The sequence below is a fragment of the Rhodopseudomonas sp. G2_2311 genome, from assembly GCF_047501505.1.
Lineage (GTDB): Bacteria > Pseudomonadota > Alphaproteobacteria > Rhizobiales > Xanthobacteraceae > Rhodopseudomonas > Rhodopseudomonas palustris_H.
The window spans coordinates 114,528-168,260 of sequence record NZ_JAZDRK010000001.1 but is presented as its reverse complement, the minus strand read 5'-3'; the positions used below and the strand labels follow the sequence as shown (position 1 = coordinate 168,260).

Annotated in this window: 61 protein-coding genes (2 of these 61 running past the window's edge); 20 read left to right on the top strand and 41 right to left on the bottom strand. The window is 64.6% G+C overall.

Annotated elements, in window-relative coordinates; all coding sequences use genetic code 11:
• Positions 1–470 carry the 5' portion of a serine hydroxymethyltransferase gene (glyA, locus tag VRZ08_RS00790; RefSeq protein ID WP_263988533.1) on the bottom strand. The gene continues 829 nt to the left of window position 1, outside the view, so the window shows 470 of its 1,299 coding nt (coding positions 1–470); it begins with the start codon at positions 468–470; the stop codon falls past the left edge of the window.
• 461 nt (positions 471–931) lie between these two features.
• Between glyA and VRZ08_RS00785 the strand changes: the two genes are divergently transcribed.
• Positions 932–1,495, top strand: coding sequence for a hypothetical protein (locus tag VRZ08_RS00785; RefSeq protein ID WP_414531257.1), 564 nt, complete (start codon positions 932–934; stop codon positions 1,493–1,495).
• Between the two features lie 154 nt (positions 1,496–1,649).
• Complete coding sequence (locus VRZ08_RS00780) at positions 1,650–2,015, top strand: cupin domain-containing protein (protein ID WP_414531256.1); 366 nt, start codon at positions 1,650–1,652, stop codon at positions 2,013–2,015.
• A 184-nt stretch (positions 2,016–2,199) separates the two neighbouring features.
• Here VRZ08_RS00780 and VRZ08_RS00775 read toward each other — a convergent pair whose 3' ends face one another.
• Complete coding sequence (locus VRZ08_RS00775; RefSeq protein WP_107346597.1) at positions 2,200–2,406, bottom strand: hypothetical protein; 207 nt, start codon at positions 2,404–2,406, stop codon at positions 2,200–2,202.
• 275 nt (positions 2,407–2,681) lie between these two features.
• Here VRZ08_RS00775 and yghU point away from each other — a divergent pair, with 275 nt between their 5' ends.
• Positions 2,682–3,554, top strand: a complete 873-nt coding sequence (yghU, locus tag VRZ08_RS00770) for a glutathione-dependent disulfide-bond oxidoreductase (RefSeq protein WP_346294658.1) — start codon at positions 2,682–2,684, stop codon at positions 3,552–3,554.
• 184 nt (positions 3,555–3,738) lie between these two features.
• Here the strand turns inward: yghU and VRZ08_RS00765 are convergent, their stop codons facing one another.
• The 7 genes from VRZ08_RS00765 to VRZ08_RS00735 form a co-directional block, all read right to left on the bottom strand.
• Complete coding sequence (locus VRZ08_RS00765; RefSeq protein ID WP_408018627.1) at positions 3,739–4,140, bottom strand: group III truncated hemoglobin; 402 nt, start codon at positions 4,138–4,140, stop codon at positions 3,739–3,741.
• A 58-nt stretch (positions 4,141–4,198) separates the two neighbouring features.
• Positions 4,199–4,759 (bottom strand): DUF4142 domain-containing protein, encoded by a 561-nt coding sequence (locus VRZ08_RS00760; protein WP_408018575.1) that lies wholly within the window; start codon positions 4,757–4,759, stop codon positions 4,199–4,201.
• A gap of 20 nt (positions 4,760–4,779) precedes the next feature.
• Positions 4,780–4,995 carry a hypothetical protein gene (locus VRZ08_RS00755; protein ID WP_107344645.1) on the bottom strand — a complete coding sequence of 72 codons (216 nt, stop codon included), beginning with the start codon at positions 4,993–4,995 and terminating at the stop codon, positions 4,780–4,782.
• A gap of 15 nt (positions 4,996–5,010) precedes the next feature.
• Entirely contained in the window at positions 5,011–5,238 is a 228-nt protein-coding gene (locus tag VRZ08_RS00750) for a hypothetical protein (RefSeq protein WP_408018574.1), read from the bottom strand.
• Positions 5,239–5,453: 215 nt separating this feature from the next.
• Positions 5,454–5,972 carry a transcriptional regulator LdtR gene (ldtR, locus tag VRZ08_RS00745; protein WP_013502490.1) on the bottom strand — a complete coding sequence of 173 codons (519 nt, stop codon included), beginning with the start codon at positions 5,970–5,972 and terminating at the stop codon, positions 5,454–5,456.
• 353 nt (positions 5,973–6,325) lie between these two features.
• Complete coding sequence (locus VRZ08_RS00740) at positions 6,326–7,891, bottom strand: AMP-binding protein (RefSeq protein WP_414531255.1); 1,566 nt, start codon at positions 7,889–7,891, stop codon at positions 6,326–6,328.
• A gap of 73 nt (positions 7,892–7,964) precedes the next feature.
• Positions 7,965–8,429 (bottom strand): DUF6163 family protein, encoded by a 465-nt coding sequence (locus VRZ08_RS00735; RefSeq protein WP_107344642.1) that lies wholly within the window; start codon positions 8,427–8,429, stop codon positions 7,965–7,967.
• A 193-nt stretch (positions 8,430–8,622) separates the two neighbouring features.
• Between VRZ08_RS00735 and hemB the strand changes: the two genes are divergently transcribed.
• From hemB to VRZ08_RS00720, 3 genes are all read left to right on the top strand, one after another.
• Positions 8,623–9,675, top strand: coding sequence for a porphobilinogen synthase (gene hemB, locus VRZ08_RS00730; RefSeq protein ID WP_346294655.1), 1,053 nt, complete (start codon positions 8,623–8,625; stop codon positions 9,673–9,675).
• A 160-nt stretch (positions 9,676–9,835) separates the two neighbouring features.
• Positions 9,836–10,363, top strand: a complete 528-nt coding sequence (locus tag VRZ08_RS00725) for an RDD family protein (protein ID WP_107344640.1) — start codon at positions 9,836–9,838, stop codon at positions 10,361–10,363.
• Positions 10,364–10,431: 68 nt separating this feature from the next.
• A complete protein-coding gene (locus VRZ08_RS00720) occupies positions 10,432–11,208 on the top strand; it encodes an arginyltransferase (RefSeq protein WP_107355818.1) in 777 nt (258 codons plus the stop codon).
• Positions 11,209–11,300: 92 nt separating this feature from the next.
• Here the strand turns inward: VRZ08_RS00720 and VRZ08_RS00715 are convergent, their stop codons facing one another.
• From VRZ08_RS00715 to VRZ08_RS00705, 3 genes are read right to left on the bottom strand one after another with little or no spacing between them, the layout of a single operon-like run.
• Positions 11,301–12,203: an efflux RND transporter periplasmic adaptor subunit gene (locus VRZ08_RS00715; protein WP_414531254.1), complete on the bottom strand. Its 903-nt coding sequence runs from the start codon at positions 12,201–12,203 to the stop codon at positions 11,301–11,303.
• Complete coding sequence (locus tag VRZ08_RS00710; RefSeq protein ID WP_414531253.1) at positions 12,200–12,415, bottom strand: DUF1656 domain-containing protein; 216 nt, start codon at positions 12,413–12,415, stop codon at positions 12,200–12,202. The genes VRZ08_RS00715 and VRZ08_RS00710 overlap by 4 nt, the downstream gene beginning before the upstream one ends.
• On the bottom strand, positions 12,405–14,501 hold the full coding sequence (locus VRZ08_RS00705) for an FUSC family protein (protein WP_414531252.1): 2,097 nt from the start codon (positions 14,499–14,501) through the stop codon (positions 12,405–12,407). The genes VRZ08_RS00710 and VRZ08_RS00705 overlap by 11 nt, the downstream gene beginning before the upstream one ends.
• Before the next feature lie 106 nt (positions 14,502–14,607).
• On the opposite strand from VRZ08_RS00705, the gene VRZ08_RS00700 reads away from it, so the two are divergent.
• The gene (locus tag VRZ08_RS00700; protein ID WP_414531251.1) at positions 14,608–15,429 is read left to right on the top strand and encodes an AraC family transcriptional regulator; all 822 of its coding nucleotides are present in this window, start codon (positions 14,608–14,610) and stop codon (positions 15,427–15,429) included.
• Between the two features lie 60 nt (positions 15,430–15,489).
• On the opposite strand, the gene VRZ08_RS00695 is transcribed toward VRZ08_RS00700, so the two are convergent.
• On the bottom strand, positions 15,490–16,863 hold the full coding sequence (locus VRZ08_RS00695; RefSeq protein WP_263988515.1) for an Nramp family divalent metal transporter: 1,374 nt from the start codon (positions 16,861–16,863) through the stop codon (positions 15,490–15,492).
• A gap of 277 nt (positions 16,864–17,140) precedes the next feature.
• Here VRZ08_RS00695 and VRZ08_RS00690 point away from each other — a divergent pair, with 277 nt between their 5' ends.
• Positions 17,141–17,314, top strand: coding sequence for a hypothetical protein (locus VRZ08_RS00690; RefSeq protein ID WP_414531250.1), 174 nt, complete (start codon positions 17,141–17,143; stop codon positions 17,312–17,314).
• Positions 17,315–17,327: 13 nt separating this feature from the next.
• Here VRZ08_RS00690 and VRZ08_RS00685 read toward each other — a convergent pair whose 3' ends face one another.
• From VRZ08_RS00685 to VRZ08_RS00675, 3 genes are all read right to left on the bottom strand, one after another.
• Positions 17,328–18,758 (bottom strand): sodium:proton antiporter, encoded by a 1,431-nt coding sequence (locus VRZ08_RS00685; protein ID WP_414531249.1) that lies wholly within the window; start codon positions 18,756–18,758, stop codon positions 17,328–17,330.
• Positions 18,759–18,843: 85 nt separating this feature from the next.
• A complete protein-coding gene (parC, locus tag VRZ08_RS00680) occupies positions 18,844–21,105 on the bottom strand; it encodes a DNA topoisomerase IV subunit A (RefSeq protein ID WP_264073489.1) in 2,262 nt (753 codons plus the stop codon).
• A 9-nt stretch (positions 21,106–21,114) separates the two neighbouring features.
• Complete coding sequence (locus VRZ08_RS00675) at positions 21,115–21,627, bottom strand: winged helix-turn-helix transcriptional regulator (RefSeq protein ID WP_414531248.1); 513 nt, start codon at positions 21,625–21,627, stop codon at positions 21,115–21,117.
• A gap of 80 nt (positions 21,628–21,707) precedes the next feature.
• Between VRZ08_RS00675 and VRZ08_RS00670 the strand changes: the two genes are divergently transcribed.
• Positions 21,708–22,577 carry an SDR family oxidoreductase gene (locus VRZ08_RS00670; RefSeq protein WP_414531247.1) on the top strand — a complete coding sequence of 290 codons (870 nt, stop codon included), beginning with the start codon at positions 21,708–21,710 and terminating at the stop codon, positions 22,575–22,577.
• 39 nt (positions 22,578–22,616) lie between these two features.
• Here the strand turns inward: VRZ08_RS00670 and recO are convergent, their stop codons facing one another.
• From recO to rpoZ, 9 genes are all read right to left on the bottom strand, one after another.
• Positions 22,617–23,369 (bottom strand): DNA repair protein RecO, encoded by a 753-nt coding sequence (gene recO, locus VRZ08_RS00665; RefSeq protein ID WP_264073486.1) that lies wholly within the window; start codon positions 23,367–23,369, stop codon positions 22,617–22,619.
• A gap of 42 nt (positions 23,370–23,411) precedes the next feature.
• Positions 23,412–23,813, bottom strand: a complete 402-nt coding sequence (locus VRZ08_RS00660) for a hypothetical protein (RefSeq protein WP_107344628.1) — start codon at positions 23,811–23,813, stop codon at positions 23,412–23,414.
• On the bottom strand, positions 23,810–24,733 hold the full coding sequence (gene era / locus VRZ08_RS00655) for a GTPase Era (protein ID WP_413776069.1): 924 nt from the start codon (positions 24,731–24,733) through the stop codon (positions 23,810–23,812). Before era ends, VRZ08_RS00660 begins: the two co-directional genes overlap by 4 nt.
• Complete coding sequence (gene rnc / locus VRZ08_RS00650; RefSeq protein WP_263988509.1) at positions 24,726–25,544, bottom strand: ribonuclease III; 819 nt, start codon at positions 25,542–25,544, stop codon at positions 24,726–24,728. The genes era and rnc overlap by 8 nt, the downstream gene beginning before the upstream one ends.
• The gene (lepB, locus tag VRZ08_RS00645) at positions 25,541–26,299 is read right to left on the bottom strand and encodes a signal peptidase I (protein WP_414531246.1); all 759 of its coding nucleotides are present in this window, start codon (positions 26,297–26,299) and stop codon (positions 25,541–25,543) included. Before lepB ends, rnc begins: the two co-directional genes overlap by 4 nt.
• A 241-nt stretch (positions 26,300–26,540) precedes the next feature.
• Complete coding sequence (acpS, locus tag VRZ08_RS00640; RefSeq protein ID WP_414531245.1) at positions 26,541–26,981, bottom strand: holo-ACP synthase; 441 nt, start codon at positions 26,979–26,981, stop codon at positions 26,541–26,543.
• The gene (locus VRZ08_RS00635; protein ID WP_164633685.1) at positions 26,978–27,742 is read right to left on the bottom strand and encodes a pyridoxine 5'-phosphate synthase; all 765 of its coding nucleotides are present in this window, start codon (positions 27,740–27,742) and stop codon (positions 26,978–26,980) included. Before VRZ08_RS00635 ends, acpS begins: the two co-directional genes overlap by 4 nt.
• A 149-nt stretch (positions 27,743–27,891) precedes the next feature.
• Complete coding sequence (locus VRZ08_RS00630; protein WP_414531244.1) at positions 27,892–30,174, bottom strand: RelA/SpoT family protein; 2,283 nt, start codon at positions 30,172–30,174, stop codon at positions 27,892–27,894.
• A gap of 265 nt (positions 30,175–30,439) precedes the next feature.
• Positions 30,440–30,832: a DNA-directed RNA polymerase subunit omega gene (gene rpoZ / locus VRZ08_RS00625; protein WP_011158242.1), complete on the bottom strand. Its 393-nt coding sequence runs from the start codon at positions 30,830–30,832 to the stop codon at positions 30,440–30,442.
• A 346-nt stretch (positions 30,833–31,178) separates the two neighbouring features.
• Here rpoZ and VRZ08_RS00620 point away from each other — a divergent pair, with 346 nt between their 5' ends.
• Positions 31,179–31,829 (top strand): NYN domain-containing protein, encoded by a 651-nt coding sequence (locus VRZ08_RS00620; protein WP_107355834.1) that lies wholly within the window; start codon positions 31,179–31,181, stop codon positions 31,827–31,829.
• Between the two features lie 5 nt (positions 31,830–31,834).
• Positions 31,835–32,509, top strand: coding sequence for a uracil-DNA glycosylase (locus VRZ08_RS00615; protein WP_414531243.1), 675 nt, complete (start codon positions 31,835–31,837; stop codon positions 32,507–32,509).
• Positions 32,510–32,635: 126 nt separating this feature from the next.
• Here the strand turns inward: VRZ08_RS00615 and VRZ08_RS00610 are convergent, their stop codons facing one another.
• The 6 genes from VRZ08_RS00610 to VRZ08_RS00585 all read right to left on the bottom strand — a co-directional run bounded on the left by VRZ08_RS00610 (position 32,636) and on the right by VRZ08_RS00585 (position 36,390).
• Complete coding sequence (locus tag VRZ08_RS00610; protein WP_414531242.1) at positions 32,636–33,214, bottom strand: peroxiredoxin; 579 nt, start codon at positions 33,212–33,214, stop codon at positions 32,636–32,638.
• Between the two features lie 22 nt (positions 33,215–33,236).
• Positions 33,237–33,710 carry an SsrA-binding protein SmpB gene (smpB, locus tag VRZ08_RS00605; RefSeq protein WP_107355732.1) on the bottom strand — a complete coding sequence of 158 codons (474 nt, stop codon included), beginning with the start codon at positions 33,708–33,710 and terminating at the stop codon, positions 33,237–33,239.
• A gap of 34 nt (positions 33,711–33,744) precedes the next feature.
• On the bottom strand, positions 33,745–34,224 hold the full coding sequence (gene mscL, locus VRZ08_RS00600; protein WP_263988505.1) for a large conductance mechanosensitive channel protein MscL: 480 nt from the start codon (positions 34,222–34,224) through the stop codon (positions 33,745–33,747).
• A gap of 10 nt (positions 34,225–34,234) precedes the next feature.
• Positions 34,235–35,125, bottom strand: coding sequence for a 4-hydroxy-tetrahydrodipicolinate synthase (gene dapA / locus VRZ08_RS00595; protein WP_107344617.1), 891 nt, complete (start codon positions 35,123–35,125; stop codon positions 34,235–34,237).
• Positions 35,126–35,256: 131 nt separating this feature from the next.
• The gene (locus VRZ08_RS00590; protein ID WP_414531241.1) at positions 35,257–35,664 is read right to left on the bottom strand and encodes a cupin domain-containing protein; all 408 of its coding nucleotides are present in this window, start codon (positions 35,662–35,664) and stop codon (positions 35,257–35,259) included.
• 12 nt (positions 35,665–35,676) lie between these two features.
• Positions 35,677–36,390: a ribonuclease activity regulator RraA gene (locus VRZ08_RS00585; RefSeq protein ID WP_107344616.1), complete on the bottom strand. Its 714-nt coding sequence runs from the start codon at positions 36,388–36,390 to the stop codon at positions 35,677–35,679.
• Positions 36,391–36,610: 220 nt separating this feature from the next.
• On the opposite strand from VRZ08_RS00585, the gene pxpB reads away from it, so the two are divergent.
• From pxpB to VRZ08_RS00570, 3 genes are read left to right on the top strand one after another with little or no spacing between them, the layout of a single operon-like run.
• A complete protein-coding gene (gene pxpB / locus VRZ08_RS00580; RefSeq protein ID WP_414531240.1) occupies positions 36,611–37,339 on the top strand; it encodes a 5-oxoprolinase subunit PxpB in 729 nt (242 codons plus the stop codon).
• Positions 37,336–38,346 (top strand): biotin-dependent carboxyltransferase family protein, encoded by a 1,011-nt coding sequence (locus VRZ08_RS00575; protein WP_414531239.1) that lies wholly within the window; start codon positions 37,336–37,338, stop codon positions 38,344–38,346. Before pxpB ends, VRZ08_RS00575 begins: the two co-directional genes overlap by 4 nt.
• A 27-nt stretch (positions 38,347–38,373) precedes the next feature.
• Positions 38,374–39,138 (top strand): LamB/YcsF family protein, encoded by a 765-nt coding sequence (locus VRZ08_RS00570; protein ID WP_107344613.1) that lies wholly within the window; start codon positions 38,374–38,376, stop codon positions 39,136–39,138.
• Positions 39,139–39,145: 7 nt separating this feature from the next.
• Here the strand turns inward: VRZ08_RS00570 and VRZ08_RS00565 are convergent, their stop codons facing one another.
• From VRZ08_RS00565 to VRZ08_RS00550, 4 genes are read right to left on the bottom strand one after another with little or no spacing between them, the layout of a single operon-like run.
• Positions 39,146–39,952, bottom strand: coding sequence for an alpha/beta hydrolase (locus tag VRZ08_RS00565; protein WP_414531238.1), 807 nt, complete (start codon positions 39,950–39,952; stop codon positions 39,146–39,148).
• Positions 39,953–39,998: 46 nt separating this feature from the next.
• Positions 39,999–40,817 (bottom strand): ABC transporter ATP-binding protein, encoded by an 819-nt coding sequence (locus tag VRZ08_RS00560; protein ID WP_107355726.1) that lies wholly within the window; start codon positions 40,815–40,817, stop codon positions 39,999–40,001.
• A complete protein-coding gene (locus tag VRZ08_RS00555) occupies positions 40,810–41,697 on the bottom strand; it encodes an ABC transporter permease (RefSeq protein WP_414531237.1) in 888 nt (295 codons plus the stop codon). The genes VRZ08_RS00560 and VRZ08_RS00555 overlap by 8 nt, the downstream gene beginning before the upstream one ends.
• 7 nt (positions 41,698–41,704) lie before the next feature.
• A complete protein-coding gene (locus VRZ08_RS00550; RefSeq protein WP_414531236.1) occupies positions 41,705–42,661 on the bottom strand; it encodes an ABC transporter substrate-binding protein in 957 nt (318 codons plus the stop codon).
• Positions 42,662–42,762: 101 nt separating this feature from the next.
• Between VRZ08_RS00550 and VRZ08_RS00545 the strand changes: the two genes are divergently transcribed.
• A complete protein-coding gene (locus VRZ08_RS00545) occupies positions 42,763–43,677 on the top strand; it encodes a LysR substrate-binding domain-containing protein (protein ID WP_164572470.1) in 915 nt (304 codons plus the stop codon).
• A 15-nt stretch (positions 43,678–43,692) separates the two neighbouring features.
• Here VRZ08_RS00545 and VRZ08_RS00540 read toward each other — a convergent pair whose 3' ends face one another.
• A complete protein-coding gene (locus VRZ08_RS00540; protein WP_159059355.1) occupies positions 43,693–43,845 on the bottom strand; it encodes a hypothetical protein in 153 nt (50 codons plus the stop codon).
• 229 nt (positions 43,846–44,074) lie between these two features.
• Here VRZ08_RS00540 and rimO point away from each other — a divergent pair, with 229 nt between their 5' ends.
• Positions 44,075–45,400: a 30S ribosomal protein S12 methylthiotransferase RimO gene (gene rimO / locus VRZ08_RS00535; RefSeq protein WP_414531235.1), complete on the top strand. Its 1,326-nt coding sequence runs from the start codon at positions 44,075–44,077 to the stop codon at positions 45,398–45,400.
• A gap of 175 nt (positions 45,401–45,575) precedes the next feature.
• Here the strand turns inward: rimO and VRZ08_RS00530 are convergent, their stop codons facing one another.
• The 3 genes from VRZ08_RS00530 to pcsA form a co-directional block, all read right to left on the bottom strand.
• Positions 45,576–46,550, bottom strand: a complete 975-nt coding sequence (locus tag VRZ08_RS00530) for a quinone oxidoreductase family protein (protein ID WP_107344606.1) — start codon at positions 46,548–46,550, stop codon at positions 45,576–45,578.
• Positions 46,551–46,636: 86 nt separating this feature from the next.
• Positions 46,637–47,359, bottom strand: coding sequence for a TerC family protein (locus VRZ08_RS00525; RefSeq protein WP_164572467.1), 723 nt, complete (start codon positions 47,357–47,359; stop codon positions 46,637–46,639).
• A complete protein-coding gene (pcsA, locus tag VRZ08_RS00520) occupies positions 47,356–48,090 on the bottom strand; it encodes a phosphatidylcholine synthase (RefSeq protein WP_414531234.1) in 735 nt (244 codons plus the stop codon). Before pcsA ends, VRZ08_RS00525 begins: the two co-directional genes overlap by 4 nt.
• 133 nt (positions 48,091–48,223) lie before the next feature.
• Here pcsA and VRZ08_RS00515 point away from each other — a divergent pair, with 133 nt between their 5' ends.
• Positions 48,224–49,420: a UbiH/UbiF family hydroxylase gene (locus VRZ08_RS00515; RefSeq protein ID WP_264052284.1), complete on the top strand. Its 1,197-nt coding sequence runs from the start codon at positions 48,224–48,226 to the stop codon at positions 49,418–49,420.
• 6 nt (positions 49,421–49,426) lie between these two features.
• On the opposite strand, the gene VRZ08_RS00510 is transcribed toward VRZ08_RS00515, so the two are convergent.
• Positions 49,427–50,383 carry an AEC family transporter gene (locus VRZ08_RS00510; protein WP_264073469.1) on the bottom strand — a complete coding sequence of 319 codons (957 nt, stop codon included), beginning with the start codon at positions 50,381–50,383 and terminating at the stop codon, positions 49,427–49,429.
• A gap of 122 nt (positions 50,384–50,505) precedes the next feature.
• On the opposite strand from VRZ08_RS00510, the gene hspQ reads away from it, so the two are divergent.
• Both hspQ and VRZ08_RS00500 read left to right on the top strand, forming a co-directional pair.
• On the top strand, positions 50,506–50,838 hold the full coding sequence (gene hspQ, locus VRZ08_RS00505) for a heat shock protein HspQ (protein ID WP_011158219.1): 333 nt from the start codon (positions 50,506–50,508) through the stop codon (positions 50,836–50,838).
• Positions 50,839–50,968: 130 nt separating this feature from the next.
• On the top strand, positions 50,969–51,538 hold the full coding sequence (locus VRZ08_RS00500) for a hypothetical protein (protein WP_414531233.1): 570 nt from the start codon (positions 50,969–50,971) through the stop codon (positions 51,536–51,538).
• An 82-nt stretch (positions 51,539–51,620) separates the two neighbouring features.
• On the opposite strand, the gene VRZ08_RS00495 is transcribed toward VRZ08_RS00500, so the two are convergent.
• Complete coding sequence (locus tag VRZ08_RS00495) at positions 51,621–52,373, bottom strand: invasion associated locus B family protein (RefSeq protein WP_414531232.1); 753 nt, start codon at positions 52,371–52,373, stop codon at positions 51,621–51,623.
• Between the two features lie 219 nt (positions 52,374–52,592).
• On the opposite strand from VRZ08_RS00495, the gene VRZ08_RS00490 reads away from it, so the two are divergent.
• Positions 52,593–53,733, top strand: partial view of an extracellular solute-binding protein gene (locus VRZ08_RS00490; RefSeq protein WP_414531231.1) — the 5' portion only. 740 nt of this gene lie beyond the right edge of the window; the window shows 1,141 of its 1,881 coding nt (coding positions 1–1,141); its start codon is at positions 52,593–52,595; the stop codon falls past the right edge of the window.

Sequence of the window (53,733 nt, the reverse complement as noted above, 5' to 3'; positions counted from 1 at the left end):
ACCGTGTAATGCACCGGCTTGAACCACTTGCCGCTCATGTTGACCGGGGCGCCGTGAGTGAGATGGCCGCCGGCGGCCAGATCGAGGCCCATGAAGGTATCGCCGGGCTGCAGCAGCGCCAGGAACACCGCCTGGTTCATCTGGCTGCCGGAGTTCGGCTGGACGTTGGCGAAGCCCGCGCCGAACAGCTTCTTGGCGCGATCGATGGCGAGGTTCTCGGCGACGTCGACGAATTCGCAGCCGCCGTAATAGCGGTTGCCCGGATAGCCTTCCGCGTATTTGTTGGTCATCACCGAGCCCTGCGCTTCCAGCACCGCGCGGCTGACGATGTTCTCGGAGGCGATCAGCTCGACCTCGTGGCGCTGGCGGCCGAGTTCGCCGCGGATCGCAGCGGCGATCTCGGGATCGGCCTGCTCCAGCGAGGCGGAGAAGAAGCTGTCGGGCGCGGACGCGGGATTGGCTGTGCTCATGGGAAAAGTCTCCACCGTCGCAGCCGGTTCATCGGGTGCGAGCGGTTACGGGATAGCGGTTCGGAAGCGGCGGCTGCCGCATAGCACATCCGGCCCCGCCGGCCAAGGATCTGAACCATGCATTGCGGCATCCGGCCTCAGCCCCGCCCAGATATGGTGGCTGCGACAGAGTTGCAGAAGGGGCTGCCAAACTGCTTCGAAATGCGTGGTTTTGCGCCCAGCGGCCTGTCGGGGAGTTCGCTCCCGCCTTGCGGGGACGGATCAGGGATGGGCGTCCACGAGTCGAAAGCCGGCCACTCCGGCAAAGCTGATCGCCGAACTTAGCGTTTGACGGGAGCTCGACAGGAGCGCAACCGGCTACGACCGGCTGCGATGCGTCCAGACCAGGACGCAACCGCCCGCCCCCCGCCGCTCCGATCGCAGTCGCCCATACTGGCCGCAAAAAGGCTTCAAGCCGTCCAATGACGTTGATCGACAAATACGTGCCAGCGTTCAGCTTCAACGAGCGCCATGCCATCCAGGTCGACGCGCCGGGCGACAAGGTGCTCGACGCAATTCTTAGCTTCCGGCCGGAAGATGATCCGTTCTTCCGCCTGATGATCACGTTGCGCGAACTACCGATGCGCACCGCGCGCCTGTTCGGCGGCGGCGGGCAGACCACACCAACAGTGTTCGGCATCGACGACTTTACGCTGCTCGAACACGACGACCAGGAGGTGGTGTTCGGACTGGTCGGCCAATTCTGGCGCCCCGATTTCGGTCTCGTCCGCATTGCGGATGGCGCGGCATTCGCTGCGTTTCAGCGCAGCGGCTTCGTCAAGCTCGGGCTCAACTTCGCGATTGCTCCGCAAAGCGCCGGCCGCATTCGCCTGACGACCGAGACCCGCGCGTTCTGCCCCGATCGCGGCGCCCGCCTGAAGCTGCTGCCGTATTGGTACGCCGTCCGCCCGTTCAGCGGCCTGATCCGCCGCCGCATCCTCGCCGGCCTGAAGCGCCGCAGTGAGGCGGCGTGCGCGAGCGCCTAGCGGCCCAGCATCGCAGCCTACATCCGCGAAGCGAAGCGGGCTTGATCGCTGGCTCCTCACGCTCTGTTATGCTGCAGCAAGCCGGCGCGCGCGGATCGCATCATGCGCGATACGGCTGCCCGCTATCAATGCCTCAACAACAAGGAGCCGCCAAATGATTCAGCAAGGCACGATCGCCGAGAAATTCTCGGCATTCACGGAGCATTGGCGCCCGAAGGTCATCGCCAACCTCAACGGCCAGGAGCTGAAAGTCGTCAAGGTCCAGGGGGTGTTTCCATGGCACCTGCACGAGGATTGCGAGGAGATGTTCCTGGTTTGGAAGGGCCGCTTCCGCGTCGAATTTCGCGACCATGTCGTCGAGATGGGCCCAGGCGACTACATCGTCGTCCCGCGCGGCATCGAGCACCGCACCGCCGCCGATGAAGAAGCCGAAGTGATGATCTTTGAGCCCGCCGAAGTTCGCAACACCGGCAACGTCCTCGACGACACCTTCACGGCGCCGCAGGGGGTGAGAGTTTGAGGGTGATAACCAGGTGTTGGTGACGGGAAGCGTTCTGACACATCAGCACGCTTGAATTGTCGAGACTCTGCACTCTTGCAAGTCGATCTAGACAAATGCACTGCGAGCCTTGCGAGTTCGTTAGCTCCGACGCCGATTGCCTCGGCGCATTTCGTAACCCTTGATCCGAGCTACCGAGCTGCGCTCACAGCGTCTCCTGCTTCGCCCCGCATTCCTTGCAGGTGTAGGCCACGCGGGTGACGCCCTTCGGGGCCTTCACCTTATTCGGGGCGCCGCATTTGCCGCAGGTGGCCATGATCACGGTGTCGCCCTGCTTCACCGTCACGTTGCGGTTCGCCATCGCCTCGCGCATCAGCCGTTCGGCCTCTTCGCGCATCGCCTTCTTGTCCATGTCGTCCATCGTTCGTTGTGTCGTCGCCCCGCGTTGTAGCGCAGCGCGATGACGGCGGCCGCATCAAATCCGCCGCTTCCGGCGAAAATCGGTTGACAGTGGAGCTCTGCAACCTCGCCTGCGGCCTCCCCGCTCGTCGGGCACTGCCTGCGGGCGTCGCAGCCGCTTGCCGGGCATGACCAAGCTGCCGCGATGCCCCTTGCAATGCGCGCGCGGCTCGCCAATCTCTGCTGTCCCGCTCAACCACAATCCGAACCTCAATCCGGAGCCCATTGATGACCGACGCCCCCTACACGCCGCCCAAAGTCTGGACCTGGGACAAGGAGAACGGCGGCAAATTCGCGTCGATCAACCGTCCGATCGCTGGCCCCACCCATGACAAGGAGCTGCCGGTCGGCAAACACCCGCTGCAGCTGTATTCGCTGGCGACGCCGAACGGCCAGAAGGTGACGATCCTGCTCGAGGAGCTGCTGGCGCGCGGCCATAGCGGCGCCGACTACGATGCCTGGCTGATCAAGATCGGCGATGGCGACCAGTTCTCGTCGGGCTTCGTCGCGGTCAATCCGAACTCGAAGATCCCGGCCCTGCTCGACCGCTCGGTGAACCCGCCGCAGCGCGTGTTCGAATCCGGCTCGATCCTGCTGTACCTCGCCGAGAAGTTCGGCGAGTTCATTCCGAAGGATCCGGCCGGCCGCACCGAATGCCTGAACTGGCTGTTCTGGCAGATGGGCTCGGCGCCGTATCTCGGCGGCGGCTTCGGCCATTTCTATGCCTATGCGCCGGAGAAGTGGGAGTACCCGATCAACCGCTTCGCCATGGAGGTGAAGCGGCAGATGGACGTGCTCGACCGCCGGCTTGCCGAGACCGAGTATCTGGCCGGTGCCGAATACTCGATCGCGGACATCGCGGTGTGGCCGTGGTACGGTGGCCTCGCCAACGGCGTGCTGTACGGCGACAGCGCCACCTTCCTGGATGTGGCGAGCTACAAGAACGTGCAGCGCTGGACCAAGGCGATCGGCGCCCGCCCCGCGGTGAAGCGCGGCCGCATGGTCAACCGCATCAGCGGCGACCTCTCCACCCAACTCCACGAACGCCACGACGCCAGCGACTTCGAGACCAAGACTCAGGATAAGCTTGAGGCTAAGTAATCGGGAGAACTCAGACGGGATCGCGTCAGCGCCCTCTCCTCCCCACGTCATTCCGGGGCGCGAACGCAGTTCGCGAACCCGGAATCTCGAAGTTGGCAGGCGAACCGGTGCTACAATCTCGGGATTCCGGGTTCGCTCACTGACGTGAGCGCCCCGGAATGACGGGCTGGATGGCCCCGCCGAACTACACGCTGTGCCTGGGTGTCGCGACTTTGCCTTTGGTCGTGGCGATGCCCATCTCGAAACTGTCGGCGATGCGGCGGGCGCGGATGATGAACTCGGCCGCCACCTCCGGGGTGAACAGCTCGGTTGCGGTCGCTTCGAACAGCTTCAGCCAGCGGTCGAAATGCTCCGGCGCGAGGTTGAGCATCAGATGTGGCCGCATCGGCCGGCCGCCATAACGCCCGGTCTTCAGCAGCATCGACGACCAGAAATCGGTGATCTGGGCGATGTGGTGATCCCAGTCGTGGACAGCGCGGTCGAAGATCGGCCCGATCACCTCGTCCTCCCGGGCGCGGCCATAGAAGGTCCGCACCAGCTGGGCGATCTGGTCGTCGGTCAGAATGTCCGAATGGGCGAGGTTCATGACGACGATGTAGGCCACCCGGCGGCGGTGCTCAAGCCGGCCAGCCTTCGAGAAACGATCAACTCGTCGCCTGGCCTTCCAGGATCGCAAGATCGCGTTCCAATAGCGGCAGCTGCTGGATTGCGAAGCGGCGGATCAGGTCGTTGTCTGGATGCAACAGAAACCGCCGCATCAGTGCGATCATGCGGCGGAATTCCTTGACCTGCTTGGCGTGAAAATCGGCCATGAATCGCTGGCCGACGGCGCCGCGCAGGCCCGCCAGTTCGTTGCTGAGGATCACGTTGGAATGGTCGGGAAAATCGATCGACAGCAGCGTGAAGGTGTTGAGCCGGAACACCTGCTGGTCCCGCTCGCGGGCCTGCCGGGCCTGATCGGCCGCGAACTGCCGCAGCGCGTCGTCGCCGCGCGAATCAGCCAGCCCCGCTGCCTGGGTTTGAAACATGTTGAACTGGTGCAAATAGCGCAACACGTCGGCGGCGTTCGGCGGCCAGCCGAACACCTGCTTGATTCCGAGCGCTTCAACCAGGGCATGTTGTCGGGGCGTTTCCGCGCTGGCAATGACGCCGACGAAAATGACGATGGCCGGCAGGATCGCAACCAGTCCCGCGATCAGCCGCATCATCATCCGTGCACCGCCTGCTACAACCCCGTGTAGCCAGCTTTCACCGGATCATTGCTGCCGTCAAGCTCGCGCAGATAGACCAAACCGCACACCGTCAGGCGGTTGTCGTCGGTCTCGCCCGCCTCGACCAGCGTGCGGATATAGCTTTCAACTTTGGCTTTGGCATTCTCGGCCGCTTCCTGGTTGGTCAGCAGCCCATAGGTCTGGATCACGCGGTCAATGGCGCGTTGCATATCGTCCCCTTGTTGTCAGGCCGCGATCTTCGCGGACTCGAAGTTGGAGATCGCCTTGTTGGCGAGACGGATCGGATGGGTCTCGCCGCGCTGGAACATCTGCACGATCAATTCGAGCAGGCGGTCGTGGGTCGCCGTGGTGTCGGGGATCGCGCCGGTGCGGCGCAGATAGTTCGCCGCGATATCGTAGGCCTTTCCGATCGTGTCGACGTTCATCACCCGAAGCCCTCGCTCGATCAGCATCATCCTCTCCAACGGCTGGCGCAGGGATAAGCATCGAGGCAGACTAAGGTTCCAGAAGGTTCCTGCGAAAGTTCGGCAGCGCAAAACAAATCGGCCTCCCTTGTGGGGAGGCCGAGGACGACAGGTCTGGAGACTGACAGCGCGCGGGCCTGCTTCTTGTGAGCAGCGGCTCGGCGGTTGGCCGGCCGACGTTGGCGCGTATCTCTTAGGCGGCCTTACAGCCGATACAGGATCTGGTCGGTCCAGAACCGCTCGAGGCGGTGCAGCGACTTGTTCAGCGTGGCGAACTCCTCGCTAGAGATGCCGCCGACCTGCTCCACCGTCTTGACGTGCTTCTGATACAGCGCTTCGACGATGTGGCGGACTTCCTGGCCCTGCGGGGTCAGACGGATCCGCACCGAGCGGCGATCGACGCGCGACCGCTGATGATCGAGGAAGCCGAGTTCGACCAGCTTCTTCAGATTGTAGGAGACGTTGGAGCCGAGGTAGTAACCGCGGGTGCGCAGTTCGCCGGCGGTCAGCTCCTTGTCGCCGATGTTGTAGAGCAGCAGCGCCTGCACCGAGTTGATATCAGCGCGACCGCGACGATCGAACTCGTCCTTGATGACGTCGAGCAACCGGCGGTGCAGTCGCTCCACCAAGGTGAGCGCCTCGAGATAGAGCGGCTGGACCGGCGTGTTGGCTGCTACTGCGGGTGCGGAGGTTTCCGCCGCCGTGGCGACTGCTTTGATCATGACACTTCCCCTGTCGTCTTTTTTGATCGACTTATTCGACGAAACTTCTGTCTCGTCTGATAGGTCCACCTTAAGGGGCCGCTTTGAACATCAGCTTAAATAAGACGATAAAGAGATCATGAATTTAAGACAGTGAACCGTGCATTAAGCCTGCAAATCAAGGGCTTTTTGCAACGATTGATTCACGGATCGACGGCGATTCAAGGGTTTTCCGGATGCCCGTGTCGCATTTGAAGACAGCTTCGTTCGAATTTGAAAGATCTGCGTAACGGATCCGGCGCCGCGTCCGCGATCCGGTTAAGGTCTTCACAACCCTATCCGGACCGCGTTTCGATAAAATGCCGCGAGCTTGTTTACGCGACGCCGCGGTTGCGGCCTTCCCAATATGGGGCACGCAGCACCTTGCGATCGATTTTGCCGAGACCGGTCACCGGAATCGCTTCGACAAAGTCGATCGACTTCGGCGACCACGGCGCGCCGCGCTTCTCTTTGACGTGCGCCTGCAGCTCGGCGGCGTCGTTGTTGGCGCCTGGCTTCAGCACCACGAACGCTTTGACGGCCTCGCCCCATTTGTCGTCGGGCACGCCGATCACCGCAGCGGACGCCACCGCATGGTGCGCCATCAACGCATCCTCGACTTCGCGCGGATAGATGTTGAAGCCGCCGGAGATGATCATGTCCTTGGTGCGGTCGACAATATAGAGATAGCCGTCCGTGTCTTTCACAGCGACGTCGCCGGTGTGCAGCCAGCCGCCGCGGAACGCTTCCGCCGTCGCTTCAGGCCGCTTCCAATAGCCGTCCATCACCAGCGTGCCGCGCACGCAGATCTCGCCGGGCTCGCCGGTGCCGACTTCGCGCATCTCGGAATCGAACAGCTTGACGTCGAGCAACGGGCTCGGCCGCCCGCATGAGCCGAGGCGTCCGGGCTTGGAGTCGTCGTGGTCGACCTTGCGCATCGTGGTGATGCATTGCGGCGCTTCGGTCTGGCCGTAGAGCTGCACGAACACGTTGCCGAAGATCTTGATGCCCTCGCGCAAGCGATCCGGCGACATCGGTGCGGCGCCATACACGATCATGTCGAGCGACGAGAGGTCGTGACGCGCCCTCACCTGCGGCGCATCGATCAGCGCGTAGATCAACGTCGGCACCAGGAACACCGCGGTGATCTTGTCCTCGGCGATGACGCGGCAATACGACTCGACCTCGAAGCCCTGCACAAGCCGCGTGAAGCCGCCGCGCATCATCACCGGATACACCGTGACGCCGGCGGCGTGGCTGATCGGCGTGGCGGCGAGATAGCGGATGTCGGCGGGCCAGTCCCAATCCGAATACAGGATCACCGCCATCGTGGTCAGCGCGCGATGCGGGATCATCACGCCCTTGGAGCGGCCCGTGGTGCCGCCGGTGTAGGCCAGCCACGCGATGTCGGAGGTCACGCTGTCGTCGACCAGCGGCGCCGGCTGAACCGCTGCGAAGCCGTCCAGCAGATCGCGCGCGCCATGCACCGGTCCGAACGACAAGAGATGCTTCAGCCCAGGCACGCGGACGCGGATCGCCTCGCCGCGCGCGGCGAACTTGCCGCCTTCGACGATCAGCGCATCGATCTCGGCATCCTCGATGATGAAGGCATGGTCGTCTTCTGCCGCCATCGGATGCAGCGGCGTGTAGCGCATGCCCATCACCGTGGCGGCGCAGATCGCGGCCCAGGATTCGGCGCGGTTCGACGACAGGATCGACAGCGCGCTGCCCTTGGCGAGGCCGCAGTCGCGAAACAGCGTGATGAAGCGGCCGACCGCGTCACCCAGTTCGCGATAGCTCCAGCGAATGCTGCCGTCGGCGATTGCCGGACGGTCACCGTAGCGCGCGATCGCATTGATGATCAGGCTGCCGCCGGTGCCGCCGGAATGAAGCTGGTCCATGGTCTCCCCCTTTGTTGTGGTTATTGTCGATCCGGCGCCGCCTTGCGTGATGCGGCAGCGCTCGCCGCACGCGCTATGGCGGCCGTTCGCGCGCCGCCATCCAGGCGAGCGCCAGATAGGCGGCGAGCAGCAGCGCTTCGCCGAGCACCACCAGCAGGCTGCCGCCATAGATGGTCGGGAACATCAGTTCGATCACCGCCATCGACACCACGGTCGTCAGCCACACCACGGCGCCCCACGGCGTCGCGAGCCACAGCCCGACGGCGGCGACCAGCTCGATCACCGCGAAATAGATGGTGGCGGTCTGCCAGGCCATAGTCTGGACCTCGAACGCATCGTCTTCGCCGCCGACGAAGCCGGTGATCTGCGCCCAGTGGTAAAGGCCCTTGGCGACCGACAGCACCGCCATCACCCGCAGGAACAGCACCAGGCGCCGCGTCCAGTCGTTCTCATGATTGTCCGGCCGCTCCGGCGAGATCGCCGCGACCGAAATCGCCTGGTCTCTCGGCGGTTGTTCGCGTGGTGGAAGTTCGGACATGCGGCTCGGCTACCGGATCGGTGGTGGTGCGGTGCGGTCTGACCTGAGTCTTGGCCCGCCGGGCCAGCAAAATCAATCGGCTGTGATCGCCACGGAACATTCTGATTGCGCCAAATCAACAGTGCGGTGACGCGGGGGTGCCAAAATGCTATTTTCCATGAACACAGCAGAGCCTGCAGGGAGAGTTGGCACCATGGCGATCAAGTTCGGCCGTCCCATCGAGATTCGTGACCCCTCGACCCGGCCCGCCGCTCCGCCGCTCGATCTAACCATCCGTCCGCGCCGCAACCGCAAGACCGAGTGGGCTCGTCGTTTGGTGCGTGAGAACGTCCTGACCACTGACGACCTGATCTGGCCGATGTTCGTGATCGACGGCACCAACCAGCGGGTTCAGGTCGCCTCGATGCCGGGCGTCGAGCGACTCAGCGTCGACCAGATCGTCCGCGACGCCGAGCGCGCCGCCAAGCTCGATATCCCGTGCATCGCACTGTTCCCGTTCACCGAGCCGTCGCTGCGTGACGAGCACGGCACCGAAGCCTCCAATCCGGACAACCTGATCTGCAAGACGGTTCGCGCGATCAAGAAGGAATTCCCGCAGATCGGCGTGCTGTGCGACGTGGCGCTCGACCCCTATACCAGCCACGGCCATGACGGCCTGATTGAGGACGGCCGCATCCTCAATGACGAGACCGTCGCGGTGCTGGTGCAGCAGTCGCTGGTGCAGGCCCAGGCCGGCTGCGACGTGATCGCGCCGTCGGACATGATGGACGGCCGGATCGGCGCGATCCGCGAAGCGCTCGATGCCGCCGGCTATCTCGACGTTCAGATCATGGCCTATGCGGCCAAGTATGCGTCCGCCTTCTACGGCCCGTTCCGCGACGCGATCGGTTCGGCCAAGGCGCTGACCGGCGACAAGCGCACCTACCAGATGGACCCGGCCAACACCGACGAGGCGATCCGGGAGGTCGAACTCGATCTCGCCGAAGGCGCCGACATGGTGATGGTCAAGCCGGGCATGCCGTATCTCGACATCGTTCGCCGCGTGAAGGACACCTTCGGGGTGCCGACCTTCGCCTATCAGGTGTCGGGCGAGTACGCGATGATCGCCGCTGCCGCCAACAACGGCTGGCTCGACGGCGACCGGGCGATGATGGAAAGCCTGCTCGCCTTCAAGCGCGCCGGCGCCAATGGCGTGCTGACCTACTTTGCGCCGGCGGCGGCCGAAAAGCTGCGGCAGCAGGGCTAAGTCTCCCTCCTGGCCTCCTTCAACCCTCCATCGATTCGCCGGTCGCCGGTGGATCAATGGAGGGTTTGTAATGTCGCGGCAGCCTTGCAAGGCGTGCCCGCCGTCGCCATGTCGAACCCGACCACCGTTCTGTCGGAGCGGTGCAACGGGGAGCAGACTGATGGCTGACTATGGCGGGAGTGGCTGGCGCGGCGGCGAGGTGCGGCCGGCGGCGTTCGATCCCTGGCTCAATCCGGAACTGTTTCAAGGCGTACTGACCAAGCGCGTCTTCGCGTTCCTGATCGACCTCGTCGTCCTCACCATCCCGGTGCTGGTGGTCACGGTCTTCATCGCAATGTTCGGCCTGGTGACGCTTGGCATCGGCTGGACGCTGTTCTGGCTGGTCTCGCCGTTGTCGGTGATCTGGGCGCTGGTGTACTACGGCGCCTCGCTCGGCGGTCCGCACTCGGCGACGATCGGCATGCGGACCATGGGCCTCGAGCTGACCACTTGGACCGGCGAGCCCGGCTACTTCGTGCTCGGCGCTGCGCACGCCTTCCTGTTCTGGCTGTCGCTGTCGATGCTGACGCCGCTGGTGCTGCTGGTCGGGCTGTTCAATGCCCGCCGCCGCCTGCTGCACGACATCGTACTCGGAACTGTGATTATCAACAGCACCGTGCCCGCCTCCCAGCCGGCGCGCTCCTACTAAGGGCGAAAGCGATTGACCGGAGACGGACGTAAGGCGATGCTGGTCACGTTGGAGGCCGACGACCCGACGTGACCCAGCACTCGCGCGACACACCGCAATTCTATCTGACGGCCCCCTCGCCGTGCCCGTATCTGCCGGGCCGGCACGAACGCAAGGTGTTCACCCACCTCGTCGGCAACAAGGCCGGCGAACTTAACGACCTCCTCACCCATGGCGGCTTCCGCCGCAGCCAGTCGATCGCCTATCGCCCGGCCTGCGATCAGTGCCGGGCCTGCGTCTCGGTGCGGGTGATCGCCAACGAATTCAAACCGTCGCGCAACCAGCGCAAGCTGCTGGCCCGCAATGCCGACCTCGTCGGCGAGCAGCGCAATCCGGTGCCGACTTCCGAGCAGTATTCGGTGTTCCGCGCCTATCTGGACCAGCGCCATCGCCACGGCGGCATGGCCGACATGACGGTGCTCGACTACGCGATGATGGTCGAGGACAGCCACGTCCAGACCCGGATGATCGAGTATCGCAAGCGCACGCCCGACACCGGTGTCACCGGTCGCGGCGGCGAGCTGATCGCCGCGGCGCTGACCGACGTGCTCGGCGACGGGCTGTCAATGGTGTATTCGTTCTACGAGCCGAACGAACAGCACCGATCGCTCGGCACTTTCATGATCCTCGACCACATCGCCCGCGCGCGGCGCCTCGGCCTGCCCTACGTCTACCTAGGCTACTGGATCGAAGGCTCGAAGAAGATGGACTACAAGGGCCGCTACCTGCCGCAGCAGCGGCTGGCGCCGAGCGGCTGGCTGCGGGTCGATGCCTCCGGCGAAATGCAGCCGGAGCCGCAGGACTAGCAGCAGCCTCGCGACCTGGCGGCGCTCGGTCCATCACCTCCCTCTCCGCTCCACCTGGTGAGTCAATGGGACAGCAGAAGCGCGAGCCCGCATCATGACCGCTGCCCCGCATTCGCTTCGACTTCGGCGGGAATGATCTCGACCGTTGCGGTCATGCCCGCGGCCAGCTCGACGCCGGAAGGCACCCGATCGAGATGGATGCGGACCGGGATGCGCTGGGCAAGACGCACCCATGAGAACGTCGCCGCCACATTCGGCAGACCGAAACGACCGGGTGTTTCGTTGCTGTTCTCGATGCCTCTACCGATGCTCTCGACATGTCCGGACGCCGGCTGATCGAAGCCCATCAGCTTGACCCGCGCCGGAGCTCCCACACGGATTTTCTGGAGTTTCGTCTCTTCGAAATAGCCGGTGATCCAGAAACTCGCTCCGTCGAGGATCGCGACATTTGTCACGCCGGCGGTCGCATAGTCGCCGGGCCGAAGCTTCAAATTGGTGACATACCCGTCGACTGGGGAACGAATGACCGAGCGTGCAAGATTGAGTTTGGCCAGCTCCTGTGTTGCCACCGCCGCCTGATAGGCCGCAGTGGCCATCGCCGCCGCGCCGCTCGATTGCTGGAGCGCTTCCTGTGAGACCACGTCATTCAGTTTGAGTTGCTGCTTCCGCTGAGCCGTGGCCTGCCGCACCAGCATATCCTGGTACTTCGCCTCGACGTCAGCGTCCGCCAGCGTCACGGCGAGCCGCAGCCGCTCCGGGTCGATCTCGTAGAGAACGTCGCCATGTTTTACATACTGATTATCCGCGATCAGTACGGTGCGGATCGTTCCCGAGACTTCCGGCGCGATCTGCACCACATCGACGCTTACCCTGCCGTCGCGTGTCCAGGGCGTTCGTTCGTAATGGCTCCAAGCCTGGAGGGCGACGATTCCGGAAACAACGAAGACGCAGAGCGTCAGCGAATAGTGGCCGAGCAGTGATCCAAGCGATTTCACAATGACAGTCCGATCATTGGCAGGGACTGCATCAGCAGACCGCAGACGATGACAAAGATGGCGATTTCGGCGAGCGGCCGATAGGCGAACAGGCGCGAGACGCCGATCTCGGTGCAAATGCGCATCGTCGCGATCGTGATGATCAACCCGATGAACGCAACGACGACGAGGCCGGGGATCAAGACGCCTCCGATATTCAGATCAGCGATCATCAGCCAGGGCTCCTTTCTTGGCTGCTCCACTCGCGCCGAGCGCGAAACGCAGGTCGATCAGCAGATCGAATATCCGCGACCGGCTTTTCTGTGAGCTGTGCTCCATCATCGCCGTCAGCCGCTCAATGTGCTGATCGAAATCGATCAGGACGGCTGGCGTCGTCGGTCTCCTGCCACCAAAGTGCGCGGCAATATCGTTAAGAAGACCTTCTATTGCAGCGCGGGCCTCGCCCTTGACCTGCGGGATCATCTTGCGAAGCTGACCGGCGACGTGACCGATACGAAGAAGCCGGAGCGTACCGTCAAGCACGTCTGCATAGGCAGTCCTTGCCGCTCGCAGCCTCGGCAGCAGCAGCGCCGTTCGGTCAATCATCAGACTTGTCCAACGCGCCTCGTTCGGCGCGCCGCCCAAAGCGCGGCGGCCGACGTCCCGTCGACTGAGGTGCAGCAGCCGATTGATCGCGACGTCGACCGGTACGGTCTGGAAGATCGACATGCTGACCGCTCCAAATCCAACCGCCACGAAAAGCGCGATCGTCATATTGAGGGAGGCGGCGAAATCACCGGTGTAGCTGGTGCCCAACCCGGACAGGATCGGAATGGTGAGCGTGATGCCCATCGCCATGAAGGCCGTCGGCATGCGCGCTTGGAGAGAGCCGGCGAACAGGAACGCCGGAGCGAGGACCGCGACAAGCACTGCAAAGCTGGTCACATGGGGAAGGATGACGAAGCTGTAGAACAGGCTGAGCAGCACGCCGAAAATCGAGCCGACGATATACTTCACGACAAATGGTACAGGTGTGTCGACGTTTCCGAACAAGGTGCAGCAGACGCCGAGAATCGAGACTGCCGTTCCGCCGTCGGGCCACGCCGACCAAATCCAGAAAGCGCAGCCGCCGAGGATGCCGACCATCGCCCCGAACGCTGCGCGGGCTGCCATCCATGGATCGCGGTGATAGACGTACCCCTTTGCAAGCTCGGGGCCGTGCAGCGCCGCTGCTTTTCGGACGCGCCGGCTGGCGGTCATGCTCTGACTGAGCTTGTCGCAGTCGTTCAGCAGGCCGATCATCTCCGCCAGATGGCCGGCAAGGTTGGCACCTACCCGGTCGACAGGCATTGTCGCGTCCGTGCCCAAACATTTCTGAATTGATCTCGCACGCCCGATCAGACGAGCAGCTTCCGCCTGCTGATCATCATCCGGCTGATTGGCTGCGATCCAGCCTCCCACATCAGCGACCAACGCGGCCGGTTCATCGATCGTAGCTGCGCGCTCGATGTCGAGAGAACGTACGCGCTCCTCGATTTCGGCCGTGAGTGGCAGAAGCCGAGCAAGCCGGTCATGGATGAGCTGCACCGTCTGCCGGCGGGGCCTTGCAGATGCGGAATCGTATGGAAGATGTGTCGCCAGCCCCTGAATCATCAGAAGGTCGACAGCGAGCTGTTCGCGTCGTTGCCGGTTCTCTTCCGACAATCCCGTCAGCGCGACGCTCGCGAGCCGGCGAGCGTCCTGCAGCATCGCCGATAGCTTGCCGGTGAACTGGCCCGTGATCGGCTTCGGCCAAACATATCGATGAATCAGAACTGCGCAGAGAATGCCGATGCAGATCTCCTGGACCCGCAAGGAAGCCGTGTCGAAGACTGCGCCAGGGTCAAGTACGCTTGGGAAGCCGATCAGGCTGGTCGTGTAGCCTGCAAGGACGAAAGCATACGCTCGTGGTGTGCGATCAAGCAGCGAGAGAAACAGGCAACGGCCGATCCAGCCGGCGAGGATCAGGCAGCACACGATCGGATCGTTGACGAAGTTCGGAACGATCGCGACGGTCGCTATTGCGCCCACGAACGTCCCGGCGAACCGATACACGCCACGACTGACCGAGGCTCCCGCAGATGTCTGGGAGACGATGTAGACCGTGACGATGGCCCAAAACGGCTTCGGCAACCCGATCCGCAGTGAAACATAATACGCGAGCATCGCCGCGGCGAAACTCTTCGCCGAAAACAGGATCGCATCGGCATCTTCCTTCCTGGCGGGCTGGCGGAGGAAGTTCGCCAGCGCCTGGCGCGCTGCTGGGTAGGTCTGAGTCAAAGGGGACGTCCCGACGGCATGGTGTTCATGACGCCAGTTGTGACCAATTTGCAGAAGCGAATAAATTCGGTATTACGACATAAAATCCCTGAAAACGGCCATTCGTATGCCCGCGCAATCTGTCGTTTCCGTCTTCGACCCCGACCTGACGCGTCTGCCGGCGGTCGCCCATCGGCTGCATTTCTCGGACCATGAGTCGGAGGTGCCGTTGCATGTGCATCGGAAGGGGCAGCTGATCCTCGCCCTGCACGGCGCCGTCACCTGCACGGCCGCCGATGAAATCTGGATCGTGCCGCCCAACTGCGGGGTATGGATTCCTGGCGGCGTGCCTCACAGCGCGCGCGCAACTGCCAATGCCCAGCTCAACTACCTGTTCGTCGAGCCGGAAGCCGCGAACCTGCCCCGTTCCAGTTGCACGCTGGCGATTTCTCCGCTGATCCGAGAACTAGTCGAGCGTCTGGCCGATGAGCGCGCGGACTATCCCGCAGACAGCCATGCAGCGCGAATGGCGCGCGTGCTGCTGGATGAACTTGCTGACATGCCGCGAGAGCGGTTCAACCTGCCAATTTCGAGCCATCCCAAAATCCGGGCCATCGCCGATGCTCTGACAGCCGAGCCGTCCGACCGCAGGACGTTGAACGATTGGGCAAAGCAGGTCGCGATGAGTGAAAGATCGTTGGCGCGGCTGCTGATCCGCGAGACGGGTCTGACATTCGGACGCTGGCGGCAGCAACTTCACCTCGTCGTCGCCCTTCGGGAACTCGCGAGCGGCGAAGCGGTGCAGAACGTTGCGGCCGAACTCGGCTACGAGTCCGTCAACGCCTTCATCACCATGTTCAAGAAGGCGCTTGGAAGCACGCCCGCTCAGTACTTCGCGCAGCGTCATGCCCCTACGAAAGCGGGATCGGATGAGCAGAAGCGTGGTTGATCAGGCATCAGTTCTGTTCAACGGGCAGATCCGAACGCTCGAATGCTGCGCGTCGGTGCACTATCCGCCGGTCGCGTAGTCGAACACCAGCTTGATATTCAGCACGACGATGATCGCGGCGATCAGCGATGCGATGGCGGTGAGCCAGCGCGGCGCAACGAACTCGCCCATCTTCGCCCGGCTCGCGGTGAACACCACCAGCGGAACCACGGCAAATGGCAGTTGCAGGCTGAGCACCACCTGACTGAGGATCAGGAGCTGTCCAGTGCCCTTCTCGCCGGCGATGATCGTCACCGCAACCGCCGGGACGATTGCGATCAGCCGCGTCACCATCCGTCGCAGCCATGGCTTGATCCGGATCTGGATGAAGCCTTCCATCACGATCTGGCCGGCCAGCGTGGCGGTAATGGTCGAGTTCAGGCCGCAGGCGAGCAGAGCGATGCCGAACAGCGTCGGCGCCAGCGTCGAGCCGAGCAGCGGCGCCAGGAAGGCGTGGGCCTGGTCGAGTTCGGCAATATCGGTCTTGCCGGCATGGTGGAAGGTTGCGGCCGCCAGGATCAGGATCGACGCATTGATGCTCAGCGCGAAGGTCAGCGCGATCGTGGAGTCGAAGGTCGCGAGTTTGATCGCTTCGTGCTTCTCGGCGGGGCTCGTCCCGAAACCGCGCGTCTGCACCAGGCCGGAGTGCAGGTAGAGATTATGCGGCATCACCGTGGCGCCGAGGATGCCGAGCGCCAGATACAACATGCCGGGTTCGGTCAGCACCCGCGTGGTCGGGGCAAAGCCGCGGATCACCGCGCCCCAATCCGGATCGGCCATTGCGATCTGGACCGCAAAGCACGCCGCGATCACGCCGAGCAGCGCCACCACGAAGGCCTCGATCCAGCGGAAGCCGAACGCCTGCAGCGCCAGCACCAGGAACACGTCGGCCGCGGTGATCAGCACGCCGATCTCGAGCGGAATGCCGAACAACAGATTGAGCCCGATCGCAGTGCCGATCACTTCGGCAAGATCGGTGGCAGTGATGGCGATCTCAGCCGACAGCCACAGCGGCCATGAGACCCAACGCGGATAGGCGTCGCGGCAGGCCTGGGCGAGGTCCCTGCCCGCGCCGACGCCGAGCCGCGTGCACAGCGACTGCAGCACCACGGCCATGATGTTGGAGACCAGCGCGACGGTGAGAAGTGCGTAGCCGTATTTGGAGCCGCCCGCGAGCGAGGTCGCCCAATTGCCGGGGTCCATGTAACCGACAGCGACCAGATAGCCAGGCCCGAGGAAGGCGATCAGCTTGCGCCAGAACGGACCCTTGGCCCGGGTCGGCACAGTCCCGAACATCCCGGCGAGCGACGGCTCGCCGCGCGCCAACCGCCACCCCGTGGTCTGCTCCGGTGCCGGCGAGGGTTCGGCTGTCATCTGCGGCGATCTTGCATCCATCGCATCACAATGCAGGCTCGCACAGCTTCTTGCAAGTCATTTGCAATAGCAAGAAGGTAGCCAAGCACTGGTCGATGACGATATTTGCGGTCAAGGAGCCTCCAGCGGCCGAGTCGCGGGCCACTTCAAACATTGCCACAAAAGACGTCAGTGGTCATTGATCAGGCTTCGACCGTACCGTTTCGGGGACAGGACGAGATATCGCCGCGATTTTCCAGCTTGCGTTCGCTCTCAAATCGCGCACAACGCCGCCATGACAAATCAAGCGCCAGAGCGGATGTCTTTTCGCGGCTTGCTGGGTTGGGCCACGAAGCCTCCGCAAGCCTATCTCGTGTACGCGATCTGCGTCGTGCTGGTCGGCGGCGTATCGTTCTACGTCGGTACGCTGAAGCCGAAGCACACGCCGGGCCTGCCCCCTGCCCCCGCCGCTACAGCGCCGCAGAGCAAGTGACGCCCCTTGCGGCTCAGTGCAGCCGCAGGTTCGGGACGATCGGCAGGAACGTCAGCAGCAGGAACAGCGGGATCAGCACCAGGCCAGCCCGTAGCGCGTAGCCGAAGAAGCCCGGCATCTTGATGCCGCGCTCGGTGGCGATCGCATAGACCATGAAGTTCGGCGCGTTACCGACATAGGTCAGCGCGCCCATATAGACCGAGCCCATCGAGATCGCCGCGAGCGTGCCGGCGAGCGGCCCCATCAGCTCGGCGGGGCGGCCGCCTGCCAGCTCGAAGAACACCAGATAGGTCGGCGCGTTATCGAGCACCGCCGACAATAGACCCGTGAACCAGAAATACGGCACCTCGCGCGGCGTGCCGTCGCTCGCCGTCACCGCCTCCAACAGCGGCGCAAACAGCCCGCTCTTGCCGGCGTGCAGCATCGCCAGCACCGGGATGATCGCGACGAAGATCCCGGCGAACAGCTTGGCGACCTCGCGGATCGGCTCCCAGGTGAAGCCGTTGGCCGCGCGATGCTCGTCCGCGGTCCACCACAGCGACAGCAGTGCCAGCACCACCAGCATCGCATCGCGCACCAGATTCTGCAGCCCGACCTTGGTGCCGTAAACGTCGAACTCGATGCCGGGATGCCACTGCGCGCAGACCAGAATGGTGGCGATGATGCCGGCGATCAGCAGGAAATTGATGCCGCCGCGAAATCCGATCGGTGCCTCGGCGGTTTTGGCCGGCGCATCGTGCCGCGCATACCAGCGGTCGAGCAGATAGAACACCACCAGCAGGACGCCGGCGACGATCAGGGTCTGCTGCCACAGGTGTTGCAACGGCCAGAAGAAATCGACGCCGCGCAGGAAGCCGACGAACAGCGGCGGGTCGCCGAGCGGCGACAGCGCGCCGCCGATATTGGCGACCAGGATGATGAAGAACACCACGACATGGACGTTGTGCTGCCGTCCCGCATTGGCGCGGATCAGCGGCCGGATCAGCACCATTGCGGCGCCGGTTGTGCCGATCAGGCTGGCGCAGGCCGTGCCCACGGCAAGCAGTCCGGTGTTGAGCAGCGGCGTTGCCCGGATGGTGCCGGTAACCAGGATGCCGCCCGACACCGTGAACAGCGCGAACAGCAGCACGATGAAGCTGAGATACTCGGCGAGCAACGCATGGATCAGCGATGCCAGCGCGATGTCCCAGCCGTAGACGATCGCAATCGGCGCCAGTGCCAGCGCGGCCCAGCCAGCGGCGATCTTGCCGTAATGCGCGTGCCAGATCTTCGGCGCCAGCAGCGGTCCGAGCGCGATCGACAACAGGATGCCGGCAAACGGCACGCCCCACGCCCAGCCGAGCGCCGCGCCGTCTAGCTCGGCGGCCTGTGCGGGGCCCGGAAGCGCAGCAAAGACCAGCAGCGGAAGTAACAGGCGAAATCGGCGGGAGCAGCGTTCGATCATCGCATCCACTTCAAAGCAATTCGGGAGCGAGACGCAAAGCCAAACGAACGGCCCGCCTGCGGCATAGCGCGCAGGCGGGCCAGCATCACGCGATGTTGCGTCCGAACTTGTTCGACTTCGGGAAGCCCTTCGGCGGCAGCCGGCCGGCGTCAGCGCGGTTGCCGCGCCATTCGGCGAGTTCCTTCATGGTCGCGCTGAACTCGCGGCCGGCGGAGTCGCGCCAGCTGAGGCCCTGCTTCGACGAGAAGGTGGCGATATCGGACAGGCCGCCGTCCTTGTACTTCTGCAGCCGCACGCCGCGGCCGCGGGTCATCTCCGGCACCTGATCGAGCGGGAAGATCACCATCTTGCGGTTATCGCCGATCACCGCGACGCTATCGTCGCCCTCGCTGACAACCGTGAGCGCGCGCGCTTCGTTGGGGATGTCGACGTTGAGGATCTGCTTGCCCTTGCGGGTCGAGCCGACACACTCGTCCTCGTTGACCATGAAGCCCTGCCCGTCATGGCTGGCGATCAGGAATTTGCGGCCGCCGGTGTGCACGAACACCGTGACGATCGCGGCGTCCTGCTCCATATCGATGAACATGCGGATCGGCTCGCCATGGCCGCGGCCGCCGGGCAGCTTGGCGACATCGAGCGCATAGAACCGGCCGTTGGTCGCAAGTAGCAACAGCTTCGACGTCGTCTCGGCGAAGAACGACTGGCCGAGCTTGTCGTCCTGCTTGAAGTTCAGCCCGGACAGATCCTCGACATGGCCCTTCAGGGTGCGAACCCAGCCCTTGTCGGAGATCACCACCGTCACCGGCTCGCGCTCGACGAAGGCTTCTTCGATCGCGGCGAGATCGTGCTCCGGCGCGTCGGCGAACTGGGTGCGGCGCTTGCCGAGCGGGGTCTTCGGCCCGAACATCTCGCGCACCTTGCGGACCTGTTCGCCGACCTTGGCCCACTGCTCGGTCTCGGATTTCAGGATCGCGTTGATGCCCTTCAGCTCCGCGCGGAGGTTCTTATCCTCGGTGCGGATCTCGAATTCCTCGAGCTTGCGCAGCGAGCGCAGCCGCATGTTGAGGATCGCTTCGGCCTGGATCTCGGTGAGATTGAAGGCCTTCATCAGCACCGGCTTGGGCTCGTCCTCGGTGCGGATGATCTTGATCACCTTGTCGATGTTCAAGTACGCGATCAGATAGCCGCCGAGCACTTCGAGCCGATGCTCGATCTGGCCCTTGCGATACTCCGAGCGGCGCAGCAGCACGTCGCGCAGGTGATCAAGCCATTCGCGCAGGCACTCGGCGAGGCCGAGCACCTTCGGAATCCGGCCCTTCACCAGCACGTTGAGATTGAGCGGGATCCGGCTCTCCAGCTCGGTCAGCCGGAACAGCGACTCCATCATCAACGTCGGATCGACGCTGCGCGACTTCGGCTCGATGACGATGCGGACATCCTCGGCGGATTCGTCGCGGATGTCGCCGACCAGCGGCAGCTTCTTCTCGTTCAGCAGCTCGGCGATCTTCTCGATCAGCCGCGACTTCTGCACCAGCCAGGGGATCTGCGTCACCACCACGGTCCAGGTGCCGCGCGCGCCCTCTTCCTGCTCCCACTTGGCGCGGGTGCGGAACGCGCCGCGGCCGGTGGTGTAGGCCTCGGCGATGCTCTCCTTGGAGTCGATAATGATGCCGCCGGTCGGGAAGTCCGGGCCCTTGACGAAGCGCAGCAGCGCTTTCGACTTGGCGTCGGGTTTCTCGATCAGATGCAGCGCGGCGTCGCACAGCTCGGCGGCGTTGTGCGGCGGGATCGCGGTCGCCATGCCGACGGCGATGCCTTGCGCACCGTTGGCGAGCAGGTTCGGGAAGCCGCCGGGCAGCACGACCGGCTCTTTCGACTGGCCGTCGTAGTTGGCGCGGAACGCGACGCCGTCTTCGTCGATGCCTTCCAGCAGCAGCCGCGCGACGTCGGTCATGCGCGCTTCGGTGTAGCGGTAGGCCGCCGGGTTATCGCCGTCGATGTTGCCGAAATTCCCCTGGCCGTCGACCAGCGGGTAGCGCGACGAGAAGTCTTGCGCGAGCCGCACCAGCGCGTCGTAGATCGACTGGTCGCCGTGCGGATGGAACGAACCCATCACGTCGCCGACGATCTTGGCGGACTTCTTGAACGGCGTGCCGGGGTCGAGCCGCAGCAGCCGCATGCCGTACAGGATGCGGCGATGCACGGGTTTGAGGCCGTCGCGCGCGTCCGGCAGCGCCCGGTGCATGATGGTCGACAGCGCGTAGGCGAGATAGCGCTCTTCCAGCGCCTCGCGAAGCTGGACCTCGTGGATCTCGGCCGGCTCCGGCGGAATCAATCTTTTTCCCATGGCGTGGGGTTATCCCCTGACCGGAAGCGGAGCAAGCGCCAGCGGGCTGTCCGGCCTTGCGGATTCGCCTGGAACCTGGGTGCGACCCTCCTGGACCGCCGAGTCGAACCGAGCGCGGGCGCGCTCGATCTCGGGGAAGTTCTGCTCCGCCCAGCCGACCAAGGCCGTCAACGGTCCAAGCACCGACTCGCCGGACGCCGACAGACGGTACTCCACGCTGGGCGGCTTGGTCGGAAACACCTGCCGGGCGACGAGCCCGTCGCGCTCCAGATCGCGCAGCGTCTGGGTCAGCATCCGCTTCGAAATATCTGGAACATCCCGCAGCAGCGCATTGAACCGCATCGGCTTTTCGGCCAGCGCGATCAACAGCAACGTGCTCCATTTGCTGCCCAGATGGTCGAGCACATTGCGCACCGGACAGCGCGACGCGTCGAAGCCGAGCTCGCGCCAGGCGGCGTAGCGGTCGGTCAGCGTGGCGCGGTGCGCGGCGACCGTCAGGTTATCTGCAGGTGACCTTGTCACGAAATACTGCCTCCTTACGCGGCCGGATGAAGGTCTCCAATATAGACCTACCCTCAATTGAAAACCACCAGGAGATCCTGATGTCCGCCTCCCGTTTCCTCGTCACCGGTGCCAGCGGTCAGCTCGGCCGCCTCGTCATCGACGGCCTGCTGGAGTCGGTGCCACCCGCCCAGATCGGCGTGCTGGTCCGCAGCGAAAAGGCCGCCGCCGAATTCGCTGCCAGAGGCCTGCACGTCCACACCGGCGATTACGGCCGTCCTGACAGCCTCAAGGCTGCCTTCACCGGCGTCGACCGTGCTCTTCTGATCTCCTCCAGCGAGATCGGCCAGCGCACCGCGCAGCACCGCAATGCGATCGAGGCGGCGCGCCAGGCCGGCGTCAAACTGCTCGCCTATACCAGCCTGCTGCACGCCGACACCTCGCCGCTGGGGCTCGCCGAGGAGCATCGGCAGACCGAGGCGGCCTTGAAGGCGTCCGGCGTGCCGCACGCCCTGCTCCGCAATGGCTGGTACAGCGAGAACTACGCGGCTTCGATTCCAGCCGCGCTGGCGCACGGCGCCCTGCTCGGCAGCGCCGATGGCGGCCGGATCGCTTCTGCGGCGCGCGCCGATTACGCCGAGGCCGCGGTTCGTGTGCTCACCGCCGCGGAGCCGCAGGCCGGCCGCATCTACGAACTCGCCGGCGATCCGGCCTATACGCTGGCTGAGTTCGCGGCCGAGCTGTCGAAGCAATCCGGCAAACCAGTCGCGTATCGCGATCTGCCGCAGGCCGACTACGAGGCTGCCCTGGTCGGGGCCGGCCTGCCCGGACCGTTCGCCGCGCTGCTGGCGGACTCCGACGCCGGTGCCGCCAAGGGTGCGCTGTTCGACGATAGCCACACCTTGAGCCAGCTGATCGGTCGCCCGACCACGCCGATCGCGGCAACGATCTCCGCAGCTCTGACAGCCTGATGCAGCGATCGCGGCATCTCGCGGATGTGACGCGGCCGGTTACGACTCCGCCGGCCGCTGCAGCGCGCGGGTGATCGCATTGATGAACCCCGCGCGGGCGTCCGAATGGCTCTGCCCGCGCGGCTCGAGCACATTGCGCAGCAGGAAGCGTCCGGTCAGCTCGAAGCCATCGAACAGATCCTGCCCGGACCAACCGCTCTCGCTCGCCGTCTCGTCGTCACGCAGGAAGGCCGGCAGCCGCAGCAGGCGGTCGCGCCACGGTTCGCCGGCGCTGCGCGAGACGGCACTACCCGACTTCGGCGAAACATAGATCAGTTCCGTGGTGCTGCCGGTGGCGGCGCAGACGGACAGATCGAGCCCGAAGCCGAGTTCGGCCAGGATCGCCAGTTCGAACCGGATCAAATGCGCTGCGGCGACCCCGAGGTCGTCGAAATCATCGAGCGTGAACAACAGCCGCTGATAGATGTCCTCGTGCGGATCGCGCTCCGGCAACAGCCGGGCCAGCGCCGCCAGATGGGTGACGCCGTACACCGCATAGGATGATGCCAGCAGCGTCGCGGCGCGCATCTTGGTGGCTTCCAACTGATAGTAGCCGAGATGCTCGTCGAGCCTTGCCCGCCACGACGCCAGCACGCTGTTGCCGGGCTGGAGCAACGGCCGCATCCGCGCCGACGCCCCGCCGCGCACCATGCCGAGATGCCGGCCATGCTCGCGGGTCAGAAGCTCGACGATCGCGGCGGATTCGCCATGGCGCCGCACCCCGAGAATGATGCCCTCGTCGCTCCATTCCATCGGATGAGCCTATCGGATTTCGAGCAGTCGCGCCCGCGGGCCTTACGCGGTGAACCAGCCGCGGGCGTCGCCGGTGTAGGACAGATACAGTCCCGCCGCGGTCAGGATGCAGGACGCAATATCGATCCACAGTCCTGCTTCGATGCCGCTGTCGCCGACGATCTGGGCCAGCGACACCACCGAGAACACCAGCGAGGCGGTCAGCACCGCCCTCGCCCAGTTCTTGCGGGCGTGCGCGGCGAGCCACACCAGATAGCTCAGCAGCACGATCAGTCCGGCCGCCATGGTGTTGGCGGCGGCCACCACACCGGCCGACATGCTCGGCTCGATCACGGTGCGATCCTGAAACGCCACCGAGATGCAGTCGAGCATCAGCGAGGTGAGCAGCAGCACTTCGAACCAGTAGACATTGCGCGGCAGGCTGGTGGTGGTGCTGGTGGTCATTCCTTGGGGAACTCCAGGCCCATTTCGCGGTAACGATCCGGATCGTTACCCCAATCCTCGCGCACCTTGACGAACAGGAACAGGTGCACCGGCTGCTCGAGGATCTCGCCGATCTCCTTGCGGGCCTCGGCACCGATCGCCTTGATGGTCGCGCCGCCCTTGCCGAGCACGATTTTGCGCTGGCTCTCGCGCTCGACGAAGATGGTCTGCTCGATCTTCACCGAGCCATCCTTGCGCTCGGTCCAGGTGTCGGTCTCGACCGTCGACTGATACGGCAGTTCCTGATGCAGTTGCCGGAAGATCTTCTCGCGGGTGATCTCGGCAGCGAGATGGCGCAGCGGCGCATCCGACATCTGGTCTTCGGGATAGTGGAACGGACCCGGCGGCACCTGCGCAGCCAAGGCCTTGCGCAGATCGTCGACGCCATCGCCGGTCAGCGCCGAGACCATGAAGGTCTGATCGAACGCCAGCCGCTGATTGGCGGCCTGCGCCAGCGCCAGCAGCTTTTCGCGCGCAATCAGATCGATCTTGTTGAGCACCAGCAGCTTCGGCCGATCGACATTGGCGAGGTTGGCCAGGATATCTTCGGCCTGCTCGTTGATGCCGGCACGGGCATCGAGCAGCACGCAGACGATGTCGGCATCGTGCGCACCGCTCCATGCGGTCTTGACCATCGCACGGTCGAGCCGCCGCTTCGGCGCGAAGATGCCGGGGGTGTCGACCAGGATGATCTGCGAGGCATCTTCGATCACGATGCCGCGGATCAGCGCGCGCGTGGTCTGCACCTTGCGCGACACGATCGTCACCTTGGAGCCGACCAGCGCGTTGACGAGTGTGGATTTGCCGACGTTCGGCGCACCGATCAGCGCAACGAAACCGCAGCGGGTCGCGGCGGTCGCCGCGTCTTCATGTTCAGCCATCATTGCCGCCTGTGCCGACGCCTTCACGCGCCAGCATCGCCGACGCCGCGACCTTCTCGGCCGCGCGCTTGCTGCCACCGAGACCCTCCGCCGGCTCCAGGCCGGGAAGCACGACGGCGACACGGAATTGGGGATCGTGATGCGGACCGGTGCGTTCGACTTCGCGATACACCGGCGTCGGCAGGCCGCGGGCCTGTGCCCACTCCTGCAACACGGTCTTGGGATCGCGCAGCGACCGCGCCGGCTTGCGCATCCGCTCGGTCCAGTTGCGCCGGACGAAATCGGACACTGTGTCGTAGCCGCCGTCGAGATAGATCGCGCCGATCACCGCTTCGCAGATGTCGCCGAGCACCGACTTGCGCAGCTTGGCGCCGGCGCCGGCCCCAACCGTGCCGAGCTTGATGCCTTCGACCAGGTCGAGACTGCGGGCCACGTCGGCGCAAGTTTCCTTGCGGACCAGATCGGCGAGCCGCTTCGACAACTCGCCTTCGTCGGCGTCCGGAAACGCCCGGTACAGCATATCGGAGACGATCAGGCCGAGCACGTGATCGCCGAGAAATTCGAGCCGCTGATAGCTGTCGGTGCGGCGCGCGGATTTCAGCGCGGAGACGTGGGTGAGCGCGGTGGTCAGCAGCGCCGGATCGGCGAAGCTGTGGCCGAGCCGCTGCTCGATCGCGGCAGCGGTCGCCTTCGACTTCGCCTTGCTGGCGCGCCGCTTCTTTGCAGCCGAAGGCTCCGCCGCCGGAACATCCTGCGGTTGCGGTTCACTCGCCGTCGAGGGTTGCTCGACGTTGGTCACATCATCGCTCATCGCACGATGGAGAAGATACGGCTCCAGCGCACCGCGGTCGGCCAGCGCCAGATCTGCCAGGCGTGCTCGCCCTCGGCGATCGAGAAGAAGATCATCTGGGCGCGGCCGATGATGTTCTCGTATGGCACATAGCCCACCGCGGACAGCACGCGGCTGTCGGTGGAGTTGTCGCGGTTGTCGCCCATCATGAAGAAGTGGCCGGGCGGCACGGTGTAGACGTTGGTGTTGTCGTAGAAGCCGTTGTCGACGCAATCCAGCGTCTCATAGGACACGCCGTTCGGCAGCGTTTCCTTCCAGCGCTTGACGCGTGCGGTGGCTTCCGAGCCGCACGGATCTTCGCCGACGTAGTCCGACAGCCGCTCGCGCTCGACCGGCTTGTCGTTGATGTACAGCAGGCCTTCGCGCATCTGGATGCGATCGCCCGGCAGACCGATCACGCGCTTGATGTAGTCGGTAGAGTCGTCCTTCGGCAGGCGGAACACCACCACGTCACCGCGGTTCGGATCGGAGCCGAAGATCCGGCCGGAGAACAGCGGCGGCGACAGCGGGATCGAGTAGTGGCTGTAGCCGTAGGTGTATTTCGAGACGAACAGATAGTCGCCGACCAGCAGCGTCGCCTTCATCGATCCCGACGGAATGTTGAAAGGCTGGAACAGGAAGGTACGGATGATCAGCGCGATGATGAGGGCGTGAATGACGACGCGGATGGTTTCGCCGACGCCGCTCTCAGATTTGGTTCCGGATGTCACGCTCATCGCTTTCCCGATTCCCGTCGCGGGGAGCCGCGCGGTGGACGACTGAACTGATGCGGAACGGGTCCAGGTGATGGGCGAGACGTAGGCCGCAGCGACGGACACCGCCACGACCGGCGCTCGTTCGCCGAGGACTCGACCCCGCTGGGGATTCCGCGCGGTTTTAGACTGTTGTCGCGACCGGTGCAATCAAGCGTCGCGGCATCGCGGGCTAATGCTATGACGAATCAACCGCTTTTCCGTCTCACGAGGACGTGGCGCCGGTCGCCTCGGCGGCCGCCGGGACCGCCGAGATCACCACGAAAGCCTGCGCGAGCGGCCATTCGTCGGTGATCGACAGGTCGATCCGTGCCGTCATGCCGGGAGGCGTCAGCGCGTCGAGGCGGGCCCTGGCACCGCCGGTCAGCATCATGGTCGGCCGGCCGCCGGGCAGATTGACCACCCCCATGTCGCGCCACCACACCCCTTGCCGGATACCGGTGCCGAGCGCCTTGGAGCAGGCCTCCTTGGCGGCGAACCGCTTGGCGTAGGTGGCGGCGACCAGTTCCGCCTTCTTGGCACGCCGCTCGGCCTTTGCCCGCTCCGCCTCGGTGAACACCCGATCCAGGAACCGCTCGCCGTGACGTTCGATCACCTTGGAGATGCGGGTAATGTCGATCAGATCCGAGCCGATGCCGATGATCATGCGGCGATCGCCTTGGCGCGGCCGCGGTCCATTGCGGCCCGCATCGCCCGCACGGTCTCGCCGAGGCCGACGAACAGCGCCTCTCCGATCATGTAGAAGCCGATATTCAGTTCGACGATCTGCGGCAGCTCAGAGATCGTCTCGGCGGTGGCATAGTCGAGACCATGACCGGCGTGGACTTCGAGCCCAGCCGACCGCGCCAGCGCGGCGCCGGCAAAGATCCGCTGCCATTCTGTATTGGCCTTGGCCGCATCGCCGTCGGTAATCGCATCGCACCAGGCACCAGTGTGGATTTCGATCGCCGGGGCCTTCAGCTTCGCCGCCATCTCGATCTGCGCCGGATCGGCGGCGATGAACAGCGAGGTGCGGATGCCGGCATCGTTGAATCGCGCGATCGCCGGCCCGAGCGAGGCTTGCTGACCGACCACGTCGAGGCCGCCCTCGGTGGTCAGTTCCTCGCGCCGCTCCGGAACCAGGCACACCGCGTGCGGCTTCACGCCGAGCGCGATCCTGATCATGTCGTCGGTTGCCGCCATTTCGAAATTCAGCGGCTTGGAAATCTCCGCCTTCAGCCGCTGCATGTCGGCGTCGCGGATGTGGCGGCGATCCTCACGCAAATGCGCGGTGATTCCGTCGGCCCCCGCCTCGATCGCCGCGAACGCAGCCCGCAACGGATCGGGATGGCGACCGCCGCGCGCGTTCCGCAGCGTGGCGATGTGATCGATGTTGACACCGAGACGAAGCGGAGGAGTTTTGGACATTATCGAGAACCGAAAGACTTGGAGTGGAGATCACTCGTCATTGCGAGGGGCGAAGCGACGAAGCAATCCGGTTCAGTGCACGCTGTCCTGGATTGCTTCGCTTCGCTCGCACTGACGAACATACTAACTGCCTCGTGCGACCTCGAGCCTCAGCCGTTCACCCGCTCGACGTGAGCGACGACGTCCTTGGCGCGCAACTGGGCGATGATCGCGCTGAGGTGCTTGAGGTCATAGACCTCGAGATCGATGGTGAGCTCGGTGAAGTCGGGCGAACGCCGGCTCATGTTGATGTTGTCGATGTTGCCGTCGTGCTCGGCGATGACGCCGGCGATCTGCGCCAGGCTGCCGGGCTCGTTGACGTTCTGCACGAACAACCGCGCCGGGAAGCGCTGCGGCGTGGTCTCGTCGATGTCCCACTTCACGTCGAGCCAGCGCTCCGGCTCTTCCTCGAATTCCTTCAAGTCCGGCGACTGGATCGGATAGATGGTGATCCCCTCGCCCGGCGTGACGATGCCGACGATGCGGTCGCCCGGCACCGCGCCGCCGTTCGGCGCGAACTTCACCGGCAGTCCGGAATGCAGACCGCCGATCGGAATCACCGAGGAAACCTTGCCGGTCTCGGGGGCCTTGCCGATCACCTTGTCCGGCACATCCTTCTTGCCGCCGAACCGCGCGATGCGCTCTTCCTTGTAGTCCGGGTACATCGCCCGGGCGACATCGGACGCCTTCATCTCGCCGCGGCCCACCGATGCCATCACTTCCTCGACCGAGGCCCGCGCAAGCCGCGGCAGCGCGCCCTTCAGCTTGTCGTCGGCATATTCGATCTTGGCGCGGGCAAACAAACGCTCGACGATGCGGCGGCCGAGGCCGGCATACTGATCGCGCATCGCGACGCGGGTCGCACGGCGGATCGCCGCCCGCGCTTTGCCGGTGACGGCGAGTGATTCCCAGGCCGCCGGCGGTGCCGATTGCACCGGTGAGGTCAGCACTTCGACCTCGTCGCCGTTCTGCAGCTCCGACGACAGCGGCGCGAACTTGCCGTTGATCTTGCACCCGACCGCGCTGTTGCCGACGTCGGTGTGCACCGCATAGGCGAAGTCGACCACATTGGCCTTGCGCGGCAGCGCGATCAGCTTGCCCTTGGGCGTGAAGCAGAACACCTGGTCGTGGAACAGTTCGAGCTTGGTGTGCTCGAGGAATTCTTCGGGGTTCGAGCTCTCCGACAGCATCTCGATGGTGTGACGGAGCCAGGCGAACGCGTTGGATTCGCGGTTGAGCAGCTCGGTCGGCGAGCCGACGCCGTCCTTGTAGAACGCATGCGCGGCGATGCCGTATTCCGCGATCTGATTCATCTCGCGGGTCCGGAACTGCAGCTCGACGCGCTGCTGGCCAGGGCCGATCACCGTGGTGTGCAGCGAACGATAGTCGTTCTGCTTCGGTGTCGAGATGTAATCCTTGAACCGCCCCGGCACCATCGGCCAAGTCGTATGCACGACGCCGAGCGCGCGATAGCAGGCCTCGACGTTGTCGAGGACGACGCGGAATCCGTAGATATCGGAGAGCTGCTCGAACCCGACCGACTTGCGCTCCATCTTGGTCCAGATCGAGAACGGCCGCTTCCGCCGCCCGGTGACCTCGGCGGTGATGCCGTGGCGGGCGAGATTGGCAGAGAGCTGACTTTCAATCTCGCCGATCAGATTGCGGTTGCGTTCGGCCAGCGCGTCGAGCCGCTGCATCACGACCGTAAAGGCTTCCGGATCGAGGCTGCGGAACGACAGGTCCTCGAGCTCCTCGCGCATCTCCTGCATGCCCATGCGGCCTGCGAGCGGCGCGTAGATGTCGAGCGTCTCCTCGGCAATGCGCTGACGGGCGGCGGGCGGCACGAACTCCAGCGTGCGCATGTTGTGCAGGCGGTCGGCGAGCTTGATCAGCAGGACGCGGACGTCGTCGGCGATCGCCAGCAGCAGCTTGCGCAGGTTTTCGGCCTGCTTGGCCTCGCGCGACACCAGCTCGAGCCGCTTCAGCTTGGTCAGGCCTTCGACCAGGGCGCCGATCTCCGGACCGAACATGGTGTCGATCTCGGTCCTGGTCGCCTCGGTGTCTTCGATGGTATCGTGCAACAGCGCGGCGACGATGGTGGCGTCGTCGAGCTTGAGGTTGGTCAGGATCGCGGCGACTTCGAGCGGGTGCGAGAAATACGGGTCGCCGGAGGCGCGGGTCTGCTCCCCATGCGCCATCATCGCGTAAACGTATGCCCGGTTGAGCAGGTCCTCGTCGGTATTCGGATTGTAAGACCGGACCCGCTCGACCAGATCGTATTGCCGCATCATGCGGGCACGGGATCGGGGCTTGGCGGCAGCAGACGGCTCGGCGACGGCGGCTGCGCCGCCGGCCTGCTCCATCTGCTTCGAACTCTGGCGTCCTGACGCCATTCCACAACCTTTATTGCATTGCAGCGACGGCGGAACTCCGCCTTCGGAGCTTTAATTACGCCCGCTAGACCTCTGATCTTGTGCCATGAAAGGAACCAGAACGGCCAGAAAAAACCGCGATTTCGGCGGAGTTTAGGTCAGGGCAGCAATGCGCCGGACACTGTTCCGTGTGCACCCGAATCTCTTCAAAAACGAAAAACGGCCCGGAAGCGATCCGAGCCGTTTTTGCAGAGCATCACGGAAATGTGCAAAGCCGCCGTAGGGCTTATTCGTCTTCCTCGGGCTGCTCTTCCGGGGGCGCCAGGCCCTCCAGACCCTTGAGCAGCTCTTCCTCGGTCATCCGCTCCATCGCCACTTCGGTGTCGTCGGCGTCGACGCTGGCGCCGGCCGAACCGATCAGCGGTACGGTGTCGGGTTCCGGCTCATCGACCTCGACGAACTTCTGCAGCGAGTGCACCAGCTCTTCCTTGAGGTCTTCCGGCGAGATCGTCTGATCGGCAATTTCGCGAAGCGAAACAACGGGGTTCTTGTCGTTGTCGCGATCAATCGTGAGCGGGGAGCCGGACGAGATCATGCGGGCGCGATGAGCGGCCAACAGGACGAGGTCGAACCGGTTGTCGACCTTGTCAATGCAGTCTTCCACGGTGACGCGCGCCATGGCCAGTCGCTCCGTTCAATAGGACCAAAATCGGGGTTAGACCGCTACCTATAGCGCGAAGGCGGCTTTCGCAAGCAGCAATTTGTCATTTGGCCGATCAGCCCCACTCTGATAATGCACCCGACATTCCGAGACGGCCAGCCACTGGCCAACTCGGACGAACACGAGTCCGACAACAAAAGGCTTCTTTTCAGAAAGAAAAGTATAGAATACCGGCTGATGCTTCGTGCGGTTGAAGTTTGTGCCGGTTGCCCAGCGCGACGGCTATTCGTGCAAAAATTGACTTGAGCTGCGCAGCTATTTCCGTTGCGCCAAGAAGCTGACAACAGACACATGAGAGATCTTGATGTCCACTTCCTCCAGTAACAAAATTGCGCTGTTCATCGACGGTGCCAACCTTTACGCAACCGCAAAGACTCTCGGCTTCGACATCGACTACAAGCGGTTGCTGAAGGAATTTCAAAGCCGCGGCAATTTGGTCCGCGCCTTCTACTACACCGCGATCATCGAAGATCAGGAATACTCGTCGATCCGCCCGCTGATCGACTGGCTGGACTATAACGGCTACACCGTCGTCACCAAGGCGACCAAGGAATTCATCGACGCCTCCGGCCGCCGCAAGGTCAAGGGCAACATGGACATCGAACTTGCTGTCGATGCCATGGAGCTGGCCGAACACATCGATCAGATGGTGCTGTTCTCGGGCGACGGCGACTTCCGCTCGCTGGTCGAAGCCGTGCAGCGCCGTGGCGTCCGCGTCACCGTGATTTCGACGATTTCCAGCCAGCCGCCGATGATCGCCGACGAACTCCGCCGCCAGGCCGACATCTTTACCGATCTGGTCGAGCTGCAATCGAAGATCGGCCGCGATCCCGCCGACCGCCCGCCGCCGCGGGAACCGCGCGAGCCTCGCGAACCGCGTCACCACGCGCCGCAGTTCCTGCAGCGATCCACTGCCTTGGCGTCGCGCGCCGGCGCTGACGACTTCGAAGACTAAGGTCCATGCCGACGTTGACGCGGGGCTCCGGGCCCCGCGTCCCGACCTCCCTCACCGACCCTGACCGCGACTGCCCGTTCTGCCTGCGTCTCGCTGAATTCCGCAGCGAAGCCCGCGCACGCGAACCGGGCTGGTTCAACGCGCCCGTCCCGTCCTTCGGCGGCGCCGACGCCTCGCTTCTGATTGTCGGCCTTGCGCCGGGCCTGCAAGGCGCCAACCGCACCGGCCGGCCGTTCACCGGCGACTATGCCGGCGACCTGCTCTACGCCACGCTGATCGACTACGGCTTCGCCAAGGGCCACTATCAGGCCAGACCCGACGACGGGCTGCAATTGATCGACTGCCGGATCAGCAACGCGGTGCGTTGCGTGCCGCCGCAGAACAAGCCGTTGCCGATCGAAATCAACACCTGCCGCCGCTTTCTGATCGCCACGATCGAGGCGATGCCGAAGCTGCGGGCGATCGTCCTGCTCGGGCGGATCGCCCATGATTCAACGCTGAAGGCGCTCGGCCTCCGCGCCGCCCAGGCCCCGTTCGGCCACGGCGCCGTGCACGACGCCGGCCGGCTGCGCCTTTACGACAGCTACCACTGCTCGCGCTACAACACGAACACCGGCGTACTGACGCCTCAGATGTTCCGCGACGTGTTCGCGCGGGTGCGGGCTGATCTCGACGCGTAGTTGATCAGAAAGAATCGTCATTGCGAGGAGCGAAGGGACGAAGCAATCCAGAGGCCACACGCTCTGAGGCCTCTGGATTGCTTCGCTTCGCTCGCAATGACGGGGATGGGCATCCGCGACTGCTAACTAGCGCCGATTGGCCTTGAGCCATTCCAGCACGTCGCTGGCATTCCGATCCGGCGGGAAGACCGGATAGAACACGTGGCTAATGCGGCCGTCGTCGATGATCAGCGCCATGCGCTTGAGCAGCGTCATGCCGGCGACCTGCATCGTCGGCAGGTTCAATGCATGGGTCAGTTCAAGGCTCTCGTCGGACAGCACCGCAAACGGCAGATGCAGCCGGGTCGCCATCTCGATTTGATAAGCGGTCGATTGCGTCGACAGTCCGAACACCGCGTCGGCGCCCGCGGCTTTGAGCTCGGCGAACAGATCGCGGAACGAACAGGTCTGCGGCGTGCAGCCACGCGCACCGGGGATCATGTCCCAGTCGTCGACCAGGCTGATCTGACCCGGCACGCCCGTCCGCGGATAGATGAACAGCACGGTCCGCCCCGGCAGCGACGACAGCGTCACCGAGCCACCATCAGTCGCCGGCAGAACGACAGACGGGATCACGGCGCCCGCTAAATGCGCGGCGGCGCCGTCATCGTCCGGTGCAGGGATTGCGTTCCAATCGATCTTGAGAAGATCTGGCTGCTTGGTCATGGCCGCCTCCCTCCGAACCCGCTCAGCCGCGCGACCGCAGCAGACGACCTTTCTCGCGGCTCCAATCGCGCTTCTTCTCGGTCTCGCGCTTGTCGTGCAGCTTCTTGCCCTTGGCGAGGGCGAGCTGCAGTTTGGCACGGCCGCGTTCGTTGAAATACAGCTTGAGCGGAATCAGCGTCATGCCTTCGCGCTCGACCGCGCCGATCAGCTTGTTGATCTGCTTGCGATGCAGCAGCAGCTTGCGCGGCCGCTTCGGCTCGTGATTGAAGCGGTTGGCCTGCAGATATTCCGGGATATTGGCGTTGATCAGCCAGATCTCGCTGCCGCGGGCGTCCGCATAGGACTCCGCGATCGTGGTCTTGCCGTTGCGGATCGACTTCACCTCGGTGCCGGTCAGCGCAATGCCGGCCTCGACGGTGTCGTCGATCGCGTAGTTGAACCGCGCCTTGCGATTCTCCGCGACCACCTTGATCGGGCGTTCGTTCTTCTCGGCCATTGTGGGCGATTCCTGTCGGCGCGGTCGTCGTCACCTATGGCGACGGACCGGCGCCCTTCTTCAACAAATCCCTGATCTCGGTCAGCAGTTCTTCCTGCCGGGTCGGGGTCGGCGGCGGCGACTTGGCCTCTTCCGCCTGTTGCTTCAACTTGTTCAGCGACCGGATCACTGCAAACAGCACCGCCGCGACGATCAGGAAGTTCAGCGTCACCGTGAGGAAATTGCCCCAGGCGAGCACCGCACCCTGCTTCTTCGCGTCGGCGAGCGTGCCCGCCGTCACCGACTTCGACAGCGGCGTAAAGTAGTTGGAGAAATCCAACCCGCCGGTGATCGCTCCGATGATCGGCATGATCACGTCGCCGACCAGCGAGGTCACGATCGCGCCGAACGCTGCACCGATGATGACGCCGACCGCGAGGTCGACGACATTGCCCTTCATCGCGAAATCGCGAAATTCCTTGAGAAGCCTCGAGCCCTTCTGCTCGAAGTGACGGACGGAATCGGTGCTGTTCATGCGCTCCCTGTCAGTTGATGACTCCTGCGTGCACCATCGCCGCACGGATCGTCTTGCCGGTCGGTTCGGTCACCGGCATCAGCGGCAGCCGGACCTCTTCCTGGATACGGCCGAGCAGCGTCAGGCCATGCTTGGCACCGGCGACGCCCGGCTCCTTGAACACCGCGTCATGCAGCGGCACCAGACGGTCCTGGATCTTCAGCGCGCCGGGATAATCGCCCGCGAACACCGCGCCCATCAGATCAGAACACAGCTTCGGCGCGACGTTCGACACCACCGAGATGCAGCCATGGCCGCCGGCCGCCATATAGGCCAGCGCGGTCATATCCTCGCCCGAGAGCTGGATGAAATCGGGACCCATCGCGTGGCGCTGCTGCGACACGCGGCCGAGATTGGCGGTCGCATCCTTGACGCCGACGATGTTGTCGAGCTCGTAAAGCCGGCTCATGGTGTCGACCGACATGTCGACGACCGACCGCGGCGGAATGTTGTAGATGATGATCGGAATCCCGATCGCATCGTTCACCGCCTTGAAGTGCTGATACATGCCTTCCTGGGTCGGCTTGTTGTAGTACGGCGTCACCACCAGCACCGCATCGGCGCCGGCCTTCTCGGCGTGGCGCGCCAGCTCGACGGCTTCGCGAGTCGAGTTGGAGCCAGCGCCGGCGATCACCGGCACGCGGCCCTTGGCCTCCGCGATGCACCACTCCACCACCTTGTGGTGCTCCTCGTGGCTCAGCGTCGGGCTCTCGCCAGTGGTTCCGACCGGCACCAGGCCGTGGGTACCCTGCTCGATCTGCCAGTTCACCAGGCTGCGAAACGCCTGTTCGTCGAGCGCGCCATTTTTGAACGGCGTGACCAAGGCGGTAAACGACCCCCGAAATTTCGTCTTGGCTGCCATTCTATTCTCCTCAACGCCCGCCACCTTGCAACGAAGCGCCCTTCATACCGAGTCCCCACCCGACGGGAAAGGGTCCCATCGGCGGAGAAACCGGCGGTTTTGAGGATTCTGATCGGCGGTGGCCGCGGATCTCAGGCGGACGGCGCGACGGCGTAATCGTCGTCGGAGACATGCTCCATCCAGGTGGCGAAACTGCCGTCCAGCGCCTCTTGCATCGCAATATGGGTCATGCCGTTGGTCGGCGAGGCGCCGTGCCAGTGTTTCTCGCCCGGCGGAATCCACACCACATCGCCGGCGCGGATCTCCCGCACCGGGCCGCCTTCGGTCTGAATCCGGCCGACACCGGTCACGACATACAACGTCTGGCCGAGCGGATGGGTGTGCCACGCGGTGCGCGCGCCCGGTTCGAACACCACGCGCGTGGCGGCGAGGCCGGGGGGCGGCGGGGGGGCGACGATCGGGTCCTGCCACACCGTGCCGGTGAAATAGTCCTTGGGCGCCCGCTGGGTCGGGCGTGAGCCCGCCGCGAAGATGTCCATCGACCAGTCTCCTTAGGTTTTGTCGGCCTTCTCCTTGAACGCGGCGTAGCGCGCCTTAGTTTCGGCATTCATCGGATACAGCCCGGGCAGCACCGCGCCCTTGTTGACCTCTTCGACGATCCAGCCTTCCATCCGCTCCTGCTCCGGGCCCTCGGCGAGCACGTGGTCGAGCAGCGCCTGCGGGATCAGCACCGCACCGTCCTGGTCGGCGACGATGACGTCCTTCGGGAACACCGCGACGCCGCCGCAACCGATCGGCTGATCCCAGCCGACGAAGGTCAGGCCGGCCACCGACGGCGGCGCAGCCGCGCCGTCGCACCACACCGGCAGACCGGTGCCCAGCACGCCCTCGAGGTCGCGCACCACGCCGTCGGTGATCAGCGCCTTGATGCCGCGCTTGACCATGCGGGCGCAGAGAATGTCGCCGAAGATGCCGGCGTCCTTGATGCCCATGGCGTCGACCACGGCGATGCAGCCTTCCGGCATCGCCTCGATCGCCGCGCGGGTCGAGATCGGCGAGGCCCAGGACTCGGGCGTCGCAAGATCCTCGCGCGCCGGCACGAAGCGCAGCGTGAACGCCTCACCGACCAGCCGCGTCGCACCCGGACGCAGCGGCCGCGCACCGCGCATCCAGACGTTGCGGAGCCCCTTCTTCAGCAGCACCGTGGTGATGGTCGCGGTCGAAACGCGCGACAGGATATCGATGGCTTCCGGGGTCAGTGACATGAAGAGAGAGCTCCAGTGATTGTCGGCGCATCTTGCGGGCCGCGCCTGCCGCGTCAAGACGCAACCCCGCGCTCAGCAGCTCTCTCCAGCGCATGGCGATCATCGCAATTTATCACATCCAAAGTCGCCGACTTATCGACCTCGCATGAGTTGCGAAGTGCTTTTCAGCCGCTCGGAAAAGGCGCTATCGCTGCCGGTAGCTTTGTGAGATCGTTGCAGCATGACCACCCCACCTCCCAGGATGCTGCCGAGCGGTGACACCGCGATCACCGTCGAGTTCGGCCGCGATATCAGTGATGAAGCTAATCGTCGCGTGTTGGCGCTCGATCGCAAGCTGAAGCAAGCTCCGATCTCCGGCATCGTCGAAACCGTGCCGACCTATCGGTCGCTTCTGGTGCATTACGATCCGGAGACGATCGGCTTCGGCGCGCTATCCGATCAACTCGTAACGCTCGCGCAGACGCCCGACGAAAGCGAAACCGTCGCCAAGCGGCGCTGGCGGATTCCGGTGTGTTACGGCGGCGAGCACGGTATCGATCTGGAGGATGCGGCGCAGGCTTTGAACATCACACCGGATGCGCTGGTCGCGCGCCACGCCGCCGGCGATTATCGCGTCGCCATGATCGGCTTCACACCGGGCTGGTCGTATCTTTCCGGCCTCGATCCGGCCCTGGCGATGCCCCGGCGGCAAGCGCCGCGACTGCACACTCCGGCCGGCACGATTTCGGTCGGCGGCATCCAGACCGGCATCCAATGTCTGGCCGGACCGAGCGGATGGCACCTGCTCGGCCGCACGCCGGTGCGGACTTATCAGTTGCATCGCGAGCCGATCTTTCTGCTCGAACCTGGCGACGCCATCAGCTTCGCGCAGATCGACGCCAAGGAGTTCGCCGAGCGCGACGATGCAGCGTCCCATGGTGAAGTCGTCGCGGAATTGCTGAGCGCATGACGAAGCTTGTGATCGATAGCGTCGGCCCGGCCACCTCCGTGCAGGATGCCGGGCGCCACGGCGCGCAGCGTTACGGTCTGCCGCCGAGCGGTGCGATGGACCGGCTGTCGCTTGCCGCCGCCAATGTGCTGGTCGGCAACAGCGCGTTCGCGGCGGCGATCGAACTCGGCCCGCTCGGCGCGAAACTGAGCGTCCGCGACGGCGCGGTGCGGCTGGCGCTGACAGGCGCCGAGCGGCCAGCCGCGCTGGACGGCAAGCCGCTGGCGTTCAACGAGTCGTTCACGCTCACCGAAGGCCAGATCCTCACCGTCGGCGTCGCGCGTGGCGGCGTCTTCAGCTATCTGGCAATTGAAGGCGGCGTCGGCGGCGAGCCGATGTTTGGCAGTCTCGCGGTCAACGCCCGCGCCGGTCTCGGCAGCCCCTACCCGCGACCGCTGCAGGCCGGCGACACCATCGAGGTCAAGTCCGCGGCACCGGCGCTCGAACGCCGCCTCGACCTGCCCGAGCAACAGGACACGCCGATCCGCGTCGTCCTCGGTCCGCAGAACGATGAGTTTGGCGACGCGGTCGAGACGTTCCTGGCTGGCGAATGGACGATCTCGGCGACCAGCGACCGCATGGGCTATCGGCTCGACGGTCCGCAGATCTCGCATCTCCACGGCCACAACATCGTCTCGGACGGCACCGTCGACGGCAGCATCCAGGTGCCCGGCTCGGGCCAGCCGATCGTGCTGATGCCCGATCGCGGCACCAGCGGCGGCTATCCGAAGATCGCCACGGTGATCTCCGCCGATCTCGGGCGGCTGGCGCAGCGTCAGCCCGGCCGACCGTTCCGCTTTCAGGCGGTGGGCGTCGACGAAGCTCAGGAGGCTTATCGCGCGATCGCCAAGCTGATCCGCTCGCTGCCTGACCGGCTGCGCGACGCGCAGCACGCTACCATCGACCTCGACGCGCTGCTCTCCGCCAACGTCGCCGGTGCGGCGATCGACGCGCTGGCGGCGGAGTAATCGAATCTGACGACGGGACCAATCGGGATGAAGATCGATCTAAACTGCGACCTCGGCGAAGGCTTTGGCGTCTGGCAGATGGGTGACGATGCGGCGATGATGCAGATCGCCACCAGCGTCAACATCGCCTGCGGCTTCCACGCCGGCGATCCGGACATCATGCATGCGACCGTCAAGCTCGCGAAGCAGAACGGCGTCGCCATCGGCGCGCATCCGGGCTTCCGCGACCTGCACGGTTTCGGCCGCCGGCCGGTGCCGGGGATCACAGCCGCGGAGATCGAAAACCTTGTCGCCTATCAGATCGGCGCGCTGCAGGCGGTCGCGGCTCTCGCCGGCCACAAGGTCACCCACGTCAAGGCACACGGCGCGCTGTCCAACGTCGCCTGCGAAGACGACATGACCGCCCGCGCGATTGCCTCGGCGATCAAGGCGGTCGATCCATCGCTCGTGTTCGTCGTGCTGGCGAACTCGAAACTGATGGTTGCCGGCGAGGCAGCCGGCCTGCCGCTGGCGCACGAAGTGTTTGCCGATCGGGCCTATGAGGACGACGGCAATCTGGTGTCGCGCAAGAAGCCGGGCGCGGTGCTGCATGACCCCGATGAGATTGCCGAACGCGTGCTGCGGATGGCGCAGGACGGCGCCGTCGTCTCCGTCACGGGCAAGGTGATCAAGATGCGCACCGACACGGTGTGCATCCATGGCGATACCAAAGGCGCGGTCGAGATCGCGCGCGGCGTCCGCCGCAAGCTGGAAGCCAGCGGCATCACTGTCGCGCCCTTTGCCGGCACCTGACGCGTAGCTACGCCCCGATCAGGGCCAGCAGCTCGACGGTGAGCGCGCCGTCCGCGCTCCATTCATTCAGAATGGAGAAGTGGTGATGCCGCGGCAGGATGCTCAGAGTGATGGGCAATCCTGCCCGCGCAGCGACGTTGGAGTAGTCCAGCGACTGACGCTGCAGTTCGGGCAACTCGTCGCCGCCGACCACCAGCGACTGTGGCGCCGTGCCAAGGCGGGTGCGCCGGATCGGGCTCAATATCTCGATCTCCTGCCGGTCGAGGCGTAGCGCTTCGTCGAGATAGCACAGCGCAATCGGCTCGAGATCGAAGATGCCGCTGATGCACACCACGCCTCGAACCGCGGCATGCGCGCTCGCGACTGATGCCAGATGCCCGCCCGCGGACCAGCCGCTGACCACCAGCTTGCGCCGGTCGAAGCCGAAGCGCTCGGTGTCGGCGGCGAGCACATCGAGCGCCAGATCGACCTCGGCGACGATATCCGACAGCCGCGCCGTCGGTGCCAGCGTGTAACCGACCACGGCGACATCGATGCCGCGCGCGTTCGGCCCATCGGCGACGAAGGAGAACATCTCCTTCGAATTGCGCTGCCAATAGCCGCCGTGCAGAAACACCAGCAGCGGCGCGCCGGTTTCGCCGGAGGCAAAATAGTCGAGCGAAGTCCGTTCGCGCTCCGCATATGGGATATCGAGCCGTGCTCCGGGACCGGCGCGGCGGACAGCACTGCGCTGGCGCCAGCGTTCCAGCCATTGCGGGCTGTCGACCACTGCTGCGCTGTTATTGTAGGCGGCATCGAGAGCCGCTCGATCCATCCCGCGATAGACCGATCGCGACGCGTGGGGGGCTGCAACGTCCACGTCAGGAATCCGCCGTCGCTGCAACCTTGCGGCCTGCGCCGACATGGCTGGTCAGTTGCTGCGTGATGCTGCGCCGAAGCCGATTGAACTCGACCGACGCCACGTCGCGCGGCCGAGGCAACTCGATCTCGACGTCTTGGTCGATCCGGCCCGGCGACGAGCTCATCACCACAACCCGATCGGCGAGCAGAACCGCCTCCTCGACCGAATGGGTGACGAAGATCACGGTCAGCTTGGTGCTACGCCAGATCTCGATCAGCTCTTCCTGCAGAGCGGCGCGGGTCAGGGCGTCGAGCGCACCGAACGGCTCGTCCATCAACAGAATGTCGGCGTCGTTGGCGAGTACGCGGGCGATCGCCACGCGCTGCTTCATGCCGCCGGAGAGCTGATGCGGATAGCGGTCTGCGAATGCCGTCAGCCCGACCATCGCCATGAACCGATCGGTCAGTTTGTCGACTTCCTGCGCCGCGACGCGGCGATGGCTGGGGCCGAAGCCGATGTTCTGCCGGACCGTCAGCCACGGAAACAGCGCGTAGTCCTGAAACACCATGCCGCGGTCGGGGCCAGGTCCCCTCACCTCGCAGCCGTACACGCCGACTGAGCCCTGCGTCGCCTGCTCGAAGCCGGCGATGATCCGTAGCAACGTCGACTTGCCGCAGCCGGAGGCGCCAAGCAGGCAGATGAACTCGCCCTTGCGCACTGTCAGGTCAACGCTGCGCAGCGCTTCGACAGGGCCGTTCGAGGCCTGATAGATCTTATTGAGCCCGCTGACCTCCAGGATCACCGGCGGCGCGTCGCGATGGGTGGTTTGATCAAGCATGATGCTGCGGGCTCCAGCGCAGGAAGTAATTGCTGAGGGACACCAGGATGCGGTCCGACAGGAATCCGGTGATGCCGATGATGATCATCCCGGTGATGACCAGGTCGGTGCGCGACAGTGTGCGGCCATCCATGATCACGGCCCCGAGACCTTCCGGCACGCCGGTCATCTCGCCGACCACGATCAGGATCCAGGCGAACGACGCGCCGAGCCGGAGGCCGTTGAAGATGCTCGGCAGCGCCGCCGGCAGCACCACGGATCTGAACAGTTGCGGACCGCTGCAGCCGAGCATCCCGGCCGCCTCGAACAGCCGGACATCGACTGATTTCACGCCGAACACGGTGTTGAGCAGGATCGGATAGAACGCCCCGAGGAACACCAGGAACACCGCCGACTTCGGCCCCAGGCCGAAGAAAATCATCGACAGCGGCAGCCAGGCGGTGACCGGGATCGGCCGCAGCAGGGCGAGCGTCGGATCGAGCAGCGCACGCAGCAGCGGAATCCGGCCGATCATCAGCCCGAGCGGAATCCCGAGCAGCGCCGCCAGGAAGAAGCCGCCGTACACGCGCTGCACTGACTTCCAAAAATGGATCGGCAGGCTGCCGCTATAGGCGTCGTCGTAGATTCCGCCGAAGGCGAAATCCCACATCATGGTCGCGACGCCGGATGGCGGCGGAACCAGCCGCGTCCCGGTCCAACGCACCATCAAGTCCCATACCAGCAGCAGACCGACCGGCACGATCAGCGCAAGGGCGGCGGTGCGAAGCCTGGCTGTGAGTTTGGCGAACTGTCTGGTGCTGCTGCCGCGTGCATTGGCGGCAGCCTTGGTGATCGCGGGGCCACTCATGGCGGATGGGGAGACCGTACTTTCCAAGCTCATCTGTCGCTCACGACGCCGAGATGGCCTTGATGAAGCTTGGATCGATGAACGTCTTGTAGTCGGGGAGCTGCCGGATCTGCTTCTTGTCGAGCATCTGGGCGCCGTAATACTGCGCCTGCTTCAGAAACTGATCGTCGATGTTCCAGGTCAGCTCGACGTTCGGCGCCGCCTGCTCGATCGATGCCTTCTGCTGGCCGAGCTTCTGCATCGCCATCTCGACGAAGGCATCGCGGTTGCTCATCGCAAATTCGCTGGCCTTGCGATGCACCTTCAGCAGCGAGCGGATCAGTTCGGGGTCTTTCTCAATCAGCTCGCGCCGGGTGCTCAGCACCATGTTCAGCGAACCGGTCGGCGTTGAATACGGATACTCGACGATCTTGCCGACGCCGCTGGCGAGGCTGATACCTGCCGCCGGCTCGGCGCCCACATAGGCGTCGATGTCGCCGCGCGCCAACGCCGGGGCCATGTCGCTGAACGAAACGCGGACCGCCTGAATGTCCTTGATCGACATGCCCTCGGCAGCCAGCCGGTCGAGAATGACGACCTCCTGGGTCGAGCCCGGCCAGATCGCGACCTTCTTGCCCTTCAGGTCCTTGATGCTGGCGATGCCGGAGTCCTTGCCGGCCACCACCGCCATGCCACGATTGCAAGCCGCGCCGACCACCACCACGGGTTCGCCATTCGCGCCGCCGAGGGTTGCCGCGGCGAGACCAAAGATGCCGAAATCGACCGAGCCGGTGACCACGGCGTTCTTGCCATCGGTCGGGCTCTCGAACGGCACCACCACCACCTTGACGCCCGCCGGCACAAATTTCTCGTAGAAGTACGGCGTGATGCCGTGGATCAGCTTCAAGGTCCCGACCTTGATGACGCGATCCTCCGCAAGCGCTGTCAGGCTGGTGGCGGCAAGCGCTGTCGCGGTCACCGCAAGGCGGATGAAGTGGCGTCTGGTGCTGTTGTGCATGGCTTCCTCGCTGCTGATCCCGGCAAGCCACTGTAGGTGCGACGCAACAACATCAGAAATTTATTGTTTATATCGGTTTTATAAGCTGGCTTAATAGAACCATGCTCGCCCCACTCGACCTCCGCCTGCTGCAGACCTTCATCGTGCTGGTTCAGACCGGCAGCTTTTCCGAAACGTCCCGCCGATTGGGCCGGACCCAGCCGGCCGTCAGCCTGCAGCTCAACCGGCTGGAGGAAGCAACCGGGGCACCGCTGTTCACTAAGGTCGGCCGCAAGCTGGTGCTGACTAACCATGGTGAGCTCGTACTCGGCTATGCACGCACCATCATGGGCCTGCAGGACGAACTACGTGCCCGCCTCGCCGCACCGAAACTCGACGGCGTGGTCGTGCTGGGGATGCCCGATCTCTACGCCGCGTATCTGCTGCCGGGCATTCTGGCGGACTTCCGCAGCGCCTACCCCAATGTCGATGTCGAGCTGAAATGCGCGCTGTCGAGCAAGCTGATGGCGTCGGTCGAGCGCGCGGAGATTGATCTGGCGATCGTCACGGGGATGCCCGCGTTCAAGGTCGGCGAGTTGGTGGCACAGGAAGAACTGGTGTGGGTGGCGTCTGAGCGAAGCTCAGTACACCTCGAAAACCCAGTGCCGCTGGCGATGCTGCCGCCCGGCAACATCTTCCGCGATTTCGGGCTCGCGGCACTCGAAAGCATCGGCCGGATCTGGCGCCTGAGCTGCATTAGCGAGAGCATCAGCGGCATCCAGGCGGCGGTGTTCTCAGGGATTGCGGTCAGCGTCGTTGGCAAGAGCTCGGTGCTGCCGGGGATGCGCATGCTCGGCCGCGGTGATACGTTTCCGGCCCTGCCGAAAGTCGATTTGGTGCTCTACCGCTCGGCGCGGAGCTCCAATCCTGCGGCACAGGCGCTCGCCAGCGTGATCGTCCGGCATTTTGCAAATTCAGCGCTCGCTCCAGCGGCGCGGTTCGTGCGAACCCAGGCGGGCAGCGGCTCGCATGAGTAGTAAGCCCTCAAGCGATCACGGCAGCCGCAGATGCGGGGCGGCGATCACGATCGCGCCGATCAGGCCAAATGCTGCCCCGAGCATCAGGACGTGAATATCGATCGCGAACGCCGACCACGACCGAAGCCGCTGGGCTGTCGCGGACTGCAAATGAGGCTGTTGTCGCACCGGTCCGTCTCCTGGTTCCGCAGAGCAAGAAAGGCCTGGCCGTCGTCCTCCGCAAGACGGCCGCCGAAATAACAACGGGCCCGCTGCAGGGGTCCCGGAACTGGAAAAATCCGTCTCTCCCGAAACCTCGCCAAAGAGCATTCTTCTCGCCCAACGGAGTTCCGGCCCGCCTTGCCAGCGCCGCCGATCCGGTTTAGCTCCTCTCCACCCCAATCCAGGCAGTTCGACCATGCAGCAGGCCACCGCGCCCAAGATCAGTTTTGTTTCGCTGGGATGCCCCAAGGCCCTGGTCGATTCCGAGCGCATCATCACGCGGTTGCGCGCAGAGGGCTATGAGCTGGCGCGCAAGCACGACGGCGCTGACCTCGTGATCGTCAACACTTGCGGCTTTCTCGACAGCGCCAAGCAGGAATCGCTGGCGGCGATCGGCGAAGCGATGGCGGCCAACGGCAAGGTGATCGTCACCGGCTGCATGGGCGCAGAGCCGGAGCAGATCGAAGCCGCCTACCCCGGCGTGCTGTCGATCACCGGACCGCAGCAATATGAAAGCGTGCTCGAGGCGGTGCATCGGGCCCGGCCGGCGCTTCACAACCCGCATCTCGATCTGGTGCCGCCGCAGGGCGTGCGGCTGACGCCGCGGCACTACGCGTATTTGAAGATCTCCGAGGGCTGCAACAATCGCTGCAGCTTCTGCATCATCCCGAAGCTGCGCGGCGATCTCGCATCGCGCCCGGCCGGCGACGTGCTGCGCGAAGCCGAGAAGCTTGTGGCTGCCGGCGTCAAGGAGCTGCTGGTGATCTCGCAGGACACCTCGGCCTACGGCGTCGATGTGAAGTACGCAGAGAGCCCCTGGAAGGATCGCAGCGTCCGCGCCAAATTCCTCGATCTGGCCAGCGAGCTCGGCGAGCTCGGCGCCTGGGTGCGGCTGCACTACGTCTATCCGTATCCGCATGTCGACGAGGTGATCGGCTTGATGGCGGACGGCAAGGTGCTGCCCTATCTCGACATCCCGTTCCAGCACGCCTGCCCCGACGTGCTGAAGCTGATGAAGCGCCCGGCCGCGCAGGACAAGACCCTGGACCGGATCAAGCGCTGGCGCGAACAGTGCCCCGATCTGGCGCTACGCTCGACCTTCATCGTGGGCTTCCCTGGGGAGACTGAGCGCGACTTCGAATTCCTGCTCGAATGGCTGGACGAAGCCGAAATCGATCGTCTCGGCGCATTCAAATACGAGCCGGTCGCCGGCGCACCGTCGAACGCCCTGCCCGATCAGATCTCGGATGAGGTCAAGCAGGAGCGCTGGAACAGGCTGATGGCGCGGCAGCAGGCGATCTCTGCCCGCCGGCTGAAGCGCAAGGTCGGCACCCGTCAGCAGGTGATCATCGACGAGATCGGCCCGACCGTCGCCAAAGGCCGCTCCAAGGCCGACGCGCCGGATATCGATGGCGCGGTCTATCTGTCGAGCCGCCGCCCCTTGCGCGTCGGCGAAATTGTCACCGCCAAGATCGACCGCGCTGACGCGTACGACCTGCACGGCACCGTGGCGGGGTTCTAAGCAGCAACAGCTGCTCCACACACCGTCGCGACTACACACACCGAGGTCATCGCCCGGCTCGACCGGGCGACCCAGTATTCCAGAGAGCTGATTGCTCTACACCAGCGCTCTGCAATACTGGGCCCTCCGCTTTCGCGGAGGGTGACGGATAGTTGTGGGGTGACGTTGTGCGACCTTACGGCTTCAGAATCGAAGCACCGGTCGTCACACGCCCTTCCAGATCGACATGCGCCTTGGCGGCGTCTTTGAGCGCGTAGGCGTGGTTGATCGGGACATGCAGCTTGCCTTCGATCACGGCCGAGAACAGCGTGTCGGCGCCCTCGATCAGCTCCTTCCGCGTGCCGATATAGTCGTTCAGCTTCGGACGGGTCGCGAACAAAGAGCCGTGGTTGTTGAGCTCGGTGAGCGGGAATGGCGGCACCGGGCCTGAGGCGTTGCCGAACGACACGAACAGCCCGCGCGGCTTGATGCACTTGAGCGAGCCGGGGAATGTCGCCTTGCCGACGCCGTCATAGACCACGTCGCACAGCTCATTGCGGCTGATCTGCTTGACCCGCGCCACCCAGTCTTCTTCGTTGTAGAGGATGACGTGATCGCAGCCATTGGCCAGCGCCAGATCGGCCTTGGCCTTGGAGCCGACGGTGCCGATGACATGTGCGCCGAGCGCGCGCGCCCATTGGCACGCGAGCAGACCGATGCCGCCGGCGGCAGCGTGGATCAACACCCGGTGGCCGGGCTCGACCTTGAAGGTCTTGTGCAGCAGGTACCACACCGTCAGGCCCTTGAGCATCAGCACGGCGCCCTGCTCGTAGGTGATGTGGTCGGGCAGCTTCACCAGCTTGGCGGCTTCGATGTTGCGCTCGGTGGCATAGCCCCCGAGATTCGCGTAGTACGCGACGCGGTCGCCGGGATGGAAATTGGTGACATGCGGGCCGACCGAGACGACCTCACCGGCCGCCTCGTTGCCGATCACGAACGGCAGCGATGGCGCTTTGTAGAGTCCGGTGCGGAAATACACATCGATGAAGTTGAGGCCGACCGCGTGCTGGCGGATGCGGACCTCGCCCTCGCCCGGCGGCGGCAGCTCGACGTCCTCGTAGACCAGAACCTCCGGTCCACCCACCTGATGCACCCGCACCGCCTTCGCCATTATCGTCCCCTCAGGTCTATTGTCAGCGTCACGGAATGCCATCGCCCCGGCCTTGTCAACCGGCGGCGATGCGGCGGCGCACGGCGTCAACGCGGCTTGGCGCGGTTACGCTTGGCAAGCACGTTGAAGAACTCCACCGCGGCCGAAAACAGGATGGCGAAGTAGATGTAGCCGCGCGGGATGTGGAACGCGAAACCATCGGCCACCAGCGCCACGCCGATCAGCACCAGGAATGCCAGCGCCAGCATCTTGGTGGTCGGGTGCTCGGAGACGAATCGCGCCACCGGGCCGGACGAGACGTACATCACCGCCATCGCGATCAGCACCGCCGCGACCATGATCTCGATGTCCTGGGCCATGCCGATCGCGGTGATGATCGAGTCGATCGAGAACACCAGATCGACCACCACGATCTGCACGATCACCCAGAAGAACGCCCGATCGGCGGTCGAGGCTTGGGCCTCGCCGTCCTTGGCCTCGACCTCGGCATGAATCTCGTGGGTCGCCTTGGCGATCAGAAACAGGCCGCCGAGGATCAGGATGATGTCGCGCCAGGAGAACGCCCTGTCGGCGATGCTGAACACCGGCGCCGTCAGCCCGATCAGCCACACCAGCACGCTGAGCAGCATGAGCCGAAACAGCAGCGCCAGGCCGAGGCCGATCTGGCGCGCGCGGGTCGCCCGTGGCTCGGGGATACGGGACACCAGCACGGACAGGAAGATGACGTTGTCGATGCCGAGGACAATTTCGAGCGCCGTCAGGGTGAGCAGCGCGGCCCAGGCTTCGGGACTGGACAACAATTCGATCATCGGGGGGCTCGTCGGAATAAGCGGATGACACTATCGGCAAGGCAGACATAGAGGGCGACCGCGCACAGCACGATGGTAACCGGCAGCGGGACTTCGAAGTCGCGGACAATTGCATAGGCAGCGAGCACCGCCCACAGCGCGATCAGCGCCAGCGTCAAGGCGCGCAACCGCGCAACACGCACCGGATGCACGACGCGAAACGGCACGAAGGTGAGCACGATCAAGGCTGCTATTCCCAGGCTGCCGACGATCGCCGGCGGGTGCAGCAAGAACAGATAGAACGCTGCTGCGTTCCACAGCGCCGGAAAGCCGCGGAAGTGATTATCGTCGGTCTTCATCCGTCGGTCCGCGAAGTACATCGCCGAACTGATCACGATGCCGATGCCGAGCAGCGGCGCTGCGATCGGCAATAGCAGACCACTCGCGGTGATCGCATAGGCCGGCACGAACACGTAGGTGACGAAATCGACCACCAGATCGAGCACATCGCCCGACCATTGCGGCTGCAACCTTGCGACGTCCAGGCGCCGCGCCAGCGGGCCGTCGATCGCGTCGATCAGCAACGCCAACCCGAGCCAAGCGAACATCCCGGCCCAATGCTGGCGGACAGCTTCCAGCATCGCGAGCAATGCGATCGCCGCCCCCGCGGCCGTAAACAGGTGCACGCCGAGCGCGGCGGCGCGGCGTGTGCCCGATCCGGGCGGCAATGGCGATGGGTCCAGCTGGGTCATCGGGCCTCGTGCATATCAGGTTGAGTACCGGTCTGCACAATCAGTTGCGGCGTTCGGTCGCGCAAACGGCCGGAAACGTTAATGTTTCGCGGCGGACTTGAAATCGTCGCTGACGAGAGCAATTGTCCGTGCCATGACCCAGAGCCTGATCGAGCCTAACAGCTACGACGCCATCATTGTCGGCGGCGGTCCCGCCGGCCTCACCGCCGCCATCGCGCTTGCCGAGACCGGCGCTGCTACCGCACTGATCGCGCGGCTGGTGCCCTACGGCGATAATCGCACCACGGCCCTCCTTGGCGATTCGATCGACATTCTCGACCGACTCGACGTCTGGCGCCGCTGCTCGAGCAAGGCCGCCGCGCTGCGGTCGATGCGGCTGGTGGACGATACCGGCCGGCTGATCCGGGCCCCCGAAGTGAAGTTCGCGTCCGATGAAATCGGCATGGACGCGTTCGGCTACAACATTGAGAACCGTGCCCTGCTGGTCGGCCTCGAAGAACGCGCGGCCGAGCTGTCGAACCTGCAGCGTTTCGACGATGAAGCTGAATCGGTCGTGCCGGGCGACGACGAAGTGATCGTTCGGATCCGCGGCGGCCGAGCCATCTCGGCCAAGCTGGTGGTCGGCGCCGATGGCCGCCAGTCGCAGTGCCGCGAGGCCGCCGGCATCAAGGTGAGCAGCCGCGCCCTGCACCAGTCGGCACTAACCTTCAACGTCAAGACCACCCGCTCCCACGACAACGTCTCCACCGAGTTTCACACCAAGGAAGGCCCGTGCGTATTCGTGCCGCTGCCGGGCCGTCGGATGAGCATTGTCTGGGTCGCCTCACCGAAGGAGGCGCAACGGCTGATGGCGCTGTCCGACGACGAATTGTCGGCTGCGGCGGAGAAGCAGTCACAGTCGATCTACGGCAAAATGACCGTTGAGCCCGGCCGCAATCTGTTTCCGCTGGCGATCGAGAAACCGGCCGCTTACGCGCAGCATCGCATCGCGTTGGTTGGTGAGGCCGCTCACGTCGTACCCCCGATCGGGGCGCAAGGGTTGAATATGGGGCTACGGGATGCCGGCGACCTTGCCGAGATCGTGCGCGACGCGCTGGCGAACGGCACGGATATCGGCTCGGACGCCGTGATGGCGCGCTATGGCCGCAGCCGCGGCCCCGACATCGCCAGCCGCACCGCCGCGATCGACATCGCCAACCGCACCCTGCTCAGCGATCTCTTACCCGCGCAGATGCTGCGCGCGGCGGGGATGCATCTGATCAGTTCGGTTGCCCCGATCCGCCGGTTCGCGATGCGCGAGGGGCTGTCGCCGTTCTGGCGCTCGATCTGAGCACGGCTAGCCCGGGAACGGGATCTGCCCGGTCCGGATCAGCCACATCACGGTGGTGAGCGTCACCACCGACATGAAGGTGCCGATCAGCACCGCGACCGACGCTGGTTCGACCCAGGTATTGTATTGCCGGGCGATCACGAACACGTTCAGCGCTGGCGGCAGTGACGCCATCAGCACCGCAGTCGCCGCCCATTCGGGCGAAAACGGCCCGAACGCCAAGATCAGACAAAACACGATCACCGGGTGCAGCAGCAGCTTCACCGCCACCAGGCTTGGGATCTCCCACGGCACCCGGCCGAATGGCCGCAGCGCCACAGTAACGCCGAGCGTGAACAGCGCCACCGGCGCCGCAGCGTTCTGCAAGAACCCCAGCATCTTATCGACCGCGACCGGCAACTCGATGTGGAACGCCGCCGCCGCCGCTCCGCAATAGGCGGCAACGATCAGCGGGTGGAACAGGATCTCCCGCAGCACCGCGATGATGGTCGGGATCAAGGGACGTTTATCGGCGGCGGTGAGCGCCATGCCGAGCGGCACGATCGAAAACAGAAAGATCGTGTCGAAGCAGAAGATCAGGGCGGTCGGCGCGGCTGCCTGTGTGCCGAGCACCGACAACGCCAGCCCCGGCCCCATATAGCCGATATTGCCGTAGCCGCCCGACAGCGCCGCCATCGTCGCTTCCCGCATCGACAGCTTGCCGATCAGCCGGCCGAGCAGCCCTGACAGGAAGAAGGCGATCGCGGTCGCCAGCGTGGTCGCCAGCACGAACGGCAGGTTGTTCAGTTCCTCGAACGGCGTCTTCGACATGATCCGGAAGAACAGCGCCGGCAGCGAGACGAAGACGAGGAAGAAATTCATCCAAACCAGGCCCTGTTCGGGCAACTTCTTCCAGCGTCCGCAGGCGAAGCCGACGAAGATCAGGCCGAAATACGGCAGAGCAAGATTGAGAATATCGATCATGAAAATGCGGCAGTGAGGGGTTGGAACCGAGCGGTATCAGGGAAACCCCGGGTGAACCACCGCGGAGCAGAGTCGCCGGTTTACCACTAGCGTCCGCCGCCAAGCTGGTCTATCCGACTCCCATGATCAAAACGCGAACCGCTAAATTTCAGATCGGTCAGATCGTCCGCCACCGGATCTTCTCGTTCCGCGGGGTGGTGTTCGACATCGATCCGGAATTCGCCAACACCGAGGAATGGTGGCTGGCAATTCCCGAAGAGGTGCGGCCGAGCAAGGACCAGCCGTTCTACCACCTGCTGGCGGAGAACGCGGAGTCGGAATACGTCGCCTACGTGTCGGAGCAGAATCTGCTGCCCGACGATTCCGGCGAGCCGATCCGGCATTCCCAGGTCGCCGAGATCTTCATCAAGGACAAGTCCGGCGGCTACCGGCCGCGCAATCCGTCGCTGAACTAATCGGGGACGCCGCGGATCGACGTATCGACCCGCCCAGCTGGGACGGATTGCCGGAACGCGCCGTCTCACGCGAAAGCACAAAAGCGCAGAGAGCCACATCCCTGCTAGGCTGTCGTGGGAAGGAGCTCTCATGACGCTGACGCCGGAGCTTTTGCGCCAGACCCTTACGACTGTGCTGAGCTTGGCGAAACGGGAGGGCGGCTTCGACTACCGCCTGATCGGCACCGCCGCGGACCTGCTGCGCGGAGTGCCGATCGAGCCCTGCGACGTCGACTTTCTCATGCCCACACGCAGCGATGTCGACACTTTCGCGCGGGCGCTTGCCGCCTACCGATGCCTGAGCCCGCCGACCTGGATGCCCTGTTGCATGCAGTATTACGCGGCGTTCGAGGTGGGCGGCGTTCAGGTCGATGCCAGCACTGTCGAGTCTCCGTCGCAGTCCGCTTTCATCGAGGCCTTCGGCAGCGGCCCCTGGACGCACTTTTCCGAGATCGTCGTGGGCAACACGCGCGTTGCGGTGGTGGCGCCCGAACTGCGGCTGGCGACCGAACTCTGCCGTGATCGAAAGGATCGCGCCGAAATCATCGCCCGCTGGATGCGCGATCACGGCTGTGACGCGCCGCTGCTGAAGAACGCCATGGAGGCACGCGGCATCGACGCGGCAACCCAGTTGTCCGTGATGGCAACCGTCACCGGCTGACCGCAGCAGCGCAGGCGAGTACGCAGAAAACAGAAAGGGCGCCACCGGGGCGCCCTTTGCATTTTGCGATTGCAGTCGCGTGTTACTTGGCGGCCGGGTTGGCGCCGGCCGGAGCCTGAGCTTCCAGCTTCTTGCGCTGCTCTTCGGCGCGCTTCTGCAGCTCTTCCTGCAGCTTCTTCTGGGTCTCTTCGAACTGCTTCGGATCGGTCGGAGGGCCGTCATAGGCCTTGGCGAACTCGGCCAGCGGCAGCGGCAGCGTCAGCGGCGCGCCGTTGGAATTGATCGCCTGCACGATCAGGTTCTGGCCCTTCTTGAGCTGATTGATCAGATCCGGCGTCGCTTCATAGTCCGACATACAGCCGTTGGCGAAGCAGATCACATACGGGCTCTGCTGCGGCGCGTTGCTGTCGACGATGATGCGGGTGCCGTGCACGAGCTGCATGCCGAGCGGCAGGGTCACGCGCAGGATCTTCTTCGGCTCGCCTTCCGGCTCGATGATCACGGCGGCGATCACCGGCTGACCGGATTCGATACGGCCGTCCTTGCCGGTGAAGCACACCTGCTTGGCGTTGGCGTCCTGCCCCTTGAGGCAGAACTTGGTCCAGGGCGCGTAGATCAGCTGCACCTGTTGCTGCTCAGGCTGTCCCTGGGCGGGAGCCTGCTGCGCCGGCGCCGGGGCTGCCTTCGGCGCCGCCTTGGGGGCTGCCTTCGGAGCAGCCGGCTGCTGGGCCTGCGCGGCCGGAGCGATGGTCAACGCCGCGAACGCGGTCGCCGCCAGCAGGACGAAGGCCCGCCCGCGCGGCCCGGCCGACGCGACCAAGTTGCAAGACTTCATTCGGAAAACCCTTTCTGAAACGGTCGCGCACCCCAACCTGCGACGCTGGAGCTGACAGCGGTCCGTTTGGCCGCTGTCTCGGTGCCAATTGAGGCGGTTACGTGACGAGCCGGTGGGCATCATCGACTGCCCGCCTTCAATACATTGGCGAACGCAAAGATCAATGGCAACAATCCCCCGGCACCGGTTTCCAGGCGCTAATGTGGTAAAAATCCCGGCGTGGGACGCGTCGAATCAGAACACCGCTTCATCCGCCGAATCAAGGCCCTCGCCGTCGCGTTCGCGATCGGCACCGGATGCCTGACCGGCGTCACGACGGCAGGCGCCGAGCCGGCCGGCACTCCCGCACCTGCGATCGTCAGCCATGCGATCGCGATGCACGGCAAGCCCGCGCAGCCAGCCGACTTTACCGCGATGCCCTACGTCAACCCGGACGCCCCCAAGGGTGGCCGGATGATCGCCAGCGTCGTCGGCGCGTTCGACAGTCTCAACCCGCTGATCGTCAAAGGAATCGCCGTCCAGCAGATGCGCGGTTATGTGATCGAGAGTCTGCTGGCGCGCGGCCACGACGAGCCGTTCACCTTGTACGGCCTGCTCGCGCGCTCGGTCGAAACCGACGACATTCGCAGCTACGTCACATTTCGGATCGATCCGCGCGCCCGGTTTTCCGACGGCAAGCCGGTCACCGCCGAGGACGTGCTGTTCTCCTGGAAGCTACTCCGCGACAAGGGCCGGCCGAACCTCCGCCTGTACTACGGCAAGGTCGCCAGTGCCGAGGCGCTCGATCCCCTCACCGTCCGGTTCGATTTCGGCGGCGCACCGGACCGCGAACTGCCGCTGATCCTCGGCCTGATGCCGGTGCTGCCCCGCCATGCGGTCGATCCCGACAGCTTCGAAGAAACCTCCCTCAAACCGCCGCTCGGTTCGGGCCCCTACCGTGTCACCAATGTTCAGGCCGGTACCAGCGTCACCCTGACGCGCGACCAAAACTATTGGGGCCGCGACCTGCCGATCAACCGCGGCCTGTGGAACTTCGACGAAGTGCGGATCGATTACTTCCGCGAGTCCAATGCGCAGTTCGAGGCGTTCAAGCGCGGGCTCTATGACTTCCGCGTCGAGACCGATCCGCTGCGTTGGAGCGAAGGCTATGACTTCCCCGCCGCACGGCATGGCGACGTGATCCGCGACGCGATCAAGCCGGGCACGCCGGAGCCGACCGACACGCTGGTGTTCAACACCCGCCGTCCGGTGTTCGCCGATGTTCGGGTCCGCGAGGCGCTGCTCAACCTGTTCGACTTCGAGTGGATCAATCGCAACTACTTCTTTGGCCTCTACACCCGCACCGCGGGGTTCTTCGGCG

What these genes read in the sequence shown, in the direction of transcription:
- VRZ08_RS00560 (WP_107355726.1), bottom strand. Translation starts at nt 40,817, where the DNA reads ATGCTTGATCAAACCACCCATCGCGACGCGCCGCCGGTGATCCTGGAG.
- VRZ08_RS00555 (WP_414531237.1), bottom strand. Translation starts at nt 41,697, where the DNA reads ATGAGCTTGGAAAGTACGGTCTCCCCATCCGCCATGAGTGGCCCCGCG.
- VRZ08_RS00575 (WP_414531239.1), top strand. Translation starts at nt 37,336, where the DNA reads ATGACGAAGCTTGTGATCGATAGCGTCGGCCCGGCCACCTCCGTGCAG.
- VRZ08_RS00740 (WP_414531255.1), bottom strand. Translation starts at nt 7,891, where the DNA reads ATGGACCAGCTTCATTCCGGCGGCACCGGCGGCAGCCTGATCATCAAT.
- dapA (WP_107344617.1), bottom strand. Translation starts at nt 35,125, where the DNA reads ATGGCAGCCAAGACGAAATTTCGGGGGTCGTTTACCGCCTTGGTCACG.
- hemB (WP_346294655.1), top strand. Translation starts at nt 8,623, where the DNA reads ATGGCGATCAAGTTCGGCCGTCCCATCGAGATTCGTGACCCCTCGACC.
- VRZ08_RS00510 (WP_264073469.1), bottom strand. Translation starts at nt 50,383, where the DNA reads ATGATCGATATTCTCAATCTTGCTCTGCCGTATTTCGGCCTGATCTTC.
- VRZ08_RS00690 (WP_414531250.1), top strand. Translation starts at nt 17,141, where the DNA reads ATGTCTTTTCGCGGCTTGCTGGGTTGGGCCACGAAGCCTCCGCAAGCC.
- VRZ08_RS00610 (WP_414531242.1), bottom strand. Translation starts at nt 33,214, where the DNA reads ATGACCAAGCAGCCAGATCTTCTCAAGATCGATTGGAACGCAATCCCT.
- VRZ08_RS00565 (WP_414531238.1), bottom strand. Translation starts at nt 39,952, where the DNA reads ATGGATCGAGCGGCTCTCGATGCCGCCTACAATAACAGCGCAGCAGTG.
- VRZ08_RS00755 (WP_107344645.1), bottom strand. Translation starts at nt 4,995, where the DNA reads ATGCAACGCGCCATTGACCGCGTGATCCAGACCTATGGGCTGCTGACC.
- pcsA (WP_414531234.1), bottom strand. Translation starts at nt 48,090, where the DNA reads ATGACCCAGCTGGACCCATCGCCATTGCCGCCCGGATCGGGCACACGC.
- VRZ08_RS00495 (WP_414531232.1), bottom strand. Translation starts at nt 52,373, where the DNA reads ATGAAGTCTTGCAACTTGGTCGCGTCGGCCGGGCCGCGCGGGCGGGCC.
- ldtR (WP_013502490.1), bottom strand. Translation starts at nt 5,972, where the DNA reads ATGATCAAAGCAGTCGCCACGGCGGCGGAAACCTCCGCACCCGCAGTA.
- VRZ08_RS00695 (WP_263988515.1), bottom strand. Translation starts at nt 16,863, where the DNA reads ATGGATGCAAGATCGCCGCAGATGACAGCCGAACCCTCGCCGGCACCG.
- VRZ08_RS00615 (WP_414531243.1), top strand. Translation starts at nt 31,835, where the DNA reads ATGCCGACGTTGACGCGGGGCTCCGGGCCCCGCGTCCCGACCTCCCTC.
- VRZ08_RS00780 (WP_414531256.1), top strand. Translation starts at nt 1,650, where the DNA reads ATGATTCAGCAAGGCACGATCGCCGAGAAATTCTCGGCATTCACGGAG.
- VRZ08_RS00515 (WP_264052284.1), top strand. Translation starts at nt 48,224, where the DNA reads ATGACCCAGAGCCTGATCGAGCCTAACAGCTACGACGCCATCATTGTC.
- VRZ08_RS00750 (WP_408018574.1), bottom strand. Translation starts at nt 5,238, where the DNA reads ATGCTGATCGAGCGAGGGCTTCGGGTGATGAACGTCGACACGATCGGA.
- yghU (WP_346294658.1), top strand. Translation starts at nt 2,682, where the DNA reads ATGACCGACGCCCCCTACACGCCGCCCAAAGTCTGGACCTGGGACAAG.
- smpB (WP_107355732.1), bottom strand. Translation starts at nt 33,710, where the DNA reads ATGGCCGAGAAGAACGAACGCCCGATCAAGGTGGTCGCGGAGAATCGC.
- VRZ08_RS00630 (WP_414531244.1), bottom strand. Translation starts at nt 30,174, where the DNA reads ATGGCGTCAGGACGCCAGAGTTCGAAGCAGATGGAGCAGGCCGGCGGC.
- VRZ08_RS00725 (WP_107344640.1), top strand. Translation starts at nt 9,836, where the DNA reads ATGGCTGACTATGGCGGGAGTGGCTGGCGCGGCGGCGAGGTGCGGCCG.
- VRZ08_RS00585 (WP_107344616.1), bottom strand. Translation starts at nt 36,390, where the DNA reads ATGTCACTGACCCCGGAAGCCATCGATATCCTGTCGCGCGTTTCGACC.
- VRZ08_RS00570 (WP_107344613.1), top strand. Translation starts at nt 38,374, where the DNA reads ATGAAGATCGATCTAAACTGCGACCTCGGCGAAGGCTTTGGCGTCTGG.
- rimO (WP_414531235.1), top strand. Translation starts at nt 44,075, where the DNA reads ATGCAGCAGGCCACCGCGCCCAAGATCAGTTTTGTTTCGCTGGGATGC.
- VRZ08_RS00550 (WP_414531236.1), bottom strand. Translation starts at nt 42,661, where the DNA reads ATGCACAACAGCACCAGACGCCACTTCATCCGCCTTGCGGTGACCGCG.
- VRZ08_RS00525 (WP_164572467.1), bottom strand. Translation starts at nt 47,359, where the DNA reads ATGATCGAATTGTTGTCCAGTCCCGAAGCCTGGGCCGCGCTGCTCACC.
- pxpB (WP_414531240.1), top strand. Translation starts at nt 36,611, where the DNA reads ATGACCACCCCACCTCCCAGGATGCTGCCGAGCGGTGACACCGCGATC.
- era (WP_413776069.1), bottom strand. Translation starts at nt 24,733, where the DNA reads ATGGCTGAACATGAAGACGCGGCGACCGCCGCGACCCGCTGCGGTTTC.
- parC (WP_264073489.1), bottom strand. Translation starts at nt 21,105, where the DNA reads ATGGGAAAAAGATTGATTCCGCCGGAGCCGGCCGAGATCCACGAGGTC.
- acpS (WP_414531245.1), bottom strand. Translation starts at nt 26,981, where the DNA reads ATGATCATCGGCATCGGCTCGGATCTGATCGACATTACCCGCATCTCC.
- mscL (WP_263988505.1), bottom strand. Translation starts at nt 34,224, where the DNA reads ATGAACAGCACCGATTCCGTCCGTCACTTCGAGCAGAAGGGCTCGAGG.
- VRZ08_RS00530 (WP_107344606.1), bottom strand. Translation starts at nt 46,550, where the DNA reads ATGGCGAAGGCGGTGCGGGTGCATCAGGTGGGTGGACCGGAGGTTCTG.
- hspQ (WP_011158219.1), top strand. Translation starts at nt 50,506, where the DNA reads ATGATCAAAACGCGAACCGCTAAATTTCAGATCGGTCAGATCGTCCGC.
- recO (WP_264073486.1), bottom strand. Translation starts at nt 23,369, where the DNA reads ATGGAATGGAGCGACGAGGGCATCATTCTCGGGGTGCGGCGCCATGGC.
- lepB (WP_414531246.1), bottom strand. Translation starts at nt 26,299, where the DNA reads ATGAGCGTGACATCCGGAACCAAATCTGAGAGCGGCGTCGGCGAAACC.
- rpoZ (WP_011158242.1), bottom strand. Translation starts at nt 30,832, where the DNA reads ATGGCGCGCGTCACCGTGGAAGACTGCATTGACAAGGTCGACAACCGG.
- VRZ08_RS00700 (WP_414531251.1), top strand. Translation starts at nt 14,608, where the DNA reads ATGCCCGCGCAATCTGTCGTTTCCGTCTTCGACCCCGACCTGACGCGT.
- VRZ08_RS00590 (WP_414531241.1), bottom strand. Translation starts at nt 35,664, where the DNA reads ATGGACATCTTCGCGGCGGGCTCACGCCCGACCCAGCGGGCGCCCAAG.
- VRZ08_RS00660 (WP_107344628.1), bottom strand. Translation starts at nt 23,813, where the DNA reads ATGACCACCAGCACCACCACCAGCCTGCCGCGCAATGTCTACTGGTTC.
- VRZ08_RS00775 (WP_107346597.1), bottom strand. Translation starts at nt 2,406, where the DNA reads ATGGACAAGAAGGCGATGCGCGAAGAGGCCGAACGGCTGATGCGCGAG.
- VRZ08_RS00765 (WP_408018627.1), bottom strand. Translation starts at nt 4,140, where the DNA reads ATGAACCTCGCCCATTCGGACATTCTGACCGACGACCAGATCGCCCAG.
- rnc (WP_263988509.1), bottom strand. Translation starts at nt 25,544, where the DNA reads ATGAGCGATGATGTGACCAACGTCGAGCAACCCTCGACGGCGAGTGAA.
- VRZ08_RS00785 (WP_414531257.1), top strand. Translation starts at nt 932, where the DNA reads ATGACGTTGATCGACAAATACGTGCCAGCGTTCAGCTTCAACGAGCGC.
- VRZ08_RS00500 (WP_414531233.1), top strand. Translation starts at nt 50,969, where the DNA reads ATGACGCTGACGCCGGAGCTTTTGCGCCAGACCCTTACGACTGTGCTG.
- VRZ08_RS00620 (WP_107355834.1), top strand. Translation starts at nt 31,179, where the DNA reads ATGTCCACTTCCTCCAGTAACAAAATTGCGCTGTTCATCGACGGTGCC.
- VRZ08_RS00735 (WP_107344642.1), bottom strand. Translation starts at nt 8,429, where the DNA reads ATGTCCGAACTTCCACCACGCGAACAACCGCCGAGAGACCAGGCGATT.
- VRZ08_RS00710 (WP_414531253.1), bottom strand. Translation starts at nt 12,415, where the DNA reads ATGATCGCTGATCTGAATATCGGAGGCGTCTTGATCCCCGGCCTCGTC.
- VRZ08_RS00635 (WP_164633685.1), bottom strand. Translation starts at nt 27,742, where the DNA reads ATGTCCAAAACTCCTCCGCTTCGTCTCGGTGTCAACATCGATCACATC.
- VRZ08_RS00545 (WP_164572470.1), top strand. Translation starts at nt 42,763, where the DNA reads ATGCTCGCCCCACTCGACCTCCGCCTGCTGCAGACCTTCATCGTGCTG.
- VRZ08_RS00760 (WP_408018575.1), bottom strand. Translation starts at nt 4,759, where the DNA reads ATGCGGCTGATCGCGGGACTGGTTGCGATCCTGCCGGCCATCGTCATT.
- VRZ08_RS00670 (WP_414531247.1), top strand. Translation starts at nt 21,708, where the DNA reads ATGTCCGCCTCCCGTTTCCTCGTCACCGGTGCCAGCGGTCAGCTCGGC.
- VRZ08_RS00685 (WP_414531249.1), bottom strand. Translation starts at nt 18,758, where the DNA reads ATGATCGAACGCTGCTCCCGCCGATTTCGCCTGTTACTTCCGCTGCTG.